Annotated in this window: 31 protein-coding genes and 3 pseudogenes; 20 read left to right on the top strand and 14 right to left on the bottom strand. The window is 40.9% G+C overall.

The window, feature by feature from the left end; translation table 11 throughout:
- Nucleotides 1–196: 196 nt before the first annotated feature.
- Nucleotides 197–1210 (top strand): alpha/beta fold hydrolase, encoded by a 1014-nt coding sequence (locus HWQ40_RS09125; protein ID WP_292776828.1) that lies wholly within the window; start codon nt 197–199, stop codon nt 1208–1210.
- Nucleotides 1211–1961: 751 nt separating this feature from the next.
- Here HWQ40_RS09125 and HWQ40_RS09120 read toward each other — a convergent pair.
- Entirely contained in the window at nt 1962–3611 is a 1650-nt protein-coding gene (locus tag HWQ40_RS09120; protein ID WP_292776826.1) for a Ppx/GppA phosphatase family protein, read from the bottom strand.
- Between the two features lie 437 nt (nt 3612–4048).
- On the opposite strand from HWQ40_RS09120, the gene HWQ40_RS09115 reads away from it, so the two are divergent.
- The 4 genes from HWQ40_RS09115 to HWQ40_RS09100 all read left to right on the top strand — a co-directional run bounded on the left by HWQ40_RS09115 (nt 4049) and on the right by HWQ40_RS09100 (nt 9657).
- On the top strand, nt 4049–4930 hold the full coding sequence (locus tag HWQ40_RS09115) for a 4-hydroxybenzoate solanesyltransferase (protein ID WP_292776830.1): 882 nt from the start codon (nt 4049–4051) through the stop codon (nt 4928–4930).
- 239 nt (nt 4931–5169) lie between these two features.
- A complete protein-coding gene (locus HWQ40_RS09110) occupies nt 5170–7011 on the top strand; it encodes an asparagine synthase-related protein (RefSeq protein ID WP_292776823.1) in 1842 nt (613 codons plus the stop codon).
- A gap of 271 nt (nt 7012–7282) precedes the next feature.
- Nucleotides 7283–7939: a pentapeptide repeat-containing protein gene (locus tag HWQ40_RS09105; RefSeq protein WP_292776821.1), complete on the top strand. Its 657-nt coding sequence runs from the start codon at nt 7283–7285 to the stop codon at nt 7937–7939.
- 842 nt (nt 7940–8781) lie between these two features.
- A complete protein-coding gene (locus HWQ40_RS09100) occupies nt 8782–9657 on the top strand; it encodes a hypothetical protein (protein WP_292776819.1) in 876 nt (291 codons plus the stop codon).
- Between the two features lie 177 nt (nt 9658–9834).
- Here HWQ40_RS09100 and HWQ40_RS09095 read toward each other — a convergent pair whose 3' ends face one another.
- The 3 genes from HWQ40_RS09095 to fraC all read right to left on the bottom strand — a co-directional run bounded on the left by HWQ40_RS09095 (nt 9835) and on the right by fraC (nt 12347).
- Nucleotides 9835–10614, bottom strand: coding sequence for an ABC transporter permease (locus tag HWQ40_RS09095; RefSeq protein WP_292776817.1), 780 nt, complete (start codon nt 10612–10614; stop codon nt 9835–9837).
- Between the two features lie 125 nt (nt 10615–10739).
- A complete protein-coding gene (gene fraD, locus HWQ40_RS09090; RefSeq protein ID WP_292776814.1) occupies nt 10740–11747 on the bottom strand; it encodes a septal junction protein FraD in 1008 nt (335 codons plus the stop codon).
- A gap of 60 nt (nt 11748–11807) precedes the next feature.
- A complete protein-coding gene (gene fraC, locus HWQ40_RS09085; protein WP_292776812.1) occupies nt 11808–12347 on the bottom strand; it encodes a filament integrity protein FraC in 540 nt (179 codons plus the stop codon).
- Between the two features lie 353 nt (nt 12348–12700).
- Between fraC and HWQ40_RS09080 the strand changes: the two genes are divergently transcribed.
- From HWQ40_RS09080 to HWQ40_RS09070, 3 genes and pseudogenes are all read left to right on the top strand, one after another.
- The gene (locus HWQ40_RS09080) at nt 12701–13837 is read left to right on the top strand and encodes a cob(I)yrinic acid a,c-diamide adenosyltransferase (RefSeq protein WP_292776811.1); all 1137 of its coding nucleotides are present in this window, start codon (nt 12701–12703) and stop codon (nt 13835–13837) included.
- A gap of 88 nt (nt 13838–13925) precedes the next feature.
- Complete coding sequence (locus HWQ40_RS09075) at nt 13926–14252, top strand: killer suppression protein HigA (RefSeq protein WP_292776810.1); 327 nt, start codon at nt 13926–13928, stop codon at nt 14250–14252.
- A pseudogene (locus tag HWQ40_RS09070) lies at nt 14249–14488 on the top strand (HigA family addiction module antitoxin); the annotation flags it as partial. The gene HWQ40_RS09075 and the pseudogene HWQ40_RS09070, both read left to right, overlap by 4 nt.
- Before the next feature lie 55 nt (nt 14489–14543).
- Here the strand turns inward: HWQ40_RS09070 and HWQ40_RS09065 are convergent.
- From HWQ40_RS09065 to HWQ40_RS09055, 3 genes are all read right to left on the bottom strand, one after another.
- Nucleotides 14544–15512 carry a PleD family two-component system response regulator gene (locus HWQ40_RS09065; protein WP_292776809.1) on the bottom strand — a complete coding sequence of 323 codons (969 nt, stop codon included), beginning with the start codon at nt 15510–15512 and terminating at the stop codon, nt 14544–14546.
- Nucleotides 15509–19636, bottom strand: a complete 4128-nt coding sequence (locus tag HWQ40_RS09060; protein ID WP_292776808.1) for a PAS domain S-box protein — start codon at nt 19634–19636, stop codon at nt 15509–15511. The genes HWQ40_RS09065 and HWQ40_RS09060 overlap by 4 nt, the downstream gene beginning before the upstream one ends.
- A gap of 655 nt (nt 19637–20291) precedes the next feature.
- Nucleotides 20292–20528, bottom strand: a complete 237-nt coding sequence (locus HWQ40_RS09055; RefSeq protein ID WP_104908728.1) for a hypothetical protein — start codon at nt 20526–20528, stop codon at nt 20292–20294.
- Nucleotides 20529–21149: 621 nt separating this feature from the next.
- Between HWQ40_RS09055 and HWQ40_RS09050 the strand changes: the two genes are divergently transcribed.
- Complete coding sequence (locus tag HWQ40_RS09050; RefSeq protein WP_292776807.1) at nt 21150–22160, top strand: cyanophycin synthetase; 1011 nt, start codon at nt 21150–21152, stop codon at nt 22158–22160.
- A gap of 65 nt (nt 22161–22225) precedes the next feature.
- Here the strand turns inward: HWQ40_RS09050 and HWQ40_RS09045 are convergent, their stop codons facing one another.
- The 3 genes and pseudogenes from HWQ40_RS09045 to HWQ40_RS09035 all read right to left on the bottom strand — a co-directional run bounded on the left by HWQ40_RS09045 (nt 22226) and on the right by HWQ40_RS09035 (nt 24996).
- Entirely contained in the window at nt 22226–22576 is a 351-nt protein-coding gene (locus HWQ40_RS09045) for a hypothetical protein (RefSeq protein ID WP_292776806.1), read from the bottom strand.
- Nucleotides 22577–23271: 695 nt separating this feature from the next.
- Nucleotides 23272–23748, bottom strand: a complete 477-nt coding sequence (locus HWQ40_RS09040; RefSeq protein WP_292776804.1) for a YbjN domain-containing protein — start codon at nt 23746–23748, stop codon at nt 23272–23274.
- Between the two features lie 390 nt (nt 23749–24138).
- Nucleotides 24139–24996 (bottom strand): annotated as a pseudogene (locus tag HWQ40_RS09035) (nitrate ABC transporter ATP-binding protein).
- Between the two features lie 999 nt (nt 24997–25995).
- Between HWQ40_RS09035 and HWQ40_RS09030 the strand changes: the two are divergent.
- On the top strand, nt 25996–27312 hold the full coding sequence (locus HWQ40_RS09030) for a calcium-binding protein (RefSeq protein WP_292776803.1): 1317 nt from the start codon (nt 25996–25998) through the stop codon (nt 27310–27312).
- A 633-nt stretch (nt 27313–27945) separates the two neighbouring features.
- Here the strand turns inward: HWQ40_RS09030 and HWQ40_RS09025 are convergent.
- Together HWQ40_RS09025 and argJ are read right to left on the bottom strand one after the other, a co-directional pair.
- The gene (locus HWQ40_RS09025; RefSeq protein WP_292776802.1) at nt 27946–29070 is read right to left on the bottom strand and encodes a hypothetical protein; all 1125 of its coding nucleotides are present in this window, start codon (nt 29068–29070) and stop codon (nt 27946–27948) included.
- 130 nt (nt 29071–29200) lie between these two features.
- Nucleotides 29201–30442: a bifunctional ornithine acetyltransferase/N-acetylglutamate synthase gene (gene argJ, locus HWQ40_RS09020; RefSeq protein ID WP_292776800.1), complete on the bottom strand. Its 1242-nt coding sequence runs from the start codon at nt 30440–30442 to the stop codon at nt 29201–29203.
- A gap of 228 nt (nt 30443–30670) precedes the next feature.
- Between argJ and HWQ40_RS09015 the strand changes: the two genes are divergently transcribed.
- From HWQ40_RS09015 to HWQ40_RS09000, 4 genes are all read left to right on the top strand, one after another.
- Nucleotides 30671–31678, top strand: a complete 1008-nt coding sequence (locus HWQ40_RS09015; RefSeq protein WP_292776798.1) for a zinc-dependent alcohol dehydrogenase family protein — start codon at nt 30671–30673, stop codon at nt 31676–31678.
- 9 nt (nt 31679–31687) lie between these two features.
- Complete coding sequence (locus HWQ40_RS09010) at nt 31688–33946, top strand: pentapeptide repeat-containing protein (RefSeq protein ID WP_292776795.1); 2259 nt, start codon at nt 31688–31690, stop codon at nt 33944–33946.
- A gap of 661 nt (nt 33947–34607) precedes the next feature.
- Entirely contained in the window at nt 34608–35483 is an 876-nt protein-coding gene (locus HWQ40_RS09005) for a hypothetical protein (RefSeq protein ID WP_292776793.1), read from the top strand.
- A gap of 342 nt (nt 35484–35825) precedes the next feature.
- Complete coding sequence (locus tag HWQ40_RS09000; RefSeq protein ID WP_292776791.1) at nt 35826–37196, top strand: hypothetical protein; 1371 nt, start codon at nt 35826–35828, stop codon at nt 37194–37196.
- 266 nt (nt 37197–37462) lie between these two features.
- Here HWQ40_RS09000 and HWQ40_RS08995 read toward each other — a convergent pair whose 3' ends face one another.
- Nucleotides 37463–37927: a hypothetical protein gene (locus HWQ40_RS08995; protein ID WP_292776788.1), complete on the bottom strand. Its 465-nt coding sequence runs from the start codon at nt 37925–37927 to the stop codon at nt 37463–37465.
- 20 nt (nt 37928–37947) lie between these two features.
- Nucleotides 37948–38592, bottom strand: coding sequence for a class I SAM-dependent methyltransferase (locus HWQ40_RS08990; RefSeq protein WP_292776785.1), 645 nt, complete (start codon nt 38590–38592; stop codon nt 37948–37950).
- Between the two features lie 137 nt (nt 38593–38729).
- Here HWQ40_RS08990 and HWQ40_RS08985 point away from each other — a divergent pair, with 137 nt between their 5' ends.
- From HWQ40_RS08985 to HWQ40_RS08960, 6 genes and pseudogenes are all read left to right on the top strand, one after another.
- Complete coding sequence (locus HWQ40_RS08985; protein WP_292776782.1) at nt 38730–40388, top strand: glycosyltransferase family 39 protein; 1659 nt, start codon at nt 38730–38732, stop codon at nt 40386–40388.
- A gap of 75 nt (nt 40389–40463) precedes the next feature.
- On the top strand, nt 40464–40931 hold the full coding sequence (locus tag HWQ40_RS08980; protein WP_292776779.1) for a MarR family transcriptional regulator: 468 nt from the start codon (nt 40464–40466) through the stop codon (nt 40929–40931).
- Between the two features lie 162 nt (nt 40932–41093).
- Nucleotides 41094–42566 (top strand): HlyD family secretion protein, encoded by a 1473-nt coding sequence (locus HWQ40_RS08975; protein ID WP_292776777.1) that lies wholly within the window; start codon nt 41094–41096, stop codon nt 42564–42566.
- Between the two features lie 297 nt (nt 42567–42863).
- Nucleotides 42864–44123, top strand: a complete 1260-nt coding sequence (locus HWQ40_RS08970; RefSeq protein WP_292776774.1) for an MFS transporter — start codon at nt 42864–42866, stop codon at nt 44121–44123.
- A 170-nt stretch (nt 44124–44293) separates the two neighbouring features.
- Entirely contained in the window at nt 44294–45889 is a 1596-nt protein-coding gene (locus HWQ40_RS08965) for a DHA2 family efflux MFS transporter permease subunit (protein WP_292776772.1), read from the top strand.
- Nucleotides 45890–45937: 48 nt separating this feature from the next.
- Nucleotides 45938–46540: pseudogene (locus tag HWQ40_RS08960) on the top strand (Uma2 family endonuclease).
- The last annotated feature ends 128 nt before the right edge of the window (nt 46541–46668 follow it).

Genomic DNA, 46668 nt, shown 5'->3' with positions numbered 1-46668 from the left:
ATACTTTTAACTGCTTATTTTCCCTAACTCATAAAAAAATGGGCGAACCGGGAGTAATAAAGTAACTTATATAAGACTCCTATTTAATTTTTGAATAACTAAGCGGCTTAAAAGCTTGCCAGACAAAGATTTTTTTCAAAATCCTGAACAGAATTTAAGTAGGATTACTATATATATGAATATAATAATTACATAAATGAAAGTTGACATTCAAAATACAGTAGAAATTCTAGAGCAAGTTCACCAATTAGAGTCCACATTAGGTCTTAAAAATGAAGCCTGCCGTTCTAAATTTTTGATTCATCCTTACTTCACTTCAAAAGTTTTTTTGTTTTTGCATGGTTTTACAGCAGGCCCTTACCAGTTCGAGCCGCTTGGTAAAGCCTTCTTTAACACGGGATATAACGTTCTGATTCCTTTACAACCAGGTCATGGACGCTCAGGTGACTGGAAGTCTCAAAATCCTCCACCCCTGCCAACAGATATTGAGATTTATCAAAAATTTGTAATCCAATGGTTACAGATTGCAAAAACGCTAGGTCAACAAGTTGTGATTGGTGGATTATCAACAGGTGGAACTTTAGCTGCTTGGTTAGCTTTAGAGCATCCTCAAGAGATTGACCGCACCTTATTGTTCACGCCTTATTTAGGTAGCCGCTACTTAATATTCGATCAACTGATCAAAATTCTGCCAATTTACTTTGAATGGTTCAACAAAGATGCACCCGGCAATTTTGGTTATAAAGGTTTTTGTCTCAAGGCCTTACGAATATTTCTGGAATTGGGATATCAGGTTTTAGACAAGTCTCAAGGCTGTGTTTCTGCCCCAATTTTAATGGTATGTAGTGAGGCAGATAGTGCTGTTAGTCGCTCGAAACAGCAGGATCTTTTCCGAAGAGTACTTAGGCAGCAACCAAAATCCTGGTATTACTGTTTCGATGATTCGCTTCACATTGAACATCGAATGATGACAAAATTGGAAGACAATGATTATGAGGAACTGGTAATTACCCTTAGTAAAGCATTTGTTGAGAGTGATTTAACTTGGGTAGAGTTTCAGGAAATGGCAAAGCGGATAGCGCAGGGGCAAGCTTATGACCAAATCATGCGAGAACTCAACTTTGATGAACAAGTTTTTCCACAGCTATCTGCAATGATGACTCAAGGTTTTGGCTGTGAACATCTTAAATGTATTAATCCAGATTCCTAATGAGCATCCCAATTTTGCAAAAAATCGTTTTTTGTGTAAAACATGATATTTATCTTCAAATTCTTAAAAAAGAAAAAAATTCTTGGCGAGCGTTGAGAAGAATGCTTGCAAGTTGATGTCTGCCCTAATTACTGTAGGGTGTGTAAGACTAAATTAGTATCGCTCAAAGAAACATGCATTTGACTTTGGCAACTATGCTCCACCCCACGCATCAGCGATCAGCCTACCGAGATTTGACCTTGAAGTCTCCAGCAACTGCGTAGGCGTGGCCCGTCGTAGACATCGCCATACCTATCGGTAAAAGTCAGCGCAAGTTTTTTCAGTTACTAACATCATATCTGCTTGATTACTTATTAAACTATTGAAATTTTATATAAGGATATCTAAGTTTTCCCGGCTTAGATATCCACTAGCAACATAACCTACATTTAATAGATTGTTAAGCTTATTATAATTACTAATTTATATTTTTAAATGGTGCTTGGGACAGTTATAAATTCGTCCTTAAGTTAGATGTCAAAATTAGATATATATCTTTAATTTAATATAGTTTCAAATTTAATTAAAGTTTTTGTGCACAAGAGAAAGTTACTTGTATAATCATACCTTCCTAAATAGTTACTAAATAAAGTTGTCTGATTTTTACCTGAAGCTTTTATATTGAGCCTAACTTCTCAAGCTGATTAGCGATCGCAAGAATAAAACATCAGCTATGTGCAGGTGCGTTACACTGGTTAACGCACCCCACTTTCTAAGACAAGTTAGCAACGCTAGACTTTTCTAAACTCGCTACTAATTTCACTCCAAACTCTTCCTCAAACACTCCTTTTTTATAATCTAAGCTCCAAAGTTCTAAAGCACAATCATCATCTGATTGAGATGGAAAAATTAGCAGGTTGACCTGCCTAAGTTGTGGATAATACTCACATTGCACTTGAGCAACTGCACCAATTTGTCGTCTATCTAATGCCACTGCCAATCTCAGAATTGCACTTAATTGACTAACAATCTGCCGCTGTTGTTTAGTCAGCAAACTCTGGTAGTTTTCATGTTTTTTCTTGGGTGGCGATTTGCGATGATAACGCGCTAAATTGGCAATAATTTCAATCTCGGTTTCTGTATAACCGAGTAATTCTCCATTGCGAATTAAATAGTAAGAGTGCTTGTGGTGAGACGAATGGCTGATATAATGACCGCAATTGTGTAATATTGCCGCTGCCCACAGCATTTGTCGCTCGTCAGATCCCCAGTGATGTAGAGTACCTTGAGTTTGGTCAAATAAACTCTCGGCAAATTTTGCCACGCGATCGCTGTATTCTAAGTTGATGTGGTATTTATCCGCCAGTTTGAGAACATTCCGTTCCCGAACTGAACTTTGGTAGCGTAGCTTATCTTCAATTAAACCGTGGGTTAGCATCCAGTCTACGATTACGCCTTCTCTGAGAGAACGCTCACAAACTGTTACCGATTCACTACCCAAAAGGGTCATTGCTTCCTGTAATATGACTGCGCCAGCGAGGATAACTTCAGGGCGCTTCTCTGGCATACCGGGAATCTCAGCCCTTTCGGAATTACTCAGTTTCCGCAAGCGATTTACCAACTCTTGCAAGTCTTTAAGACTGAACTGGTAGCCATTGAGAGTAGAAGGAATAACACCCGACTTTTCCCGTGCATGAATCATCGCCAGGGTTTCAATTGTGCCCGCCGTACCCACCAAACGCGGAGATTCCCCAAGCTCTAGATTTGCTAAGATTTCTTCTACAGAACGTTCCAACATCCCGCGTGCATAAGCTTGCAGATATTGGAACTCAATGTTGCTGATGGGGTCAGTAGTGATTAACTCGCTAGTAAGTCGCACTGCACCAACTTTGGTACTGGTGAGAGTGCGGGCTTGCTGACTATCGCCTAAAATCAATTCTGTAGAACCACCGCCAATATCAATAATAGTATGAGGCTGGTTGTTAAATTCCATGCCCGACAGCACGCCAAGATAGATTCGCCGCGCTTCTTCTTGACCAGAAATCAAGTTAACGCTTAAACCCAACTCCGCTTCTATTGTGTGCAAAAAATCTTTACCATTGGGGGCTTCTCGCACAGCACTAGTTGCCACAGCAATGATAGTTTCAGCGTTGATAGTTTTGGCAACTTCTTGGAAGCGTCCTAAAGCTGCGATCGCCTTTTTAATTATCTCTGGTTTGAGTTCTCCAGTGGTAAGATTGCGATCGCCAAGCCTCACGGTTTCCTTTTCTCTAGCAATAATGCTGAAAGCTGGTAGTGTGGGGTCAATCTTGACTACTACCATGTGTAGAGAATTTGTTCCCAGGTCAATGGCAGCAATAATCCGATGTTGCTTAGATGGTTGAGTAGGAATACTCTCCCAGCTAGAAACTAAATTCAGCATCTAGTTTTCTCTCTTTATTAAGAAATGATGGCAAACGGTGATATGTCGGGGTAGCTAGCACTGATATTTCTGACAACACACTTGCTCAGACTGAGTGCTGTTAGCGGTAGCAGGAAGTTGAGCCACCGCTGAATATTGAGTAAATTAAAAAATACTCAGCATTCGCAACTCAGTTTGGTCGAGGGTAACTGAGCTATGTATATTCACCCTACTATTTATAACCTTAGTGGCTATTTAAAGATATTTAAAGTTGCCACTTTGGGTTATGTTTTTACAAATAACAAATAACGTTATTCTATAGATGTAAAGAAGTATGAATTAGAGAATAGGGAATGGGGCATAGAAGCAAAGAAGCAAGGGGAGAAATAACCAATGCCCAATGCCCAATGCCCAATGCCCAATGCCCAATGCCCAATGCCCAATGCCCCCTCAATCCTATGTTAACGACGCCAGAACGCCCCCAGTCACCAATTTGGCTTGTAATTATCCGGCTTTTACGCTGGCATAAACCAGAAGGGCGGTTAATTTTAATGATTCCTGCCCTTTGGGCTGTGTTTTTGGCAGCTTCAGGAAAACCGCCTTTACCTCTGGTTGGTGTGATTATATTGGGTACTCTGGCCACGAGTGCGACTGGGTGTGTTGTCAATGATTTGTGGGATCGGAATATCGATCCAGAAGTAGAGAGAACACGCGATCGCCCTCTCGCTTCTCGCGCCTTATCTGTGAAAGTTGGGATTATAGTCGCGATCGTATCTTTAGCTTGTGCAGCAGTCTTGGCCTTTTATCTTAACCCCCTGAGTTTCTGGTTATGCGTAGCAGCAGTACCTGTAATTCTGCTTTATCCAGGTGCAAAGCGGGTGTTTGCTGTACCACAACTGGTGCTTTCCATCGCTTGGGGTTTTGGGGTATTGATTAGCTGGAGTGCGGTAACACAAACCATTTCCCAAGCAACTTGGTTACTTTGGGGCGCCACTGTACTGTGGACATTGGGATTTGATACAGTTTACGCCATGAGCGACAAGGAAGACGATCGCCGCATTGGTGTTAATTCTAGCGCCCTATTTTTTGGTAATTATGCCCCTCTAGCCATTGGAATTTTCTTTGCTGGCACAATCTTGTTATTGTCTTGGTTAGGTGTAGTTATACATCTGCACTTAGCCTTTTGGATTAGCCTTGCAGTTGCTACTATCGGATGGGTTTGGCAGTCTCTGCGATTAAGAAAGCGATACTTAGCTAATTCTGCTTATGGTAAGATGTTCCAGCAAAACGTGTGGATTGGTTTTATTTTACTTGCTGGGATGATTGCTGGATCTTTATAAGAAGTAAATTGGATTTACCCCCCTTAATCCCCCCAATGCCTTGGGGGGAAATAAATGTCCGGTTCTCCCCCAAGGCATCGGGGGAGTTAGAGGGGGTCAGAAAGACTTGTGTGTACACCGTAGCTTTGGAAAAGGGGAGTTAGAGGGGGTCAGAAAGACTTGTGTGTACACCATAGCCTCGCTTGCTCTTAGGTGATTGGGAGTGGGATTCTTACTGAATTATGCGTTGAAAATTTCCCATGCTATTTGATGCGTTTAAAAATCGTAAATCTCCTAAAATCGAGTTGATCAAAACTAACCCAACCTGGCGCGTAGCGTGGGGAAAAATTAATGTAAATTATGAAGATATAGCTTGGCGAGACGAAAAAATTTCTGTAATTTTACCACGCACAACTTCGGAATTTCCGATGGAGAAATTAGCAATCAGTTCTAGAGGACAATTTGTTGCTGTTGGTGATGTTTGGTTAACTAACCGAGTGCAGTTGCTGCAAAAGTTGGGAATTGAACCGGATAGCTTTCAAGGAAGTTCTCTGCAACTGGTGGCCAATCTTTGGGAACGATGGGGTAATGAAAGTCTTAGCCAACTTGTGGGGATGTTTGCGCTAGTGGTTTGGGATAGAGAGAAACAGATGTTGAGATTGATTCGCGATCGCATCGGTGTTCGTACTCTCTATTACACTACCACTGGTTCAGTTCGTTGGATTGCGCCTCAACTGAGAACTTTAGCACCCCATCGTTCATCTGATTTAGATTTGGTGGCGTTGCGAGATTATCTTTGTTGTGCTTTTGTTCCCGGCGAACGAACCCTTTGGGAACAGGTGCGAGAACTGCGACCTGGAACCGTTTTAGAATTTCCTGACTACAAAGTTACAGCTTATTGGCAGCTTCAAGAACAGATTATCGCAATTGATCAACCCTTAGCATGGCATGGCGATCGCTTGCGAGAACTTCTAGACCAAGTTGTTCAAGAATATTTACCACCAGCAAATGAACCCGTTGGCGTTTTTCTTTCTGGTGGTTTGGACTCTAGCAGTATCACTGCTTTAGTAGCAAAATTCCATAAAGCACCAGTCCACACCTTCTCGATTCATTTTGGTTCGGAATGTCCTAATGAGTTAGAATTTTCCAGTCTCGTTGCATCCCATTGTCAGACGCAGCACCACATTTTAGAAATTACTTTTAAGGAAATGTGGTCACGCTTGCCAGAAACAATGGCTTATTTAGATGACCCCATTGGCGACCCACTGACTGTTCCCAACCTGTTGCTAGGACGACTTGCAAGAGAAAGCGTAGAAGTAGTTTTAAATGGTGAAGGTGGCGACCCCTGTTTTGGTGGGCCAAAAAATCAGCCCATGCTAATAAATAGTTTATATGGCTCTGTCACCAATCAAGATGCATTGCAAGCTTATTTAATTTCCTTTCAAAAGTGTGCTGTTGACTTACCGCAACTTTTAAAACCAGAAGTTTGGACAGCAGTACAAACAGCGCCTTGGGTTTTTGCAGAAGATTTATATTCTCAAGCTAGCTATCTGAATCGTTTGATGGCAATGAATATCAAATTTAAAGGCGCTGACCAAATTTTGACGAAAGTCAGTAACTTGACTCAAGCTGCTCTTTTGCAAGGTCGTTCTCCTCTGTTTGACCAACGAATAGTAGACTTAAGCATGGAGATACCTCCAGAGTATAAGCTTTCTGGAGTCGAAGAAAAAGCAGTTTTAAAGCAAGCGATTACCTACGGTACGTCTTCTCTACGTTCGCGCAGCGTGTTGCAGACAGACGCTGCGCGTAGCTTACTTCCCCGTAGGGGTACGACGAACGCAGATATTTTACCAGACAAAATTATTCATCGTCCCAAAAGTGGTATGATGGTACCCGTGCAGTTAGGATTTCGGAAATATTGGCAGCAAGAAGCCAGAGATTTATTGCTCAATAAAAATGCATGTATTACTCCTTACTTAAACCAGTTGCCAATTCATAATTGGTTAAACTATCAAGGAGATACCTGGAGTCGTTATGGAGTCAAGCTGTGGTTGCTTGCTAGTTTAGAAATTTGGTTACAAGTAAATCAAAAAGCGCAGTAGTGAAAGCAACAAAAGGGTATATTGAGATTACTTATCCTAATTTGGAATTTGGAGTAAGCAACATGATTCCTGTTATATTAATATTTCCTGACTTATGTCAGCATTTTTTGTTTTAAAAACCCCGAAAAAACGTATTTTCAAGTGATTGCCGATTTTTTGTTAATTTATTTTTGATTATTTACTGAGCTAATCTCCGTTTGCGGTGTACTCTCAATATACGGTAACTACCACACTCAACCTTTGAGATCAATTACACCCAGAGGTGAATACCATGAAAAATTATACTCAACAACAGGAATTTATTTTAAGTCAAATCACAAATAAATATTTTCAGCGTCGGGATTTCAGTGGATGTGACTTGAGAGGAATCGACCTGAAAGGAATCGATTTAAGTGGCATTAATTTAATTGGAGCAGATTTGCGTGATGCAAATTTGTCTGGCTGTGTTCTGACTCGTGCTAATTTAAGTGGCGCAAATTTGATGCAAGCTAGCTTACGTGAAGCTAATTTGTATGAAGCATCTTTATGTGAAGCCAATTTGACTAATGCTGATTTAACACGAGCAAATTTGTGCGGAACTTTCTTATGGCGAGTGAAATTCATAGGTAGTAACCTTTGGGGTACTTCTTTATGTGATGTGGATTTGAGAGAAGCAGACTTAAGTGAAGCCAAATTAATTGAAGCATCGCTGATTGAAGCTAACTTAAGTTTTGCAAATCTCACAGGAGCAAAGCTATGTGGAGCAAAATTACTAGAAGCGAATTTGACTGAGGCTAACTTAACTAGTGCAGACTTCACATGGGCAAATTTAACTAAAGCAAACTTGAATAAGGCAAACCTTTGGAAGACAAATTTGATTTATGCGAAGTTGCGAGATACTATCATGCCTGATGGTACAATTGAGCAACCTCAGATAGTTATTTATTAGCTAGAAGTAGCTCTGGCAAAGTGAGATAATCTTGTGATTTCGTTTTCATGCTCTGCATGGAAGCGAGATGCAGCATCATTCAGAATTCAAAAGTCAGAATAAGTAAACTTGAAACCCAATACTTCTCGGGTTTTGGGGAAGAGGAAAGGGAAAGAAAAAATCTTATAACCCTTAATCTTTTCCCAAAACCCAATTCTGAATTAAAAATGCTTAACCGAGAAGTCTTGAAGCCTTAGTTAATACGACTTAAGCATTAATTATAAATATTCATTATATGATAAGTAATCCTTAAGCTGTAATTAATACGACTCGTTAAATGTGCTTGAAAACCTTAATTTTTCGTTTTTAGTTCTCAATCAGCTTAAGCTTCATGGCATAAATCATATTATTAGTGGAACAGGTTCTTTGATGATTCACTACAGCGATCGCCGTGGGGAATTGTGGTTTTGTGGGGCTTATCTACGTACAAAATAGCTTGCTTGTATCAGGTTTTAGTTTTTTATCTCAGTAAAATGTTTGTGTCACCCGCATTGCTTACTGACTATAGCTTTCAGAAGATTGAATCTGAAAAAACGAATTTGTCATTTTGTGTCACTTTTAGAAAATGACACATTTGACCTATATTAATGGGGTTATTACAGGAACACGAGAAAGCAATAGGCTACCCACGCCATCATGTCAGTACAACCCCTTAATAGGGATTGGGTATCGGGGATTGGGGAATGGGTATCAGGCATGGGAGCAGGGAGTACGAAGCAAGGAAGATAAATCTTCCTCCTGCATCCTTTCCCTAGTTCTTAGTTCCTAATCCCTAGTCCCTAGTTCCTATGCTTCCAAATCTTATGCAGCAGTTTAATATTGGTAATATTGTTAGCCTTGCTAGCTATCTATATCGTTCAAATTTCAAAAAATTTTCTCGCTTGTCATTATTTGCCCATTTATGGTTAATAGTCCCGATTTATGGATGGGCAAAATTTTATGCGTTCGCTGGTTTAATTTCCTGTTTAGCGTTTAGTGAAATTAGTGGTCAGCCTGAAACAAAAGTTGCAAAAATTCAGATTAAAAAAAGATTTTGGCAGTTTCTCATAACTGTAATCCTAGTTATATTAATATGTTTACTACAATTTTTTATTTTTTACATTGGAATTTCAATAATTGCCGGAATAATATATGGAATATTAGCAACAATTTTTGGTGCCATATCTCAACCAATCAATCAAGCAAATCCTTTTGACAATACTATATTTAGAATCATCATTATTCCGACAGCTATACCTGTTTATTTCAGCCCTCTGTGGTTTTACTCGCGTTTCTTCATTACTGATTTACCTCTAGCAATAGAAGATGATACTAACTCCATTGGCGCAATTAAGAGAAGTAGAGAACTAAGCAAGGGTTTAACATGGCGAATTATTGCCATTATATTCATATCATTTGTAATTACTTTACCTATACAAATTTTAGGATGGTTGATTTATAGTATAGGATTCAACATTTTAAGACAACTAATCTCCCTATTGTTATCTGGAGATTGGGCTAATGAAAATGAAATGTTTATCAGTGCATTACCACTGATGATTTCAAATTTAATCAATGGCATAATATTGATGCCCTTTTGGCAATCTATTAAATCTATAGTTTACTATGACATTATTTGTCGTCGAGAAGGTTTTGATTTAAAAATACGCGATCGCACTATTGAACTAACATCTGATTAGAATAGATAAATTGCGAGAAATGATTTGGGTGCGCCTGCTGTGGCTAACGTATCCAAATGCTTGCTCCTGTTTCTTTTTCATCAAGGGTACATTTTACCTTTATTGGTAAATTCTTTGCTAGAAATCACCTTAATTCTAATAATTCTTTCTCCCCTGCTTGCCTCAACCGCCCGATGCCTAAAATTCGCGTTTTGAAAAGATAAAAATAGCGATCGCTAACAACATGGCACTATAAAGTAAGCCATAACTAGCATTCATAATCAGTGCAGTGGTGTCAGGTAGTGCTTGCAAACCATAAACGGCATCATTTTTCAAATCTAATCGAGATAAATCTGGCAAGAAAAGAAACAAAGCTTGAGTTAGACGTTCCATACCAGGGTTACGGCTAAGACGACCAAGTTGTACTAAATCTTGAGTAATATTTCCGATTAAATATACCGCAAAGGTTAAAACAGTCGCTAGCAGAGAAGCAGTAAAAACACCGAAGGTAATAGCCACGGCAGTAATTAATGACAACTGCAAAAATAAGAAAATTGCAGCAATTAGAATGCTTGCTGTAGGATGAGGAATATTGCCAAATTGCAGAAATATCAGATAAATTGCTGTCATCGTGGCGACAAGCACAGCTAGGACTGCGGATAAACCCAAATATTTGCCGACGATAATTTCGCTGCGACTAACAGGTTTAGCAATTAATACTAAAACAGTGCGTTTTTCAATTTCTTTATTAATTAGTCCTGTACCAATGAATATCGTAATAATTAACCCGATGGCATTCATCGCCGCCATTCCAAAGTCTAAAAACATTTTATCTTCAGCCGTAGCTGCAAATTCAGGAAGGACGCGGAAGGCAGTGGCGAGTACTAGCGCATAAAAACCAATAATATATAGGATGCGATCGCGTACCACTTCCTGAAACACATTCTTTGCCAATACAAAAATTCTGTTAATAGTCATTTGTCATTTGTCATTTGTCATTTGTTATTGGGAAAAGGCAGAGGGGAAAGAGGTAATTTTATTATTCTTCCCCCTGCTCCCCTGCTCCCCTGCTCCCCTGCTCCTCTGCACCCCTGCCCCACTCTTCACTGCTGCGGAGGCGGTGAACCAGAAATTAATTTACTGGCGCGATCGCATTCAATTTCTGCAACTGTAATCTTATTCTCTGAATTATTGGCTGCTGCAACTGGTTCAATGCGACAAGATTTTTTTAAGTAATAGCCTCGTGGGTTAGAACTCGGGCCTATCCAAATACTTAATAAATCTAATATATATCCAGACTTCGTATTAGTTACACGCGGTTCAACGCGCCATAGTTCCTTCTCTTCATATTTACTTAGGTTCTTTTTAATGATTTCCCTACCCAGATTTCCTACCCGCTGTTTTGCATCTAGCAACCATTTCTCTACTTCGGACCAAGGTCTTTGAGCTATTTGTTCTACTACTATTGGTTGAAGTTTCTCTAGAATTACAACGCCGTTTTGGGGAATTTTTACTGCTTCTTCTGTTCTAACAATAAAGGTACTATGTTTAAAAGTATCTGCCTGCAAACTGGGATATTGTCGTAACCAATTATCCGTCACAAAGTGAAACTGAATCCAGCAACTTAGCAGCATACTACTAGCAACTAAAATTATGATTCTTTGGCGGTCTTCTGGCTTAGGAATGCGAGCTTTTGCATCAGTATCATTTCCTTCAATAAACTCTGGTATTGCCGTAATCAGTGCTGAAATTGTTGGCCAAAAAACGATTGTTCTGGGTGTAATTACATCTCGTTGATCTCCAAATGCAAAAACACTGACTAAGAATCCAGTGATCACTGCCCCGACTGGCATAAAAGTCCCAGGAACTCTCAAAGGATCTTCAGTTGTATACCAAGCTGTACCAGCAATTAAAAATAACCAACCGAAAAAGGCAATTATATCTTTGATATAACCTGTGGCACAATATGAAAGTACCCAAGAAAAAATACTTAAATAAATAAATGTCTGCCAAGAATAAGCTTTGGGTGGAACTAATATTTTTCTAATTCCTGCATAAAGCCCTTCAGCAAATTTAAAAACCCCAAAGACATCTTTTAGTAGCGTATTCATATTCCTCCTTACACCTGACTAATCAATAATTTTTCTCTAAATTAAACAAGTAATTTCTTGCTATTTTGAACGAAATAATAAAATAACGGTTATTGCACTATAGCTCAGAGAATTTGCTATTAGTATAGTAGTAACTAAATTAGTATTTTGGAAGTTAAGGGTGGTAAAACGACGCCGTTGCAGGCGTTGAGATGTTTGAGGCTCCTCTTCTTTTTTCACAAATGATTCATTTAATGAGAATAGCAAAACCCTTAAAATGAAAAATTTCATCAAAAACGTAGTAAAAAAAATTATACAAGCAGTTAAAATAATTAAAGTCTGTGTATTCGACGATTTAAAATTATTAAAAAACATATAGTTAATTAATTCTGATTTAACCTGTATTGGCAATATTGGTTCGGATACAAAAAATATGAACCAACCAATTACACTGGAAAACAGATTAATAGAAATTGCATAAAAAGTACTGGTTTTTTTGTCAAATTTTAGTCGAGAATGCAAAACATAAGCTTCGATGGGGATGGCAATCAGTACAAATAAAAAGTCAAACAGAAATCCACCAATGGGAAAAATCCTGGGAAGCATCCAATTGTCAGGCATAAATGGTTAAGGGTAAGGGTTAACTGTAGTGAGTATAACTGGGATAGTAAGGGTGATGGGGGAAATTATCCCATTGTTCTTGTTCTTTACTATGCGGGTGTGCCAGTATTCCTCTATTGATATTGTTAAGTAGGTGGGCGTAAATAATTTGTCGTTGGGATAAGGCAGGAGGCAGGAGGTAAGAGGGTTTTAGCCTCGTTCATTTTTGTTAACATAGTTTAGTTTTATTCTGCCGACCTACTTCATAGATCGAACTGACCTTTGTACAGATGCGTTAGAGGGTAGTTTCTCTATCTGAGAGTACAAGAGGTTAGGTAAGATGAAAGACTGCCATAGTTATAGCTTTTCGAGAGATGACAAGGAACGGTATTGGTATTCGGACGGCGCAAGTGCGTCAAGAACGGCTTATTGGTCAAATTCACGTCTACGATGGTCTGGGTAAAGGTAAATCTCAAGCGGCTTTGGGGGTGGTTTTGCGCTCCATTGGCTTGGGAATAAATACGCCTAGCAATTCTAATCGTGTTTTACTGCTGCGGTTTTTAAAAGGGCCAGAACGTGATTATGACGAAGATGGCGCGATCGCAGCTTTACAACGCGGGTTTCCCCATTTAATTGACCAGGTTCGCACCGGCAGAGCCGAATTTTTTGGCCCAGACGAAATTACCACCTTTGACCGAGATGAAGCAATGCGGGGTTGGGATGTAGCCAAAGGTGCGATCGCTAGTGGTTTATATTCAGTTGTCGTCTTGGATGAAATTAACCCTGTTTTGGATTTAGGTTTGCTACCAGTGGATGAAGTGGTAAAGACATTAAAATCCAAACCCCAAGAGTTGGAAATCATTGCTACTGGACGCGCCGCACCCCAAAAGTTGCTCGATATTGCAGATTTGCACTCAGAAATGAAACCTCATCATCACCCAACAGCCAAAGCCCTCTTACTTGAAGGGATTGAAATTTATACTGGTGCTGGTAAAGGCAAGTCTACTAGTGCTTTGGGCAAAGCTTTACAGGCCATTGGTAGGGGAATTAATCATCCAGGGTCTACCCGTGTATTGATTATGCAGTGGCTTAAAGGTGGTAGCGGCTACACAGAAGATGCTGCGATCGCCGCCTTGCAACAATCATATCCAGAAGTGGTAGATCATCAGCGTTGCGGTGGAGATGCGATCGTCTGGCGCAATTCCCGGCAAGAATTAGATTATGTAGAAGCCGAACGGGGTTGGGAAATTGCCAAAGTTGCGATCGCCTCTGGATTGTATAAAACTATTATTCTCGATGAACTCAATCCCACTGTTGACTTAGAACTACTCCCCGTTGAACCCATTGTCCAGGCTTTACTCCGCAAACCCCGCGACACCGAAATTATTATTACTGGCCGCTGCCAAAATCCACCCGCGTATTTTGACTTGGCTAGCGTCCACTCAGAGGTTTATTGCCACAAACACTATGCTAATCAAGGTGTAGAACTTAAAAGAGGGGTAGATTTTTAGGCGTTGCTGATTAGTTGATATGCTAGATTTTCTAGAAAAAAACAAATTTATTTACCATTTTGGTAAACTTATATTAGTCTAGTAACGCATGGAAATCACTTTCGCTGACCGTAAACTGCAAAATCTATGCGAACAACAAGACGTAGCGCAAAGAAAATTGGGTGCAAACTGTGCCAAGAAATTGAGAACCCAGTTGGCTATTTTTGGGGCTGCTAGTTGTGTGACGGAATTAGTTATAGGTCATCCCCATCCCTTAAAAGGAGATAGGGCGGGAGAATTTGCAGTAAACCTAGAAGGTGGTAAACGACTTGTATTTAAGCCAGACAACGACCCTATCCCCCTTACCGAGGATGGAAGCATTGATTGGTCAAAAGTTACTGCTATTTGTATTGAATTCAATTGGAGATTACCATGACTGAGACAACCCGAACATTCACTCCAGATTGGGTATCTTCTCCCGGTGATGCCATCGCTGATTTCTTAGAAGAGCGTGACTGGACACAAACACAATTAGCAGAGCGTTTAGGCTACACCGCAAAACATATTAGCGAGTTGATCAATGGCAAAGCACCAATCAATGAAGAAACAGCCCTGAAGCTAGAACGGGTTATGGGTAGTACAGCTGCATTTTGGCTCAGATATGAAGCCCAATATCGTGCCGCTTTAGCACGGATAGAAGAAGAAAACCGCTTAAAGGAGTGGACAACTAGCAGGAATTTTTACTTCTGGGTAGTAAAATATTTTGCACAAAGCGATCGCGTCCTGCTGCCTTTGCTTTATACAACGCCCGATCCGCTGCGGCAATCATTTCTTCTAAGTCAGAATCTGGCTGAGGAATTTCCGTCGTAAACCCAACACTAATAGTTACGTGAGAACTAACTTGGGAATTTTGATGAGGAATTGCTAGTGCTCGGACAGTATGACAAATTTCGTCGGCAACATGAGTCGCCCCATCGGTGTCTGTGTTAGGTAAAATCACAGCAAATTCTTCCCCACCATAACGGGCAACTAAATCTCCGGGACGTTTAATCATATCTTTGATAGCTTGAGCAATTGTCTGAAGACAGCGATCGCCTACCCGATGACCATAGGTATCATTATATAATTTGAAGAAATCAACATCGCAAAGAATCAGAGAAAGCGGACGTTTCTCGCGTTTTAGGCGCTGCCACTCTTGGTAAAAATACTCTTCAAATCGTCGGCGATTAGCTACTTGAGTTAATCCATCGATAGTAACTAATCGCTGCAATTCCAGATTTACGGCTTCCAGTTTTTGCTGCAACTGAGATTGCTGAATCAAGCGTTTTACCCGTTGTCGCAAAACTGGCCAGTGAATCGGTTTGGTAACAAAATCCATTGCTCCCACTGCAAATGCACGGTCAACTGACTCTTGATCTTCAAGTCCTGTAATCATTAAAACTGGAGTGTGCTTGTTACAATCCAGAATTTCCAACTGAGTGCAACACTCGAATCCATCCATATCTGGCATTATGGCATCAAGGAGTACTATATCAGGGTGCAGTTGGTTAAAAACTTTTATTGCCTCTATGCCATTTTGAGCTTCCACTATTTGATAGCCTTCCCGCTCTAAGAAATGCCGCAGTATCAGGCGAATAAAAGGTTCATCATCAACAATTAAAACTAAAGATTGGCTTTCTTGAGCAGTGGCTTTCATGGTGCTTCCTTCGCAAGTTCTTTTTCTAAGGCAGTTTTAACTTGTTCATATTCCTGATACAGTAGTGAAAGTAATTCTAAATTGTTTTCTAAGTTACTGCTGCGTGCCTGTACTTCTAGCACCTTGCAAAGGTGAGCTAGAGCGATCGCTCCAATAGAAGCACTGCTGGACTTGAGTTTGTGCGCTGTCTTCCATATAGTCTGGATATCCTGAGTTGCGATCGCTGTGCTGATATGTTGCACTAGTCTGGCTGTCTCTGTAAGATAACACTCAATTAGTTCAGCATAAGCCACACGATCTCCTCTGAGCATAAGCTGCAAGGATTGGAGGATTTTGGCATCAATTTTGGTGCTTTTTAATATCTGGTTTTCCCCTGACTGTAAGATATTTGACAAAGGTTGCAATTCTGGGCGCATCACTTCCCCTTGTTGTTTGATGGAAGTGAATTCAGAATTTCTTTGGCGTGGACATTTGCTGAGTGCCTGAGCTAACTCTTGCAGTTGAATGGGTTTGCTAATGTAGTCATCCATACCAGCGGCAAGACAAACTTGGCGATCGCCCCGCATGGCATTGGCAGTTATGGCGATAATATGGGGACGAAAACCTACCCCCCATTCTTGACAGATTCTCCGAGTTGCTTCTAACCCATCCATTTTGGGCATGTGAACATCCATCAACACTACGTCAAATCGCTGTTTTTGCAGAGCTGCGATCGCTTCTAGTCCATTGCTGACGACATCTGCGCCATAACCTATTTTCTGTAGCATCAGTAGAGCAACTTTTTGATTCACAACCGTGTCCTCTGCCAGAAGAATCCGCAGTGGCAGTCGATGGCCCAAATGCCGATCTACCAAGGGAAAATGAGAAATACTGGCTAGGATCGGCTGATTTCCCAAAACACGAGTAATAACATCGTAGAGTTGAGAGTGTTTGATGGGTTTACTCAAAGAAGCAGCAAACTGGACATCATTAAAGTCAGAAGAAGTTTCTACTTTCGCCAAAGAGGTCATAATCACCAAAGGCAGATTTTGACAACCAGATTGCTTGCGGATTTGACGAGCTAGAGTTATGCCATTCATTTCTGGCATCTGCATATCTAAAATAGCAATATCAAACTGCGTTCCCTGAGCAAGTTTAACTAAAGCTTCTTTACCAGATTTGGCAGCATAAATTTCCATCTTCCAAGACTCAGCTTGCAAGCTGAGAATTTGGCGATTGGTTAAATTATCATCCACAATCAATAGTCGCTTGGACACAAGCAGCGGCGAAGTGCTTAATTCAGCTTGTTCTGACTGAGCAGCCACTTTGGTAATAATGGTGAAGTAAAATGTTGAACCTGGTGAAGAGTCAGGAGATGATAATAATTTTCCATTATCCCATCTAGGGCTAGGATTGCCACCAACCAACCCCTGGCTTTCTACCCAAAGAGTGCCGCCCATCATCTGACTGAGCCGCTTACTAATCGCCAATCCCAGCCCTGTGCCACCATATCGTCGAGTCATGGAGACATCAGCCTGAGTGAAGGGTTGAAATAATCGCTCTATTTTCTCTGCTGCGATGCCAATACCTGTATCTTTGATCGCAAATTGAATTTCGTAGAGAAGTTGCTCTTTTTCAACACCTATCAGGGATTGGGAAGAAATTTTTTTATTCAACTCAAGAGTCCCCAGTTCAACAGAGAGTACTACTTCTCCGGTTTCGGTAAACTTGATAGCATTGTTGAGAAGATTCATCAAGACTTGGCGCAGACGAGTCAAATCACCGACGATCTGAATGGGTACTTGGGGCTGGATCAGATAAACTAGTTCGATATCCTTTTGGGCAGCTTTCGGAGCTAAAAAGGAAATAGCTTCCTCTACACAAGCTCTCAAATCAAAAGGCTGTTCTTCTAATTCCAGTTTGCCCGACTCAATTTTGGAGAAATCTAGAATATCGTTGATGATGGTGAGTAAAGTATCTCCGCTACTGTGAACTATTTCCACAAAGTCTTGCTGTTGAGGTGTGAGGTCAGTATCCAACAGTAGACTTGTCATAGCAATAACAGCATTCATTGGAGTCCGAATTTCATGGCTCATCATCGCCAAAAACTCACTTTTTGCACGATTTGCGGCTTCTGCTTGACGTTTTGCCTGCTCCAAGGCAAAGTTTTTCAAGGTAAGTTCTTCACGTTGGCGCGTTTCTTGTTCCAGTAAGTGAGCTTGTGCTAGAGCAATACCTAGTTGAGCCGCCACAGCTTCTAGTAATTCGATTTCGTCTTGTGTCCATTGGCGAAAATAGCTGCACTGATGTAAGCCGATCGCACCATTGGGTTCTCCTTGATAGAAGGTGCGGATTGACAGCATAGACTTCAGCCCAATTTCTCGGCAGATAGGTTCAGCCATTTGGAGTAAAGGCTCAACGTAGACATTAGGAGAAGCGATCGCACTTTCTTGGGTCATCATCTGCTCGGCATGAGGATTGTTAGTCATGGGAACTTCCAATTTCAATACAGAGCAGTAACCAGGGAATGTATTATATTCTGCTACTAGAGGAATTTGCGGTGTAGGGTTACTAATGTAAGAGTGGATCAGACAGCGATCGGCTCCAAATGCTTGTCCAATTTGGGTAGCAGCCGTCTTAAAGATTTTGCTGGTGTCAAGACTTTGACGAATTTCTTGAGTAATTTGTTCAAGTAGTAAGGTGCGATGTAATTGCCGTTGCAGTGCCTCTTTAGCTCTTTTATTTTCGGTAATGTCGTGATTGATGCCAACAGTCGCAACAGTTTCCCTCTGTTCATCCTGTAAAGCGACTACGGTTGTTTCGCAAATTCCCTCACTGCCATCTTTGCGAATAAAGTGTATTTCCCCTGACCAGCGTCCTTGCTGATTCACTGTTGACAAAATGTTGGCGCTTAATGTTGCGGCTACTTCCGGCTGATGCAAAATACTGGGATGTTTAGCCAAAACCTCGGCTTTGGTATAGCCAAACATACCTTCGGCAGCAGGATTCCAGTCAATAATACTTCCGGTTAAATCTGTGATAATTACGCCATCATGCATGTTTTCAAAGGTGAGGGCTTGCCGGCGCAGACTGGCTTCGGCAAGTTTGTGATGACTAATATCTCTCTGAATGCCAATGAAGTGGCTTAACTCACCATTATCGTCATGAATAGGAGAAATACTCAATTCATTCCAAAACAAAGTACCATCTTTGCGATAGTTGCGGAGAACAACTTTGCAACTTCTTCCAGTTTGAATAGATGAACGCAATTCATTAAGTGCTGATTGCTGGGTATCTGTGCGTTGCAAAAATCGACAGTTTTGCCCAATTATATCAGTAGCACTGTAGCCTGTTATTTGCTCAAAGGCAGGGTTGACGTAAATAACTGGATTGTAGGCGAGTTTCGCATCGGCAATAATAATTCCATTACTGGTCGCGGCAAGTGCCCTTTCCCTCAGCCTCAAGGTTTCTTCAACCAGTTTCAAATCAGTAATGTCAAACATAAACCCCCTCAGCCCGATCGCAGTTCCGGCTTCCTCAACGACACTAACAATGTCTCGCAGCCAAACAACTCGCCCATCAGCAGCTAACATCCGGTATTCAAATTCGTGATTCTCGCACCTAGCAGTTGCTTCTTGACAAAAACGAACAGAATTTTTCTTGTCATCTGGATGCAGATGATTAACCCAAAAATTTTCCTCGTACCATTCTGCGATCGGATAATTTAGCAAGTCTACCGCTTGCGGCCCTACGTAAATAAATCGCCAAGTTTTCAAGTCTAATTCCCAAGGGATGACTTTGACAGTTTCCAATAGCTGTCGCAAACGATTTTCACTGGCGATCAGGGCAATTTCTACCTGTTTCTGTTCAAAAATCCTGTGAGTTAACTCCTGATTGATTACTGTTATTTGTTGGTTTCTTGCATTCATTGCCAAGGCAAAATAGATTGATAATGTCAGCGTGACAACGACTAATAACCCTGCAATCAATTCTACTTGTATTAATAACCCCAGATTTTGGATTAAAAGTCTCTGCCAAAGTAGGAATACAGAGATTGAGAAGAAAACCCCCAACAACAGGGCGAGTAATTCTCGTTGACGGAAAAATATCACATTTAACCAGTTATATCGGTGCTGTTTTACCACTTATTAACTCTCTAGCACTTTCAGGGCTTATTGCACTAACTTTTACTTTTAAGTAATCTAAAATATCAGTAGCAAGGGGGCAATTACGGAATTTATTTTTAGTTAATGTATTAATATGTTTATGTATTGCCAGAAAAACTTAATCATTTATGATTATAGTTACACTTCTTTTGATACCAATTCTTTATGAAGACGCATAGAAAGAACCCCACCGCCTGTGGGCAGGTTGGGAGGGGTCAAAATAATGTGTAGCTTCACCGAGAATTAGTATGAGAACTGCAAATTTTCTGTAGTACAGCGTGGCGGAAGTTTGCTTACCTTTAACAAGTTGCTCAAAGCAATTTGTCTGGTTAATTGAGATGGTAGAAGGTACTACAAACCAAAAGATCCCCGACTTCTTGAAGGAAGTTGGGGATCTAAGCCTCTCGCTGGAGAGCAAATTAAATATAGTGGTTCGCGCAAATTTTAAGTAGACTACACCTGCGATCGCAAGAAAAGGGTAATGGACATTAAAAACTAATACAGTCCAGATCAGTCCAAAACCCAGATGTAGAGACGCAATTTATCGCGTCTTGAAAGACCAATTATCTACACCAATAACCTTTAACCCAAGCGTATTGAATTAAAAACAAGGGTTAATGTCTATGCTTGTACTTTAAATTACAGCTTCTTGGCGTTGACAATCAAAAACAACCATGTAGGAAGCATTTGGTATTTCTTGAGGAAGGTGCCGCATATAGCCATCGGCATCAGAACGGCTGCGGAAGCGAGCAACAATCTCCCGTTGCGTATTAGGAAGTTGACGAGCGATCGCCCAAGAATTGAGGCGTTCTTTATACGCAATAGTCTGATTGTCTGATTGGGATGTTTTGTTATCCGTATTTTCTGGCATAATTATGTTAACCGTATGAAGTTTAATGAATGGCGTTAATTAGTTTCTAGGTAGGAATGCACTAACGCTTTTTTTAATGCTGCTGCCACCTTGTTATTCGATTATTTATAAATTGTCAACACTGAGCGCTATATTTTAGACCAATTAAGTTGGAATTTTCAGGTGGTAATGAATCTCAAAGCCTTAACTTGCAATTGTTTCCAGGACACAACAATGTTCAAGCAGAAAGTTTGAGAATTATTAGGTTTGCATGATTTGTATGCATACACACAAGTAAAGTCCGCATCAGTGGTAAAACAAACATTAATGTCTGAAAACACACTATTTAGAAGCTGAAGAGAAAATGAATAATAACGTACGTAGAATTAATCAGCACGTACACACTCTTAATTTTTCTATAGTGTGATTAGTAAAGCTGCATTGTAGGCATTTACATTTTTTATAGTTAGTTGAGAATAATTAAATTTTCAGAGTTTATTGAAATATTCAAAAATAAATTTTTCTTCAGCTTTTAACTAGAGCTTTAGGGACAACATATAGTGCAATTGTTTAAATTCAAAATTCTTGACTAATTGCCACAAAATAGTTAAAATTTTTTCGGCAAAATTATAGTTATCGATAATGAAAACACCATTTGTAACATCAATAATCCAAAAAATAGCAGAGGAAATAGGAGCAGTAGTTTTAGTAGACCCAGAATGTACTTTTATGGGATTGATTACATTTAAAAATGGCAATAAAACCTTTTTTTGTAATACCAGGTTTAGTATTAATTCTTTTGGTTCAGTTGCAATAGCTAAAGATAAAGCAGTTTCAAACTTTTTTCTGAATAAATTTGGTTATAAGGTTACTGAAGGAAAAACATTTTTTAGTGACGAATTATGCGAAGAGATAGCTAATCCTAGAAATATAGATGCAGGATTTTATTATGCTAAGGAGTTGGGATTTCCTGTAATTGTCAAGCCGATTAATCTTAGTCAAGGAATGTTTGTTACTAAGGTTTACAATAAGCAAGAATATTATCAAGTAGCTAAGAAAATCTTGCAAAAAATCTCAGGATTTATTGTTGAGCGATTCTATAGTGGCAATGATTATAGAATTGTAGTACTTGATAATGAAGTAATTTCGGCATATCAAAGAATTCCCTTATTGATCGTAGGAGATGGTCAATCTACTGTTTTGCAACTTATGCAACAGAAGCAGGAAACTTTTATCAAAAATGGTAGAAAAGAAATTATAGATTTTGAAGATTACAGAATCAAAAAAAACTTGCTAAGACGGAAGCTAAATTTTAGTAATATTATACCTAAGAATAATATAGTCTATCTTTTAGACAATGCAAATTTATCAACTGGAGGTGAGGCAATAGATTTCACTGAAAATATCCATCCTGATTTTAAAAAATTAGCAGTAAATATTACAAAAGATATGGAATTGAGATTATCAGGTGTGGATATTCTTGCTAGTGATATAACGTCACCTATGGGAGATTATACAATTATTGAAGTAAATGGCGCTCCTAGCTTAACTCACTATGCGTCATTTGGTGAAGTTCAGACGAAAAGAGTAGAAAATTTATATCTCCAAGTTCTCAAAGTACTTGAAAACGAGAATAATAGAGTAAATAATTGATTTTGACTGGAGGCGGAGCAATCCTTGCTCCCCTCCTGAATTCTTTTTCAATTCTACCTATCTCTTCACCACTCCTTATCTAGTAAAGATTCAAATTCAGCTTGTAAGGCGGTTATGTCCGCCAACCTTGTGACTAGTAAATTATCCTTACCAGCATCGTTTAAACGCACTTTCCAATAACGAATACTGTCTGAGTTATTCAACCAAAACTTAATCACGGTATCTACCACTTGATCCAAATTCCAATCCCACTTTGCTGGAACTGATTCTACCGATTCTAAAAACGTATCTAGCGTACATGTATGCATTCCCAAGTATTCTACACCTTGTTGGGGTGGTTTTTGCCCATTTTGCTGTTGCTGATTAAAAAACTGCAAAAGTGGAGATATTCCTACAATATCAAAAGTGTATTTCATGCCAGTACTCCCAATTTTATATTACTTACAGGAAATATTTAGTTTTTTCTATTTCTAAAATAATATCTGCAAAGGAACTAAAGCATCTGCAAAAAGTGCAGTTTTGGTCTATATCATAGGCGTTAAACCTCAGCTATAAATTAGCACTTACAGGCATTGAGTGCTAATATTTATTTGAGAGTTTGATTGATTACTAAAAAGTTTCAGCGATTAATTAAGGGATGCATATATCTTTAATAATGATTTAATTAGTTACGTTACGACTTGTAAAGGCTAGCTCCTCCCTAATTCACCTTTTTAAGGCTTGTGATTCCCAAGTAAAGCGGCTGTGTAATGAAATCAGCAGCCCAACACATATCCTGGACGCGATCAAGTCTGTCAAGCAAACCGCCTTTCTGGAGCGATTGCACCCAAAATGCAGATGGGGTCAAGTCAAGGGAATATAAACCAAATTCAATTGACGGTGCAGTTTTAAAAGTGTCACTTACTAGACTCGCCTTTTGATTGAAGCAGTGATACTATTTAGTTGTGTGAGGAGCAAGTTAAAAATAAAAACCGCCTGGGGTGGAAACACGGCAACACTCCCAGGCGCTTTTTAATTAATACACAGAAAAAAGTCTTTGCAGATAGATTCACTGAAACCTGATTGCTATGCATCGGATGTAGCAATAGCCCAATCTAAAATCTAAAATTCCTTAAGTCGCACCAAATTCAGTTTGTAAGGCTTCATCGTTATTATCAGCGATCGTTGCCACAACGGTAATTAGGCGAGACACTTCGCCAGGAGATAACTCTGCTAAGGTGCGTGTCGATATTACAACTACCCGGTTTTCAATAATGCCGAAACGTGCCTCAAAAGTACTAGAGCAGTTCAACTCCAAAAGATACCGCATCAACTTAAGTTCATTTTTGGCAGGTAAATTTAGCACCGCAGACCAAACCGTTATTGTGTCTTCATCGGTTGTCCCGTTGAGTTGAACAAATACTTCCACACTTCCATACTTAAACTTCCAGAGATAACCACCCTCTGGAGTGTGGCTAACCATCGCACTATCATCTTGTTCCAAAGAGTCGATGACATTTTCAATTACCTCCAGATGGTTAATGCTTGTTGTCTCGGCGATTAACTCATTAGATTCGTTACTAGTTAGGGTTTCTGGGTAGCTTGTCATACAGATTTTTTCTCAACATACTCGCTCTACACATACTTTATAACTTGTGGACGTAGTTGTAGAGGCAATTCATGAATTGCCCCTACTGATTGCAGGGTTCTTCCCGCAACCATCTGGTACAATACGGTTCGTTTAAGCCCAAAAAATAAAAATGTGTAGGTTGGGGAGCCACTGCGTTGCGGGGGTTCCCCCCGTTGTTCGCGCAGCGTCTCCCCTTCTCCCAAAGGGAGAGGCTAGCGCCAAGGGAGAAGCAAGTGGCGTTTGAGGAACGAAACCCAACATTTTGCGGGGTTTGTTGGGTAACACTAAAGTTCAACCCAACCTACAAATATTCTTAACCGAACCGTATTGCCATCTGGTATTATTCTGGAAAAATGAATGGCGATTAGCTCAACCTACGTCATCATGGGCAAAGCGGTTAAAGAGGAAGTCTAAGGCATAATTACGCAGTTGGTAGTATTGTGGATCTTCCATAATGCGGCTGCGATCGCGGGGACGACCAAAAGGAATTTCCATAACTTCACCAATTTTTGCATGGGGGCCATTAGTCATCATTACCAATTTATCTGCTAAAAATAGTGCCTCGTCGATATCGTGAGTAATCATCAGCACTGTACAACGGTTATCGCCCCAAATTTTGAGCAATTCTTCCTGTAATTCTTCTTTAGTGATGGCATCCAGCGCCCCAAATGGTTCATCTAAAATTAAGACTTTCGGACGAATCGCCAAAGCACAGGCGATAGAAACCCTTTGTCTCATCCCGCCAGACATTTACATTGGTTTCTTTTCCATTGCATCAGCCAGTCCCACCATTGCTAGATGATCGCGCACGATCGCTCTTTTTTCAGCTTGTGGTTTGTTGGGATAAACGGCGTTAACAGCTAAATAGATGTTTTCAAAAGCAGTCCGCCACGGTAACAGGGCATAGTTTTGGAAGACAACCATCCTGTCTGGGCCTGGTTTGGTAATGGGTTCTCCTTCCAGTAGGACTTGCCCGGAAGTGGGAAAGTTCAAACCGGATACCATATTTAGTAACGTCGATTTGCCGCAGCCAGAGTGGCCAATGACGCAAATAAACTCGCCCTGTTCAACGTTAAGGTTAACGCCGTCGAGTACGGTGAAGGGGCCTTTCTTTGTAGGATAAACTTTGCTAACGTCTTTAATTTCTAGGAAAGGTCTGCGGTTGGTGGTTGTAGTGGAGAATGGTTTTCCTAATGTGTTTGTAGCTGTAAAGTTGGGGTTTGGCATGGTATTTGGGGATTAATACGCGATGTGCAACTGAATATTTTGACCTCTCTCCAAACCTCTCTCCTAAAAGGGGAGGGGCTTTGACTTTTCCCCCTTCCCTACAAGGGAAGGGGGTAGGGGGTTAGGTCTTTTGTTGGTTTTTCCAGATGATGTGAAAAGTCAGATGATTAACTGAATTCAGAGGTTCATTTATGGAATTCAGAGGTTCATTTATGGAATTCGGAGGTTCATTTATGGAATTCGGAGGTTCATTTATGGAATTCAAAGACTCGCGCGTGATGTGCTACTTCTTCCACTCCCTCTTTCTCTCACCATTTTTTTATGACGCCAGTTTTCTTCTGGGTGCGTCAAGAACAACTTCCGCGACTGAAAAATCACGTTTAATTTTCAAGCTGTTGAGATAGGCGATCGCTACACGCTGCTTTTGTCCGCCAGATAACATTCCGGGCTGTTTGTCAGGAGAAGATATTTGGTTACAAGCTAAAACATGGGTTCGGCGTTTTTGTGCCTTAATTCCTTCATTTTCACATTAGCCATTACTGTTTGAATGGTTTATTCGACACACTACCTTTGATTTTGCGACTCTTAGGACGGAGTTTTTTCAACAATCAAATAGGATTCCTATAGCTACTCTTCAATTAATAATACGTAAATAACTGAACATTGCTACAATCAAGGCATTTATGTGCTTGTAACTTTTCACCTTCTCCCCACCCAGTCCCATAGCACGGAAATATACCCACTGACTTGTTGATTCTCCAACGGTGCGACCCCAAACAACGTTCTGTAAACTGCACATAGGACATGGCGCTTATTGTAAACTACGATTTTTGTGATTTGGTTGGTTGTATAAATGACATCGAAAACCTTATACTACCAGCACTGCTTAAACCTTAACAGAACCGTATTGGAATCTGTGGGAGTTGGATTGGGTCTTTGCCAACGCAAGTTAATCGTAGCTAAATTAAATTTTGAGTAAATCAAACGAGAAAATAAATCATGAGCACACAAATTGGTACTCCTTTTTCTGACAACCTGTTGGGCGGTAGTGGAAATGATAATCTACTTGGTCGCAAGGGCGATGATAATCTGTTCGGTTATGACGGGAATGATAACCTATACGGTGACGAAGGAAATGATAACCTGTTTGGCGGCAGTGGAAATGATAACCTGTTTGGCGGCAGTGGAAACGATAACCTGTTTGGTGGCAGTGGAAATGATAACCTGTTTGGAGAAAAGGGAAATGACGTAATATTTGGCAGTGCTGGTAATGACATTATCAGTGGTGGGGATGGCATTGATACGCTTGATTACACTGGTTTAGGTCAAGTAATTACTCTTTTTGCCGATCGTACAGAAAAGGGTGGTGGTCTTGGTATCGATCGACCTTCAAAGCCTCCTAGTACAGAGATCATCATTGCTGATCCAGGTTTTATAAATGTTATCGATATCTCTGGTACAAATTTAGCATCTTTAATCGACTTGGGTGCAGAAAGATTTGATATTTTTGATGTTCCTGAGGCAATTACCATTAAAAACTTTGTCAATGTCATTGGCAGCAATCAAAATGACACAATTATTGGTAACGAACTAAATAACATACTCATCGGTGGCAGTGGTAATGATTTCTTAGGCGGTAGCGCTGGCAATGACATCTATGATGGAGGAGATGGCATTGATACGCTTGATTACACTGGTTTGGGTCAAGCAATTACTTTATTCCCTGATCGCATCGAAAAAGGAAATCTCGGCACTGATCGGGAAGTCGTTCCGACTGTAATTGAGATAGTTATAGGAGATGTTGGTTTCGCCAATACCATTAATGCTTCAAGTCTAGAAAGTCCTGTTTCTGTAAATGTTGACTTATCTAAGGAATCGTTGACTGGCGTTAGTATTCCAGGGGTTGTTAATAGCGTTGGCACTGTCAAAAATTTTGTCAATGTCATTGGTACAAAACAAAACGACACAATTATTGGTAACAAGTTAAATAATATAATCAATGGTTTCGGCGGTCGAGACACTTTATCCGGAGGTGCTGCTCAGGATACATTTGTTTTGGGAGAAAAGGGCAATGTTCTTTATCGCAATTCTGGTTTCGAGGACTTAGCTATCATCAAAGATTTTGTCTCTGGTGAAGACAAAATTCAACTAGCCGGTAACATAAGTGACTATTCCTTCTTTAACCAAGGTTCGAGTAACTTTATTGCTCTAGTAGGCAATGGCAATGGCAATGGTCAATTTAACTTTGGGACTGATGAGGTGATTGCATCTCTCAATAGTAGTTTCAATATTGTTAATGACTTGATATTTGTCTAAAAAGAAAGCTCTTTATCTGCGGCGTTGCACATTTGCGGCATGAAAAAGCATTAGCTAATAAGTATCTCCAAAATTGAACCGAGAAGACAGTTAAATCCGGCGCGCCCGTCGCAGCGAATTTAACTGCCTTAGAAGAACAAGCCCAACCCAGCCTTTCCACAACTCTTAGAAACGCTGCGCGAATGCTGATAGTTGAAAATAAGATTTCGGGTGTGGAAATCAAAGCAAATTATGAGGGTATCCCTTGCGCGTTTCGTAGAGAAGTTTCCGCCGCGACCGTCCCAAATTTTGAAAAATGGCCAGATCATCAATTACCAAGCAAATATTATACAATCCCTGAGCTTAAACCAGTTGAATATCTAAATTAGTTTGAAAACCAGTAGGCTTATTTTCTAGAATGGCAAATCTAGAATTTTCAAATAACAAAGAACCATTTAGTTTTTACTTCCTTCTTTTATAACTTCATTTTAGTAGTAATTTGTCAGTCATATAATAGTTGTTATAAATAACAACTATTATGTTATATCTATAACTTAATCGCGCACTGCGATGAGAGTGAGATGGTAAGGTTAGGGAAGTTGGAGGCTTAAGCAAACACCCCAAATAGATGTATTTCTTATCCAGTGATGGTAACTATCTGCTGTTTCCAACACCAGAAAGAAACCCCGTCTCTTTAAGCAGCAGTCGTAGTTCTGTGTGACGAAGTTTCGTGTCTTTGTTGTTATTTGCCCACATATCAGAAAAGAAGTCTTGCATCAGCGCAATGATGCTGCGGTATTTGACGATGCTGGCAACATAAAACTTATCTAACTTCATGACTCCATCAGCATGTATCTGCTCGATGTTGTCGAGTAATATAGAGCGCAGTTCATAAGGTTTTAAGCCTTCTTTTATGCCATATTTTTCTATAATCCTGCGTTTATCATTCTCGGAACATAAATCATACGATGAGCGAATGAGATGACCAAGATTCCGCAAGACTTCTCCGTAGTCATAAAATGTGTTTTGCTTAAAAAAAGACTCTTCATCTTTAGTCAAAGTAAAACTCTTGTCAAGTACCAAACCAAAATCGGTCAAATATGTCTGCTTACCGTCGGTGAGGATGTTGCGAAAATGTGCGTCAAAATGGATGATTCCCTTCCTTCTCAAAAAAGTAATCGTCGTGCGTAAGTCATCCAGGGGTTTTTGAAGTTTGTTGGGGTTTTCCCGCAGCCATGTTTCCAGAATATGCGGTATGTACTCTAGAAACAGAACCAACTCATAGTTGGCGTTTGCTCTATCTAACATATAATTCCCGGCGTTGGCACTATTGCCCCAGTACTCCACATAATCTTTTAGACGCGACCTATCGACATCCGCACGCCGCCCAAAGAAGGGAATAATTCGATAATGGTACATTAGTGGGAAGGTGGCAATTACCCCCGACAATACCCAATTGGTTGTCTTGATATGGGTAACAAGTTCCCGGAAGACCCCAAAACCAGTGGAACCGAAGCCGTAATTACAGTAAGTCGGCAGGTTATAAAGGTTTCTGGTGGAGAACAGGTTATCAAATTCGATATTTGTAACCGGAACACGTTTCACAAAAACCTTGGATTCGCCAAGAATGATGGTGTGATTCATTCCCCAACCCGTGCTCGACTCATTTGACTGACTATTGTCAAACAGAGAATGCAATTGTGCATTATCCAACTGAGCGATTTGTGAACTTAGCTTGAAGTACCTTTTCCTTCTAAGTTCTATATGCTTCTTAGCCATTTTCCCCGTCCAGCCACAGCATGAGAAACTGTAAGACTATTCTGATACCAATTCAATTAATGATTGCAACACATCCTTGGGTAAAGACGCGATGAATCGCGTCTCTACAGCGCAAACAATTGGGAGTAGTTCACGTAGTGTATTCGGCGTTAATCTTCACGTAGTCATAACTCAAATCACAACCCCAAGCTTTACCTACACCATAACCATTGCCAACATTAACGGAAATTAACACCGTATCCTGTTGCAGATAAGCACCCACCGATGCTTTTTTCAAATAAGTACTTGCTGCTGCTCGGTCAAATTGTAGAGGTTGTCCATTTTCTAACATTAAGAAATTCCCTAGCTTAATTTGCAGGTTTTCTTGCTCAAAGGGCACACCTGCACGCCCGGCAGCGGCAGCGATGCGTCCCCAATTTGGATCGCGTCCAAAGATTGCAGATTTAACTAAGGATGAACCAGCGATGGTTTTGGCTATTTGTCGGGCTGAGATTTCATCATGGGCCCCTGTAACTTCCACTTCAATGAGACAGGTTGCGCCTTCACCATCACGAGCGATCGCTTTGGCTAAATGCTGGCAAACTGCTGTTAACATCGCCTCTAATTTCTCTGCTTCTGCGCCCCATTCTATAATTGCTGGGGTGCGAGATTGACCATTTGCCAAGGCAATTAAGCTGTCGTTGGTGCTGGTGTCACCATCCACAGTAATGGAATTAAAGCTTCTATCAGCTGCCCTTGCTAACATCTGTTGCCAAAGGTGAGGCGAAACCACAGCATCACAAGTCACAAATGCCAGCATGGTTGCCATATTGGGGTGAATCATGCCGGAACCTTTGGCAATGCCGCCAATTCGTACCGAGCGATCGCCTATAGTTGTTTCTAGGGCAATAGATTTTGTTACCAAGTCTGTAGTGATAATCGCACCGGCTGCGGCATCTGAGCCTGTTTCTGATAGTGCTGCTACTACCTTGGGAATTCCGCTTCGCAAAGCATCCATCTTAATTCTTTGACCAATCACACCAGTGGAAGCCAATAACACAGATTCAGACGAGATGTTTAGAGCTTGGGCTATTGCCAGTGCAGATTCTAGGGTATCAAGGTAGCCTTGAGTTCCTGTAGCGGCGTTTGCTTGTCCAGCGTTGCAGAGGATGGCACGAGCGCTATGTTTGGCTTGCAAACGTTGGCGACAATATTCTACACAGGCAGCTTTCACTTGGCTGGTGGTGAACACACCCGCTGCGATCGCTTCCACCTCTGAGAATATCAAAGCTAAATCTGGCAACCCCGAAGGTTTCAACCCTGCGGTAATTCCCGCCGCCTGATACCCCCTTGGTGCTGTGATACCACCTGTTATTTCTTGCCAATCTGCCATTATTTTTCCTTACGACTATCAGGTTGTATAAGTCAATATGTACTTTACAAAAGTGCTGAGTTACGAGTTAATAGTAATTAGTTTCCCCTACTCGCCACTCCCTTTTATTGTGAGTTTATTTGCTGATGGCAATAATAATGCACCAGTTGGCGATTGGCATAATTGTTTTTACCTTTCTTATGACGAAGTTGCATAAGAATGTGCATCTAAAACCAGGAGAAAAGAGTTGTGAAAGCAGTCTTGATGATAGCAGCTGGCAGTCCCGAAGTTCTACAAGTACAGGATGTGCCAAACCCTGCTGTTCCTGTAGGGAATACTGAACTTTTAGTGCGTTTGGTGGCGGCTGGCATTAACCCCATTGACACTAAACTTCGTAGTCGAGGCAGTTTCTACCCCGATCGCACGCCAACAATTTTAGGATGTGATGGTGCAGGTATTGTTGAAGCAGTAGGTGCTGGCGTGCAGCGTTTTCGCGCAGGTGATGAAGTATATTTTTGCTATGGTGGCTTGGGCGCACACCAAGGAAATTACGCTGAATATACCGTTGTGGATGAGCGATTTGTGGCACGTAAACCCGCCTCTATTTCCTTTGCTGAAGCAGCAGCAGCGCCTTTAATATTAATTACCGCCTGGGAAGCTTTATATGAACGGGGACGATTAGAACCTGGGGAACGGGTTTTGATTCATGCGGGTGCTGGTGGTGTCGGCCATGTAGCAATTCAATTAGCGAAACTCAAAGGTGCTACTGTTTCCACCACAGTGAGTTCTGAGGAAAAAGCTAATTTTGTCAAAAAACTCGGTGCCGATCGGGTAATTTTTTACAAACAAACAGACTTTGTGCAAGCGGTATTAGATTGGACTGGTGGCGAAGGCGTAGACTTGGCTTTTGATACCGTAGGCGGCGAAACCTTTCACAAAACCTTCCCCGCAGTGCGAGTTTATGGTGATATTGTTACCATTCTCGAACCAGATGCCAATACTGTTTGGAAAACTGCTAGAACTCGCAACCTCCGCATTGGTTTAGAATTCATGTTGGCACCAGCATTGCTAGGATTACAAGATAGTCTCCACCATCATGCAGAAATTCTCGAACAATCTGCCACCTGGATCGATGAAGGCAAATTAAAAATCCATGTGAGTCACAAATTTCCCTTAAAAGAAGCAGCTAAAGCCCACCAACTGATTGAAAGCGGGTCTGTGGTAGGTAAAATTGTTCTGCTAATTAGCGATGAATGATCGAACAATTTGCATAATTTATCTTTTAAACACAGATACACCCAAAAGTTAAACGCAAAGGTACCCAAAAAAGTATCTCTGCGTACCTCTGCGCTTCCCTTCTCTACGAGACGCTTCGCGAAGGCGTTCCTTTGCGTTTTACTTCTCCTCTTCCTCCCCCTACCTGCTTGGGCAGCACAAACACAACCAGAACGCACACCCCTAACTCTAGAATTATTGCAAGAACGACTACGCACACCCACAATCCGCGAAGGAAATTTGACCGTAGATTTGCAAAAGATGGCGATTGATTTACGCCCAGAAAACGCCAACTTTCGTGATGCTTTTTACCAACTACTGCGAAAAGAACTCGGTACAAAACCTCTAGGTTTAGACCTTAGCTATGCTTTGATTCTGGGGGATTTTGTCGGCAGCGATTTGGGTTTAAGAACACCATTGTATGCAAAAGCCATTGCACCCATTTTCACCCCTACCGAACAAGAAAAACTAGAACGTTTGCGCTTCGTTTGTCTAGAGTCACTCGCAATCGCTTTACCCAACTCCAAAGATTGTCGATCGCTTCTGGGAACAGAATCAACCCCAGCCAGTGAAATCGCCGTCTTTCGTGGTGTCTTAACACTGGTGCAAACTCGCTTCAACGGCGAAGTGAAGTTCTCCAATACATTTTTTCTTCAGTCTGTTGATGCCCAAGGTGCAACTTTTCTCCAACCCACTAACTGGACTGAAACCAGATTTGCTCGTCTTGTTAGTTTTACCAGTGCTAACTTCCAGCAACCAAGCAATTTTCAGGGCAGTATATTTTTTGAAAAAGCTAATTTTAAAAAAATTAAATTTCGGGAACTCGCTGATTTTCAAAATAGTATCTTTGAGACAACTGCCAACTTCAACCAAGCAACTTTTAAACAGTTGGCTAAATTCAGTAGTGTCCAATGGCAAGGAAATACTGATTTTTCGGAAGTGGATTTTGTCAATCAAGCCCAGTTTACTAAAGCAGATTTTAATCAGTTCCTCCTTTTAACAGAAGCGATTTTTGAGCAAAGCGTAAGCTTCCGAGAAGCGGAGTTTAACCAATTAGTAAATTTGCAAGGTGCGAACATTCTGAACCAAGCAGATTTTAGTGATGCCAGGTTTTCTAAAGAGGCTTGTTTAAACGTATCTGGTTTAACTTTTAACTCTAACCAAGCGAAAATTTTAGGTAATCCCGGTGAGATTGGTAAGATGTTCTGCATCCCAACATTGCAAGGTAATCAAAATATTTTGCGGAATTTGGGGCAAAATTTTCGTCAGCAACAGCAAGTTGCCGATGCTAATGAACTGGAATACACAAAACAACGACTGCGATTAATCGAGTTTAGCCATCGTCTGACGGCTACAAATATTAATAGTGCAACTGTTGCAAGTTTGATTAATCTGGGTTTTTCTACAACTCAAGCTGAAGCGATCGCCCAGCGTCGTCTAGTAAAATCCTTTCGCAACAGTAGTGAGTTACTTACCATAGCAGACATCGATTTAGAAAAATATACCCAACTAAGCGATCGCTTAATTGTTGGCGAAACCCTTTCTATATTTGGGTGGTTACTACAAGCTTGGAGTTGGTTAGCGTTGAGTGTACTGCTGTTGTTGAGTGGCTATGGGACAAATTTTTGGTTAGTTTTTGGCGTGGGAGGATTAGCGATCGCTTATTTCGGCTTACTATTTTGGCTAGTGGATCGCTATCGCAGGCTGCATCCCGTACCAATTATTCCCACATCTTACGAAACCATTTCGATATTAGTCAGTTTTAGCGTTTTAGAATTCTTCAGCTTACTAGCAATCTTTCGCAATGCTGAACAACCTTGGCTGACATTGGGGTGTCTGTTAATAATTCTTGTCCCCGTCCCAATGGCTTTATTGATCCGACTTTACCAACAAGGTCGTTATCACGACTTAATGGACGTTTCTTACTTCACAGAAGACGGTACATTTCGCCAATTACGATTATTGATTGGGCGTTTACCAGTGATACCAAGGAATGAGACATTTCGGGAACGATATATGCCCTTATTGTGCGATCGCCGTTGGAACTGGCTCAACTACTATGATTTTAGTCTCAACAACCTAGTTAAATTAGGATTTAATGATATTCGCCTGCGAGATGAACATTTACCAGGTATTATCTCTGCACTTGCTTGGTATCAATGGAGTTTGGGTTTAATTTATATCACCCTAGTTTTGTGGACACTTTCTCGCACAATTCCCGGATTGAATTTGCTGATTTATCTAAAGTAATCCCTGCACTGAAGTTTTTTTCGCTGCACTTCGTAGTGGTGCTAATATGATGCAAGATAACTAGGTCGGCGTAAATAATTATCGTTGGGATAAAGCAGGGAGCAGGGGCACAGGGCAGGCAGAAAAAGCGTTTAAACCTTGTTTGCTTTTCTTCACACAGTTTGCTTTTATTGTGCCAAACTACCTATTGTAGGGTGGAAGTAACTGTGCTGTTTATTGTTATCAGTCTTGCGCTACAACGTCGGTTAAAACTGATAGAACCCAGGATAAATGCAGATAAATTAAATATCTAAAAATTTGGTAAATTTATCAAAAGATTATTCATTGCAATATAATGTTTAACCCAAATTTAATTTTATTATCCAAATATTTTAGTTAAGTTTTTTAAATCATTGTCTACAAATATCTAAAAATTTGATAAACACATCAAAATATTTTTCATTGTCCTTCAAAATCAAATCATATACATTGTAAGTGTGAGTAGCAGTGATTAAAAATAGATTATCTACACTTAGCAAAGATAACCGAATAATCTAATAGCTACTAACTAGTTCTGCTAACAAAAAGACAACAATAAAGTTATAAAGCACACTTGATTTTTGTCTATTTTATGTTGCGATCTAGCAAAATTTTCATCAAAACAATAAGAGGATTAATCCTAATGGCAGAAGATTTGAGTAATAGCAGTAGCAGTAACTCCTCTACTAGTGGGAACAATCCGCTTGGACAATCACCCTTCGGTCGCTTGGAAGAAGTTGTCGGTAAGGAAGGCGTCAAAAATCTATTCAGTGGTGTTGGTAATGGAGAAGGTGGCAGTAGCCCATTTGGTGGTAGTGCCGGTAGCGGTGGCAGTCAGCCTGATTTACCCTACGGTGGTAATCCTTTCGCTGGCGACAACTTCTGGAATATCTTTGCAGGCGGTGTAAACCCATCTACAGTTGGTGGTAGCCCATCTACAGGCGGCGGTATCCCATCCACAGGCGGCGGTAGCCCATCTACAGGCGGCGGTATCCCATCCACAGGCGGCGGTATCCCATCCACAGGTGGTGGTATCCCATCCACAGGCGGCGGTATCCCATCCACAGGCGGCGGTAGCCCATCTACAGGCGGCGGTATCCCATCCACAGGCGGCGGTATCCCATCCACAGGTGGTGGTATCCCATCCACAGGTGGTGGTATCCCATCCACAGGTGGTGGCTACGACCCTTTGACTGGTAGTAGCAGCCAGACCTATGGTATTAGCACAACTGAAATACCGGACGGGTTCACTTTGAGGGCTACTATTGACAAGCTAGTTAACTCAAAGCTTGACAAGGAAGTGGGTGGTGGACAAACCTCGCCATTTCCTACAGGTGGACAAACCTCGCCATTTCCTACAGGTGGACAAACCTCGCCATTTCCTACAGGTGGACAAACCTCGCCATTTCCTACAGGTGGACAAACCTCGCCATTTCCTACTGATGGACAAACCTCGCCATTTCCTACTGATGGACAAACCTCGCCATTTCCTACAGGTGGACAAAACCCCTTCGCTTAATACAATATTTGCGAAAATCAGCAGATAAATAGAAGAGAACAATGATGAGTTCTTCAGTAGATAGTATGCTAGTACAACTTGGCGCAAATAAACATATTATTCGATAAACCAGAAAAACGTGTATTATCGCTGATGTGCCTTCTGCCTTATTGTACTAGTTTGCTATTTTACGCCCAAAACTCTTCTCAGGTAAAGGTTTAGGCAATATCTTCTGTTAGTTTGACGGTAAGATTATTAAAGCCTTTATTTTAGAGAGATTTTGGGTTTAGCAAATTCATAATTGGTATAAGAAGTACTGAAGACCCCATAATTTTTTAACTAAAAATAGGAGAATTAGTGCCAATGGAAGCGTCTGCTGTCAATCCCATAAATGGTGGATTTAATCCATTAAGTGCAGGTGGCGCTAGCAACCTATATAACAGTAATTCCTTTGCTGCCAATGACAGTTTGTCTGCTGCTAAAGGCAGCCTGTTGACGGGTGGTAGCAATCTGTTATTAGGTAACGGTAACAATCCTATTCCAGGTGGCGGTATTAACCCGTTTGCAGGCGATGCTGGCAGTGGGCTTCAGAAATTAATCTTTGAGCGATTAAAGTTAGTTCTGGGTGATAACTATTTCAAGGGTATTGACAACACATTAGCAGGAGGTAGTAACCCGTTTGCAGGCAGTGGTTATCCCATTCCAGGTGGGGCTAACAACCCGTTTGCAGGTAACAGTAATCCGATTGCAGGTGGGGCTACCAATCCATTTGCAGGTAACAGCAATCCGATTGCAGGTGGGGCTACCAATCCATTTGCAGGTAACAGCAATCCGATCGCAGGTGCTGGAAGTCTGCTTCAACAATCGCCTTTCGATCCTTTGAAAGAAGTCCTTGGTAACAATATACCCTTTAGTAACACTGGCAATACATCTAATTCAGGTAGCCAAACCTTTAATCAGAGCAACGCACCGGTTGGGAATGGTAATAAGAACTTTGGTAATAATAACGCGACTATTGGTAATTTTAACTCGGATTATGGCAGTAACAGTGCAACCATTGGTAATGGTAACTGGAACTTTAATAATGACAACGCAACTATCGGTAATGGCAACTGGCTATTTGGAAAGAGTAACACAACCCTTGGTAATGGCAACTGGGATTGGGACAACGGCAGTAATAATGCAACACTAGGTAATGGAAATTGGCACTTCGGCAGTGACAACGCAACCATTGGAAACGGCAATTGGGACTTCGGCACTGATAACACAATTATTGGTAATGGTAACTGGGTTTTTACCAATGGAAATGAAATTATTGGTAATGGCAATTGGTTAACAAAGACTGATAACACAACGATTGGAAACGTCAACAATATCAGCAGTTTAAATTTATTCCCACAAGGGATCAAGACTGATGTTAACAATCTGATTGACTCTCTTATAGGTAAAATAGGTCAAAATTTTCTTGGGTTCACGGGAGATTTTGATGTATCAAGTAGCCAAACCTTTAACCGCCTCATCTCTTCTAAAAGTGTTGGTAATGACACTAATATATCTAAGGATATTGAGCAACTTTTGGCATCACTCAGCCCAATTCAAGGAAATTTCATCAATTATCAGCCTGTGCAAAACCCTCAACCTGTCCCAGAATCTGCTTCTTCAGTGTCGTTGGTAGTAATGGGAATGGTGTGTTTGCTGTTGTCACTGTTCAAAAAACAACAACTGTTAAGGTAAATTCAATCCTTCTAGTACAGCATGGCGTAAATAAACATACCATTTCAAATGGCGCAAGAAGCTCGGAATATAATTATGCCTGACTTTTGACTTTTGACTTCCGCCTTGCGCTACTAGGCTTATTGCGATCGCAGGAACACACCATCAGGTGAGATAATTATTCACATCTTCATCAAGACTGAGACGGTGTTCTTGTGCAAGATGCATAACCGCTAAAGCGAAAACAGGTTTGCGATCGCACTACAAAGTTAAGTGAATGCATTGGCTTACATTGTGAATGCGGCGGCCGCCTTGTTAATCGAAAGCGGCGGGAAACTCCATCCCCTTGTGGGTGGAGAGGGGCAGTCGCCCCGCCGCTTGGGGCATTGGGGATTGGGCATTGGTAACTTATGCCCCATGCCCAATTCCCCATGCCCAAAAACTCCATCCCCTTGTGGGTGGAGTTTTTTATGTGTGGTCAGCAACCGCCAATGAATCGGTTCTTGTCCTGCGGGTGGTTGGACTTCCAGAGCTTCAACAGCAAAAAGGGTAACGCTAGGAGGATAGCCAAAAACGCTTAATTTATCGGGGCGTTGAATCTCAACTCGTCCACAACGAACAATAAGCAAAGCTTCTCTTGGCATCCGCTTTCGACGTGGGTCTGCGGGTACGTTAATTATACAAGTACCTTCACAGGGCTGCTGACTCAAAAAAATCACAGCCAACCACTTTTCAAACAACCTCTTAGGCATTGTACTAGTGAATATTTGACTTAACTGCGGTAAGCTATAACGGCATAAAATGGATCTCCCCCAGCTGCACCCAACCACTGTAATAAATTCGGTAATGTTGATTTATGAGCTATAACTTCTGCGGTTGTAAATCCTGGAACTGACGCAAAGTAAGCTTTGACTAATTCTACTCGCTGTGCTTCTGAAGCCTCCCGCCAAGCTTGAATCGCCTTTTCAAAAAACATTCGGTTAGAAAAGCTGATAATTGCAATACCACCAGGTTTTAAGATGCGGTAAATCTCGGAAAATACTGCTTCTGGATATTGCATATATTGCACAGATACGCAATTGAGAACAGCATCAAAATTTCCATCTGGTAAAGGTAGCTGCGGATTTTCGTTAAGATTTTGCACAAAGTAATGATTTAAGCAGGGATTTCGCGCTAGTTCCTCTCCATTAAGTCCGTGTCCCTCCACATGGTCAAACTCTATCTCTTCTGGCAGATGAGACACCCAACTGCTCATCATATCAAAAATGTGGGTGTTGGGTTTCAGGCGATCGCGGTATAAATCCGTTAGCTGTTGAATAAATCCTTCATCGACATGGGTAACGAAGCGGGGATAGGCATAGAACAGCTTATCGTCTGTGTCATCTAATTTCAGGCGTTGATTCGGTCTTAACTGCATAAATCTCTGTTTTGGAGAACTTTTTCCGAAAAATGTGGCAATTTCAAGTATTTTTCAACAATCACTATGTAACATATTTTAATAACAACAGGATACTTAAACGAGTCTAAATAGCAGTATTCAATTTTATCAATTCAATGTTCCATAAACTACACTTTTTGCAGCATATTTGCCGAAAAATCCGCCTGATAGGATCGTTACCCTATTTAAGTTTGTTCCTTTGGATGCTACCCTTATTATTATTTACTTCTGGGCACAATAGCTTGATGGCACATGATGAAGCTCTTTACGCTTCGCGTGCCCGTCTGATGTTTGATTCTGGTAATTGGATAGCTCCTTGGGAAAGGGCACATCATAAAACACCTGGGCCTTATTGGTTAATTGCCACTTTCTACAAGTTGTTTGGTATCAGTGATACTAGTGCGCGTCTTCCTAGTATGATTGCTAGCATTTTTAGCTTATGGCTGGTGTACGAAATTGGCAAAATTATGCTAGGCAAAAAATTAGCTTGGCTGGCTACTGCAATTTTAAGTGTAGAATTTCTCTGGCTGCAATACTCTCGCTTAAGTACGCCTGATGTACCGATGATTTTCTTGGTATTTTTAGCTATTTTTTCTTTACTAAAAACAGAATTACATCCTAAATATCACTATTTTTGGAGTTTTATCGCTGGTTTAAGTTTAGGTTTAGGCTTCTTAGTCAGAAGCTTTATGATTTTTTTACCAATTATCGCTTTATTACCTTATTTAATTTGGGAACATCACCGTCATCGTCATCTTAGTAACCCAATTTTATATCTAGGCTTTTTCGTAGGTTTAATACCCACTTGTGTTTGGCTGTGGTTAAGCTGGCTGCACTACGGAAATCAGAGTTTTGAGGAGTTGCTCAAGTTTGTTGTGCAACTAGGTTCTGAAGATCACAATCATAGTGGGCCGCTATTCTATGTATGGAATATTCCTTTAAAAGCATTTCCTTGGGCTTTTTTCGGAGTTTTAGGTTTGTTTTTAACTCTCCGTCGTCCGATTCCTCGTTACCAGTTAATATTAGTTGGCTTTCCACTTATTTTATTTGTAGAACTTAGTATTTTTAGCACTCGTTTATCTCACTATAGTCTTTGCCTTTATCCGTTTATAGCTTTGTTGGCATCTCTGGGTTTAAGCTGGTTAGCCAATATTTACCAGACAGGAATTCCCCCACAATTCCTTCTTCAAAAAAGTAAAAATAAGATATTAAACCTTTTTGCAAGGAATAATCTTCCTCGAAACCTCAGTTATGGCTTTGGTGGATTAGGTGTTTTACTTGTAATAGCAAGTATTGTTGTTTTGAGTTGTGGTAGTTCTGATATCCGCAAGGATGCAACTATTGGTTTGGCTATGGGGTTGGGTTGGTTAATTTTACCTGTGGTGTGGATTAGTCGTTACCACTTTGGCAAGAAGTTTCTCACAGCACGTTACTGGATTGCAGGATGGTTAATTCCCTGTTGGCTGACTTTGGCGACGACAGGTAGTATAGGTCTGTTAAGTGACTATAACCCTGTTTTAAGAACTTTTTTACAACAAAGTGCGATCGCTTCAATTCTCCAATCTCATCCTATCTACCTTGTGCAAATAGACCAGAAAATCCAAGTACTGCTTAATTTCTATCTTTCTATTCGCCCCCAAGCAGTAGTTTCTATTTCCCAAGTACCAGCTTTGAGCTATGCTTTGATCTATACTGACCAGTCCCCTAAATTATCTCGGACTCACCACGTTCTTGGTACAGTAAAAGAGTACCAGTTGATTCAAGTTCTTCCCTAAGACAGATGCAAAGTAACTATTGCTAAAAAAAATTAATTTAGTTATAATAGTACGTACACTAAGTATTTTATTATAATGGTTTCTACATCTAATCACTCCCCAACTTTAGAGTCGTGGCAGCAAAATCTGGCACCATACAATTTGGGCTACAGAATCAAATTAGTCTCGCAACTGCTGAGTCGCAAGTTTACTGAGAGGCTAGAACCCTTTGGACTTACGCCATTTCACTGGTTGGTGTTGTGCTGTCTTTGGCAAGAAGATGGTTTACCTACTTCTAGTATTGGGGACAAACTCAAACAAGTGGGAGGGACTTTAACAGGCGTACTAGATCGGATGGAAGAACGCGGTTTGGTGCGTCGAGAACGCGACACTAACGATCGCCGCATCTGGCGAATCTGGCTCACGGATGCAGGTAAGGAACTAGAAGCTGTTTTGCCGCCAGTCGCCGCAGCCGTGCGTGATGAAGCGATGGATGGTATTTCCTTTGCTGACCGGGAAGTGTTTTCCCAAATCTTAAATCGGGCGATCGCTAACCTCTCTTAAAGATAATTTTATAATCACCCGACCGGGGGAGGCAGTGTAAAGATTTATTTTGAGATAATATTACGCATACTAAGGAAATAAGGATTTTTTTCAGGGAATATTACGCATTCTAAATAAACGACTATTAATCAAGTTATTGAACGAGCAAGCGAGGTAACAATCATGGGCGCTAATACCTTTAACGGACGCAACGGACACAAGACCATAATTTTAGAAAAAGAAGTGATTCCTGATTTAGAGACTTTAGAAACTGTTACCGCAGATAGATCCGCAACAGCAGAAGCACCTGTTGTAACTCCTGAGATCGAGAAAGAAGTTCCAGCGAAACCGAAGCGGAAAAGACCGACTGGTTTAATTTTGGCAGGATTAGGCGTGGGTGCGATCGCCGCAGGTACTTTTGGTTATCACTACTGGCAATATGCCTCCACACACCAGGAAACAGACAACGCCACCGTTGCGGGAAACATTCACCAAGTTAGTAGCCGCATTCCCGGAACTATAAGTGAAGTACTGGTGAATGATAACCAACTAGTGCAACCGGGACAATTGTTAGTGAAGTTAGATCCACGGGACTATCAAAGTAAGGTGCAACAAGCACAAGCAGCCTTAGAAAATGCTCGTGGTCAAGCGCAAGCCGCCCAAGCAAATATTGCTTTAAGTTCACAAACCACCACTGGTAAGACAACTCAAGCGCAAGGAGATGTCAGTGGTGCAGTAGCAGCAATTTCTACAGCCCAAGCAGCAGTACAAGAAGCCCAAGCTGGGATTCCCGCATCCCTTGCAGCAGTACAAGAAGCCCAAGCTGGGATTCCTGCCGCCCAAGCGCAGGTAGCGCAAACAAACGCGAATTTGGAAAAAGCCCAAGCAGATTACAATCGTTACAACGAATTGTATAAAACAGGTGCGATTCCTCGTCAGCAACTAGATACAGCCAAGGCTGCTTATGATGTGGCGACCGCACAGAAAAACGGCGCGATTCAAGGAGTACAACAAGCCCAAGCCAAGTTAGCCTCCGCCAAAGTTGGTGTCGCCAAAGCCCAGTCTCAATTAGCACAAGCGCAAGAAAATGTCACCAATGCCCAAGCTAAATTGGCAGCCTCTAAGGGAGGATTGCAACAAGCTACCGCAGGCGGACAAGATACCACAGTTAAGCGTAGTCAATACGAAGCGGCAAAAGCAGCGATCGCCCAATCAGAAGCATCGCTCAAAGACGCACAATTGCAACTATCTTATGCCAATGTTACCGCCCCCAGTGCCGGACGGGTAGGTAGAAAAAATGTGGAAGTTGGCAACCGAGTGCAATCGGGAACACCATTAATGGCGATCGTGGATAACAGCTATTGGGTAGTTGCGAACTTCAAAGAAACTCAATTAGAAAAGATGCGCCCAGGAGAGCCAGTAGAGATCAAGCTAGATAGTTTCCCTCATCATACCTTTATTGGTCGTGTTGACAGTATTTCGCCAGCTTCCGGCGCTCAGTTTGCTTTATTGCCACCGGATAATGCTACAGGTAACTTTACTAAAGTTGTCCAACGCATTCCAGTAAAAGTAGTTTTCGATCAAAAGAGCATTCAAGGGTATGAATCGCGGATTACTCCAGGGATGTCTGCGGAAGTTGCGGTGGAAGTCAAATAATATCATGTCCCCCAAATTACCCATAATAAAAGAACCCCACCCCCAGCCCCTCCCCGCCTGCGGGGAACTCGGGGCCCCCTCTGGGGATTAGGGGCAGGGAGACAAAGCGTAGCTTTGGCGGGGTGGGGTTGTTGGGGTTTAGTAAGTAATCAACCGGACATCATTAATACGAAATTGCCTGCAAACAGATGAAAAACCTCTTTCTAGCTGTGACTTTCTCCTACATCTAAAGAGAGGCGTATAGAGATGAGGTGAGATGATATCTATGAAAGCAGATTGGTATAAAACAAGCCTGAGATGAAAAAATCGCTACTACCTGCTTTAAGGTCAAGAAACTACCAGCTATTTTTTGCTGGACAAGGTATTTCCCTAATTGGGACGTGGATGACGCAACTTGCCACGATTTGGCTAGTTTATGACTTGACAAAATCCCCATTAATGCTAGGAGTTGTAGGATTTTCGAGTCAAATTCCTAACTTTTTTTTAGCTCCCTTTGGCGGAGTATTTGTAGATCGCTTTTCTCGGTATCGTACCTTAATTGGTACGCAAGTCTTGGCGATGATTCAATCGTTAACATTAGCAGCACTGGCGTTAACTGGAGTGATTGAGGTATGGCAGATCATCGCCTTGAGTTTGTTTCAAGGATTTATTAACGCCTTAGATGCGCCAGCCCGTCAAGCTTTTGTACCAGAATTGGTTGAACATAGAGAAGATTTAGCCAATGCGATCGCTATCAATTCCACGATGTTCAACGGTGCGCGATTAATTGGCCCTGCGATCGGCGGTTTATTAATTGCTAGGGTTGGAACTGGCTATTGTTTTTTAATTGATGGTTTGAGCTACGTTGCTGTAATCGCCGCTTTATTGGCAATGAAAGTTAAACCTTGGAAAAATTCGGTAACTGACGGTAATCCCTTACAAAAAGTCAAAGAGGGATTTGTATATGCCTTTAACTTCTCACCTATTCGATCCATTTTATTGCTATCAGCTTTAGTCAGCCTGATGGGGCTGCAAAACACTATTCTCGTCCCCGTTATTGCCGAACAAGTTCTCAAAGGTGGTGCAGAAAGTGTGGGTTTTTTGATGGCGGCATCTGGAGTTGGAGCCTTAACTGGTGGTATTTATCTAGCTACCCGCCAAACAATCTTAGGAATTGGGAAATTGATTGCTCTAGCTCCAGCAATTTTAGGAATTGGTCTAATTGCCTTTTCTTTATCTAGATTTTTACCACTCTCTTTATTTACAATGTTATTTGTTGGATTAGGAACAATTCTCCAGATTGCTGCTAGCAACACATTTTTACAAACCATTGTTGAGGACGATAAACGCGGGCGATTGATGAGCTTATATACAATGTCATTTTTGGGGATGATTCCCGTGGGTAATTTATTAGGAGGTTTATTAGCAAGTCATATTGGCGCTCCCAACACTTTAATGATTGATGGGATAGCTTGTATTTTAGGGTCAATTATTTTTAGCAGACAGTTACCTGCTTTAAGGAAAATAATGCAGCCAATTTATGAGCAAAAGGGGATTATTACGACTCAAGAAGTTTAAGATAAATAACCGCAATTAAATTTAGATTTATCTTCATGGGGCTTTCTATAGAAATTATTTTTTAATTTTTAGCGTTGCTGATTCAAGCTCACGCAGAGGTAAAGAACATACTGATATAAGATTTAATAATAAAGTTTTTTGTTATTTAACCTTGAAATTGGAACAAAATTATGGCTAATACAGGTGTAATTCGTCAGAAAGGGCAAAATCCTGCTTTACCACCAGAGCGTGTACCGCTAAAAACCTGGATTGGGGTATTAGCCAGTATGCTTGGTGCATTTATGGCGGTATTGGATATTCAAATAACTAATGCTTCACTGCAAGATATTCAAGCAAGTTTAGGAGCAACTCTCGAAGAAGGTTCTTGGATTTCTACGGCGTATCTCGTAGCAGAAATTGTGGTAATTCCTCTAACAGGATGGTTGTCACGAGTATTTTCTCTGCAACGTTATTTATTAGTCAATACTGCACTATTTATCTTCTTTTCTATTTGCTGTGGTTGGGCATGGGATCTTAATTCCATGATTTTCTTTCGCGCCTTACAAGGTTTTAGTGGAGGAGTATTAATTCCCACCGCTATGACAGTTGTCTTAACAACTTTACCCCAATCAAAACAATCAGTCGGACTGGCTGCATTTGGGTTTAGTGCAGTTTTTGCACCCTCAATTGGCCCAACTTTAGGAGGTTGGTTAACAGAAAATTTTGGTTGGGAATACAACTTTTATATCAATGTAATTCCAGGGGCATTAATGCTGGCTGGTGTTTGGTACGGAATTAAGCAAGAAAAACCCCAAATCAGTTTACTTAAACAAGGTGACTGGTGGGGAATTATTGCAATGGCTATTGGGTTAGGTTCCCTGCAAGTTGTTTTAGAAGAAGGTAGCCGTAAAGATTGGTTTGGTTCAGCGTTGATTGTGCGCTTAAGTGTAATTGCAGTAATTTTTTTGGCGATATTTTTCTTTATAGAATTAACTCGTAAACAACCATTTATTAATTTACGGCTTGTACTTAGGCGGAACTTTGGTTTAGCCAGTATTGTCAATGTGTCATTGGGAATAGGATTGTATGGTTCAATTTATATTTTACCGTTGTATCTCGCCCAAATTCAAAAATACAATGCTCTGCAAATCGGTGAAGTATTGATTTGGGCTGGTATTCCCCAACTGTTTATTATTCCCCTCATCCCAAAATTGATGCAACGCATTGACGTGCGGTTAATTGTAGCTGTTGGTGTAACTTTGTTTTCTATCAGTGCATTTATGAACTCAGGAATGACTAATGAAACAGGATTAGATCAGTTACGTTGGTCACAATTTGTGCGTGCAATGGGACAACCCCTAATTATGGTGCCACTGACTTCTATCGCTACTGCTGGATTGAGTCCGAAAGAAGCAGGTTCAGCAAGTGGTTTATTTAATATGATGCGGAATCTGGGCGGTTCTATCGGAATTGCTTCTTTAGCGACTTTATTAGCAAATAGAGAGCAATTTCACTCGAATAGATTGGGTGATGGAGTATCTTTATATAACCCAGAAACTCAACAGCGAATTGACCAAATGACGCAGTATTTTATTAGCCGCGGAGCAGATTTAAGTACAGCACAAAATCAAGCGATCGCATCTATATCTAACATCGTCCGCCGGGAAGCATTTGTAATGGCTTTTAACGATTGTTTCTACTTTATTGGTATCGCTTTGTTACTCAGTGGAATTGCTATTTTATTCTTGAAAAAGGTGAAGCCAACTGGTGGCGCTGTTGCTCATTAGATTTGTTGTATGGGTTAAAATGTTTGATAAAACTACTAAGGTACTAAAATGGTCGTTAGCCAAAGTGAGTACTATATCTCCCCAGAAGAATATCTAGAAGGCGAGAAATTTAGTGAAATCAAACACGAGTATATTGATGGGCAAGTCTACGCAATAACAGGGGCGAGTGATGCTCATGTCACAGTTAGCATGAATGTATCTATGCTGCTGGGAAACCATCTCCGGGGTAGTGGTTGCCGTGTCTATATGTTAGACATGAAAGCACAAATCGAGGTCATAAATCGCTATTTTTATCCCGATGTAATGGTGACTTGTGATATACGAGATAAAGAATTTGAATATTTTAAGTGCTATCCTTGCTTAATTATCAAAGTGCTTTCTGAGTCAACAGAAGCCTATGACAGAGGGAAGAAATTTGCTAGTTATCGACACTTAGAATCTCTACAATAATATGTGCTAATTTCACCAGATAGAATGAGTGTAGAATGCTTCCGCCGCAATCAGGAAGGACATTGGGTACTTTATCCTTATGAAAAAGGCGAAGAGGTGCATTTAGCTAGCGTTGATTTTCGGTGTGCGATGCCTACGGCGGGCTACGCCTACGCAGAAATATATGAAGATGTAATATTGATAGACAATAATATTTCCTAATCTAACATTTCTGGGTCAATTCCTAAAGCGTTGAGTTGTTCAGCAGAGAGAGTACGCAATTTCTCTACAATTCGGGAGCAACGCGATTTTGTGAGGTCGGATCGAAAACCAGCGATCGCTAAAACTTA

The sequence above is a fragment of the Nostoc sp. NMS9 genome, from assembly GCF_017114995.1.
GTDB lineage: Bacteria > Cyanobacteriota > Cyanobacteriia > Cyanobacteriales > Nostocaceae > Nostoc.
This window is presented reverse-complemented; position numbering and strand designations above follow the sequence as displayed.

Bases quoted from the DNA above. Each gene is read 5' to 3' on its own strand.
- HWQ40_RS09125 (WP_292776828.1), top strand. From the start codon at position 197: ATGAAAGTTGACATTCAAAATACAGTAGAAATTCTAGAGCAAGTTCAC.
- HWQ40_RS09120 (WP_292776826.1), bottom strand. From the start codon at position 3,611: ATGCTGAATTTAGTTTCTAGCTGGGAGAGTATTCCTACTCAACCATCT.
- HWQ40_RS09115 (WP_292776830.1), top strand. From the start codon at position 4,049: ATGTTAACGACGCCAGAACGCCCCCAGTCACCAATTTGGCTTGTAATT.
- HWQ40_RS09110 (WP_292776823.1), top strand. From the start codon at position 5,170: ATGCTATTTGATGCGTTTAAAAATCGTAAATCTCCTAAAATCGAGTTG.
- HWQ40_RS09105 (WP_292776821.1), top strand. From the start codon at position 7,283: ATGAAAAATTATACTCAACAACAGGAATTTATTTTAAGTCAAATCACA.
- HWQ40_RS09100 (WP_292776819.1), top strand. From the start codon at position 8,782: ATGCAGCAGTTTAATATTGGTAATATTGTTAGCCTTGCTAGCTATCTA.
- HWQ40_RS09095 (WP_292776817.1), bottom strand. From the start codon at position 10,614: ATGACTATTAACAGAATTTTTGTATTGGCAAAGAATGTGTTTCAGGAA.
- fraD (WP_292776814.1), bottom strand. From the start codon at position 11,747: ATGAATACGCTACTAAAAGATGTCTTTGGGGTTTTTAAATTTGCTGAA.
- fraC (WP_292776812.1), bottom strand. From the start codon at position 12,347: ATGCCTGACAATTGGATGCTTCCCAGGATTTTTCCCATTGGTGGATTT.
- HWQ40_RS09080 (WP_292776811.1), top strand. From the start codon at position 12,701: ATGACAAGGAACGGTATTGGTATTCGGACGGCGCAAGTGCGTCAAGAA.
- HWQ40_RS09075 (WP_292776810.1), top strand. From the start codon at position 13,926: ATGGAAATCACTTTCGCTGACCGTAAACTGCAAAATCTATGCGAACAA.
- HWQ40_RS09065 (WP_292776809.1), bottom strand. From the start codon at position 15,512: ATGAAAGCCACTGCTCAAGAAAGCCAATCTTTAGTTTTAATTGTTGAT.
- HWQ40_RS09055 (WP_104908728.1), bottom strand. From the start codon at position 20,528: ATGCCAGAAAATACGGATAACAAAACATCCCAATCAGACAATCAGACT.
- HWQ40_RS09050 (WP_292776807.1), top strand. From the start codon at position 21,150: ATGAAAACACCATTTGTAACATCAATAATCCAAAAAATAGCAGAGGAA.
- HWQ40_RS09045 (WP_292776806.1), bottom strand. From the start codon at position 22,576: ATGAAATACACTTTTGATATTGTAGGAATATCTCCACTTTTGCAGTTT.
- HWQ40_RS09040 (WP_292776804.1), bottom strand. From the start codon at position 23,748: ATGACAAGCTACCCAGAAACCCTAACTAGTAACGAATCTAATGAGTTA.
- HWQ40_RS09030 (WP_292776803.1), top strand. From the start codon at position 25,996: ATGAGCACACAAATTGGTACTCCTTTTTCTGACAACCTGTTGGGCGGT.
- HWQ40_RS09025 (WP_292776802.1), bottom strand. From the start codon at position 29,070: ATGGCTAAGAAGCATATAGAACTTAGAAGGAAAAGGTACTTCAAGCTA.
- argJ (WP_292776800.1), bottom strand. From the start codon at position 30,442: ATGGCAGATTGGCAAGAAATAACAGGTGGTATCACAGCACCAAGGGGG.
- HWQ40_RS09005 (WP_292776793.1), top strand. From the start codon at position 34,608: ATGGCAGAAGATTTGAGTAATAGCAGTAGCAGTAACTCCTCTACTAGT.
- HWQ40_RS09000 (WP_292776791.1), top strand. From the start codon at position 35,826: ATGGAAGCGTCTGCTGTCAATCCCATAAATGGTGGATTTAATCCATTA.
- HWQ40_RS08995 (WP_292776788.1), bottom strand. From the start codon at position 37,927: ATGCCTAAGAGGTTGTTTGAAAAGTGGTTGGCTGTGATTTTTTTGAGT.
- HWQ40_RS08990 (WP_292776785.1), bottom strand. From the start codon at position 38,592: ATGCAGTTAAGACCGAATCAACGCCTGAAATTAGATGACACAGACGAT.
- HWQ40_RS08985 (WP_292776782.1), top strand. From the start codon at position 38,730: ATGTTCCATAAACTACACTTTTTGCAGCATATTTGCCGAAAAATCCGC.
- HWQ40_RS08980 (WP_292776779.1), top strand. From the start codon at position 40,464: ATGGTTTCTACATCTAATCACTCCCCAACTTTAGAGTCGTGGCAGCAA.
- HWQ40_RS08975 (WP_292776777.1), top strand. From the start codon at position 41,094: ATGGGCGCTAATACCTTTAACGGACGCAACGGACACAAGACCATAATT.
- HWQ40_RS08970 (WP_292776774.1), top strand. From the start codon at position 42,864: ATGAAAAAATCGCTACTACCTGCTTTAAGGTCAAGAAACTACCAGCTA.
- HWQ40_RS08965 (WP_292776772.1), top strand. From the start codon at position 44,294: ATGGCTAATACAGGTGTAATTCGTCAGAAAGGGCAAAATCCTGCTTTA.